The 42,308-nt window shown below is 60.0% G+C and carries 42 protein-coding genes, 1 tRNA gene and 2 pseudogenes (2 of these 45 running past the window's edge); 24 read left to right on the forward strand and 21 right to left on the reverse strand.

The genetic code is table 11. The features are described 5' to 3' along the window. A protein-coding gene (locus tag FP2506_RS15490) for a bifunctional PIG-L family deacetylase/class I SAM-dependent methyltransferase (RefSeq protein ID WP_187289061.1) crosses the window boundary here: on the forward strand, positions 1-2 show a 2-nt sliver of it. The gene continues 1,351 nt to the left of window position 1, outside the view; only 2 of the gene's 1,353 nt are visible here; its start codon lies off the left edge, out of view; its stop codon straddles the left edge of the window (only 2 of its three bases are visible, at positions 1-2). Here FP2506_RS15490 and FP2506_RS18530 read toward each other — a convergent pair. Further along, positions 1-1,056, reverse strand: the 5' portion of a protein-coding gene (locus FP2506_RS18530) for a glycosyltransferase family 2 protein (protein ID WP_081448363.1). 87 nt of this gene lie to the left of the window's left edge; 1,056 of the gene's 1,143 nt are visible here — the first part of the coding sequence; the start codon lies at positions 1,054-1,056; its stop codon lies off the left edge, out of view. The genes FP2506_RS15490 and FP2506_RS18530 overlap by 89 nt on opposite strands. A 204-nt stretch (positions 1,057-1,260) precedes the next feature. Then, positions 1,261-2,340, reverse strand: a complete 1,080-nt coding sequence (gene pheS, locus FP2506_RS15505) for a phenylalanine--tRNA ligase subunit alpha (RefSeq protein WP_007068516.1) — start codon at positions 2,338-2,340, stop codon at positions 1,261-1,263. A 361-nt stretch (positions 2,341-2,701) separates the two neighbouring features. Between pheS and FP2506_RS15510 the strand changes: the two genes are divergently transcribed. Then, on the forward strand, positions 2,702-3,112 hold the full coding sequence (locus FP2506_RS15510) for a GFA family protein (RefSeq protein WP_050765094.1): 411 nt from the start codon (positions 2,702-2,704) through the stop codon (positions 3,110-3,112). Between the two features lie 100 nt (positions 3,113-3,212). Here FP2506_RS15510 and rplT read toward each other — a convergent pair whose 3' ends face one another. The 4 genes from rplT to FP2506_RS15530 form a co-directional block, all read right to left on the reverse strand. Further along, the gene (rplT, locus tag FP2506_RS15515) at positions 3,213-3,635 is read right to left on the reverse strand and encodes a 50S ribosomal protein L20 (protein WP_007068518.1); all 423 of its coding nucleotides are present in this window, start codon (positions 3,633-3,635) and stop codon (positions 3,213-3,215) included. A gap of 46 nt (positions 3,636-3,681) precedes the next feature. Next, positions 3,682-3,882 (reverse strand): 50S ribosomal protein L35, encoded by a 201-nt coding sequence (gene rpmI / locus FP2506_RS15520; protein WP_007068519.1) that lies wholly within the window; start codon positions 3,880-3,882, stop codon positions 3,682-3,684. 191 nt (positions 3,883-4,073) lie between these two features. Further along, positions 4,074-4,541 carry a DUF192 domain-containing protein gene (locus FP2506_RS15525; RefSeq protein WP_007068520.1) on the reverse strand — a complete coding sequence of 156 codons (468 nt, stop codon included), beginning with the start codon at positions 4,539-4,541 and terminating at the stop codon, positions 4,074-4,076. A gap of 151 nt (positions 4,542-4,692) precedes the next feature. Continuing rightward, positions 4,693-5,268, reverse strand: a complete 576-nt coding sequence (locus tag FP2506_RS15530) for a cold-shock protein (protein ID WP_007068521.1) — start codon at positions 5,266-5,268, stop codon at positions 4,693-4,695. Positions 5,269-5,622: 354 nt separating this feature from the next. Between FP2506_RS15530 and FP2506_RS15535 the strand changes: the two genes are divergently transcribed. The 8 genes from FP2506_RS15535 (at position 5,623) to FP2506_RS15570 (ending at position 11,230) form a co-directional block, all read left to right on the forward strand. Then, positions 5,623-6,483: a hypothetical protein gene (locus FP2506_RS15535; protein ID WP_007068522.1), complete on the forward strand. Its 861-nt coding sequence runs from the start codon at positions 5,623-5,625 to the stop codon at positions 6,481-6,483. A gap of 118 nt (positions 6,484-6,601) precedes the next feature. Then, positions 6,602-7,042, forward strand: coding sequence for a VOC family protein (locus tag FP2506_RS15540; RefSeq protein ID WP_007068524.1), 441 nt, complete (start codon positions 6,602-6,604; stop codon positions 7,040-7,042). Between the two features lie 498 nt (positions 7,043-7,540). Beyond that, complete coding sequence (locus tag FP2506_RS18150; RefSeq protein ID WP_007068525.1) at positions 7,541-8,452, forward strand: YcbK family protein; 912 nt, start codon at positions 7,541-7,543, stop codon at positions 8,450-8,452. Positions 8,453-8,556: 104 nt separating this feature from the next. After that, positions 8,557-8,632: transfer RNA gene (locus FP2506_RS15550), tRNA-Glu, on the forward strand. 183 nt (positions 8,633-8,815) lie between these two features. Beyond that, positions 8,816-9,199, forward strand: coding sequence for a diacylglycerol kinase (locus FP2506_RS15555; protein ID WP_007068527.1), 384 nt, complete (start codon positions 8,816-8,818; stop codon positions 9,197-9,199). A gap of 111 nt (positions 9,200-9,310) precedes the next feature. Beyond that, a complete protein-coding gene (locus tag FP2506_RS15560) occupies positions 9,311-10,369 on the forward strand; it encodes an SPFH domain-containing protein (RefSeq protein WP_007068528.1) in 1,059 nt (352 codons plus the stop codon). A 4-nt stretch (positions 10,370-10,373) separates the two neighbouring features. Further along, on the forward strand, positions 10,374-10,844 hold the full coding sequence (locus FP2506_RS15565; protein WP_007068529.1) for an NfeD family protein: 471 nt from the start codon (positions 10,374-10,376) through the stop codon (positions 10,842-10,844). A 203-nt stretch (positions 10,845-11,047) separates the two neighbouring features. After that, positions 11,048-11,230: a hypothetical protein gene (locus FP2506_RS15570; RefSeq protein WP_040489190.1), complete on the forward strand. Its 183-nt coding sequence runs from the start codon at positions 11,048-11,050 to the stop codon at positions 11,228-11,230. A gap of 29 nt (positions 11,231-11,259) precedes the next feature. Here FP2506_RS15570 and FP2506_RS15575 read toward each other — a convergent pair whose 3' ends face one another. The 3 genes from FP2506_RS15575 to FP2506_RS15585 form a co-directional block, all read right to left on the reverse strand. Next, complete coding sequence (locus FP2506_RS15575; RefSeq protein WP_007068531.1) at positions 11,260-12,387, reverse strand: nickel/cobalt transporter; 1,128 nt, start codon at positions 12,385-12,387, stop codon at positions 11,260-11,262. Then, the gene (locus FP2506_RS15580) at positions 12,384-13,064 is read right to left on the reverse strand and encodes a DUF1007 family protein (protein ID WP_007068532.1); all 681 of its coding nucleotides are present in this window, start codon (positions 13,062-13,064) and stop codon (positions 12,384-12,386) included. The genes FP2506_RS15575 and FP2506_RS15580 overlap by 4 nt, the downstream gene beginning before the upstream one ends. 89 nt (positions 13,065-13,153) lie before the next feature. After that, on the reverse strand, positions 13,154-13,675 hold the full coding sequence (locus tag FP2506_RS15585) for a L,D-transpeptidase (RefSeq protein WP_007068533.1): 522 nt from the start codon (positions 13,673-13,675) through the stop codon (positions 13,154-13,156). A 276-nt stretch (positions 13,676-13,951) separates the two neighbouring features. Here FP2506_RS15585 and FP2506_RS15590 point away from each other — a divergent pair, with 276 nt between their 5' ends. Further along, a complete protein-coding gene (locus FP2506_RS15590; protein ID WP_007068535.1) occupies positions 13,952-14,404 on the forward strand; it encodes a hypothetical protein in 453 nt (150 codons plus the stop codon). Positions 14,405-14,646: 242 nt separating this feature from the next. Then, positions 14,647-17,067 carry a phenylalanine--tRNA ligase subunit beta gene (pheT, locus tag FP2506_RS15595; protein ID WP_007068536.1) on the forward strand — a complete coding sequence of 807 codons (2,421 nt, stop codon included), beginning with the start codon at positions 14,647-14,649 and terminating at the stop codon, positions 17,065-17,067. Between the two features lie 51 nt (positions 17,068-17,118). Here pheT and FP2506_RS15600 read toward each other — a convergent pair. Continuing rightward, positions 17,119-18,021, reverse strand: a pseudogene (locus tag FP2506_RS15600) (YifB family Mg chelatase-like AAA ATPase); the annotation flags it as partial. A 68-nt stretch (positions 18,022-18,089) separates the two neighbouring features. On the opposite strand from FP2506_RS15600, the gene FP2506_RS15605 reads away from it, so the two are divergent. Next, positions 18,090-19,595 (forward strand): recombinase family protein, encoded by a 1,506-nt coding sequence (locus FP2506_RS15605; protein ID WP_187289063.1) that lies wholly within the window; start codon positions 18,090-18,092, stop codon positions 19,593-19,595. A gap of 341 nt (positions 19,596-19,936) precedes the next feature. Here the strand turns inward: FP2506_RS15605 and FP2506_RS15615 are convergent, their stop codons facing one another. The 4 genes from FP2506_RS15615 to FP2506_RS15630 form a co-directional block, all read right to left on the reverse strand. After that, positions 19,937-21,016 (reverse strand): IS5/IS1182 family transposase, encoded by a 1,080-nt coding sequence (locus FP2506_RS15615; RefSeq protein ID WP_007068540.1) that lies wholly within the window; start codon positions 21,014-21,016, stop codon positions 19,937-19,939. Positions 21,017-21,620: 604 nt separating this feature from the next. Next, on the reverse strand, positions 21,621-23,318 hold the full coding sequence (locus tag FP2506_RS18155) for an AAA family ATPase (protein ID WP_187289064.1): 1,698 nt from the start codon (positions 23,316-23,318) through the stop codon (positions 21,621-21,623). A 287-nt stretch (positions 23,319-23,605) separates the two neighbouring features. Continuing rightward, on the reverse strand, positions 23,606-23,941 hold the full coding sequence (locus FP2506_RS19580) for a DUF6634 family protein (RefSeq protein ID WP_369407267.1): 336 nt from the start codon (positions 23,939-23,941) through the stop codon (positions 23,606-23,608). 356 nt (positions 23,942-24,297) lie between these two features. Continuing rightward, on the reverse strand, positions 24,298-25,281 hold the full coding sequence (locus FP2506_RS15630; protein WP_007068543.1) for a hypothetical protein: 984 nt from the start codon (positions 25,279-25,281) through the stop codon (positions 24,298-24,300). 665 nt (positions 25,282-25,946) lie between these two features. Between FP2506_RS15630 and FP2506_RS19585 the strand changes: the two genes are divergently transcribed. Next, positions 25,947-26,672, forward strand: a complete 726-nt coding sequence (locus FP2506_RS19585) for a ParA family protein (protein WP_007068544.1) — start codon at positions 25,947-25,949, stop codon at positions 26,670-26,672. A gap of 321 nt (positions 26,673-26,993) precedes the next feature. Continuing rightward, on the forward strand, positions 26,994-27,308 hold the full coding sequence (locus FP2506_RS15640; protein ID WP_007068546.1) for a hypothetical protein: 315 nt from the start codon (positions 26,994-26,996) through the stop codon (positions 27,306-27,308). Between the two features lie 258 nt (positions 27,309-27,566). Here the strand turns inward: FP2506_RS15640 and FP2506_RS15645 are convergent, their stop codons facing one another. Continuing rightward, the gene (locus FP2506_RS15645; protein WP_007068547.1) at positions 27,567-27,980 is read right to left on the reverse strand and encodes a MerR family transcriptional regulator; all 414 of its coding nucleotides are present in this window, start codon (positions 27,978-27,980) and stop codon (positions 27,567-27,569) included. Positions 27,981-28,056: 76 nt separating this feature from the next. On the opposite strand from FP2506_RS15645, the gene merF reads away from it, so the two are divergent. From merF to FP2506_RS15655, 3 genes are read left to right on the forward strand one after another with little or no spacing between them, the layout of a single operon-like run. Beyond that, positions 28,057-28,263 carry a mercury resistance system transport protein MerF gene (merF, locus tag FP2506_RS15650; RefSeq protein ID WP_007068548.1) on the forward strand — a complete coding sequence of 69 codons (207 nt, stop codon included), beginning with the start codon at positions 28,057-28,059 and terminating at the stop codon, positions 28,261-28,263. Then, complete coding sequence (locus tag FP2506_RS19285) at positions 28,260-28,505, forward strand: GDCCVxC domain-containing (seleno)protein (protein WP_081448367.1); 246 nt, start codon at positions 28,260-28,262, stop codon at positions 28,503-28,505. Before merF ends, FP2506_RS19285 begins: the two co-directional genes overlap by 4 nt. Continuing rightward, on the forward strand, positions 28,502-29,848 hold the full coding sequence (locus FP2506_RS15655; RefSeq protein WP_007068550.1) for a dihydrolipoyl dehydrogenase family protein: 1,347 nt from the start codon (positions 28,502-28,504) through the stop codon (positions 29,846-29,848). Before FP2506_RS19285 ends, FP2506_RS15655 begins: the two co-directional genes overlap by 4 nt. Positions 29,849-30,072: 224 nt before the next feature. On the opposite strand, the gene FP2506_RS15660 is transcribed toward FP2506_RS15655, so the two are convergent. Then, complete coding sequence (locus tag FP2506_RS15660) at positions 30,073-30,753, reverse strand: ankyrin repeat domain-containing protein (protein WP_007068552.1); 681 nt, start codon at positions 30,751-30,753, stop codon at positions 30,073-30,075. A gap of 56 nt (positions 30,754-30,809) precedes the next feature. Continuing rightward, positions 30,810-31,182, reverse strand: a pseudogene (locus tag FP2506_RS15665) (GlcG/HbpS family heme-binding protein); the annotation flags it as partial. A 288-nt stretch (positions 31,183-31,470) separates the two neighbouring features. Here FP2506_RS15665 and FP2506_RS15670 point away from each other — a divergent pair. The 5 genes from FP2506_RS15670 (at position 31,471) to FP2506_RS19010 (ending at position 35,514) form a co-directional block, all read left to right on the forward strand. Continuing rightward, entirely contained in the window at positions 31,471-32,553 is a 1,083-nt protein-coding gene (locus FP2506_RS15670) for an AraC family transcriptional regulator (protein ID WP_007068555.1), read from the forward strand. A 74-nt stretch (positions 32,554-32,627) separates the two neighbouring features. After that, a complete protein-coding gene (locus FP2506_RS19590) occupies positions 32,628-32,795 on the forward strand; it encodes a DUF1330 domain-containing protein (protein WP_425277093.1) in 168 nt (55 codons plus the stop codon). A 337-nt stretch (positions 32,796-33,132) separates the two neighbouring features. Then, entirely contained in the window at positions 33,133-33,960 is an 828-nt protein-coding gene (locus FP2506_RS15675; protein WP_007068556.1) for a Rossmann-fold NAD(P)-binding domain-containing protein, read from the forward strand. Between the two features lie 64 nt (positions 33,961-34,024). Then, positions 34,025-34,525 (forward strand): anthrone oxygenase family protein, encoded by a 501-nt coding sequence (locus FP2506_RS15680; protein ID WP_007068557.1) that lies wholly within the window; start codon positions 34,025-34,027, stop codon positions 34,523-34,525. A gap of 851 nt (positions 34,526-35,376) precedes the next feature. After that, complete coding sequence (locus tag FP2506_RS19010; protein WP_156414018.1) at positions 35,377-35,514, forward strand: hypothetical protein; 138 nt, start codon at positions 35,377-35,379, stop codon at positions 35,512-35,514. A gap of 696 nt (positions 35,515-36,210) precedes the next feature. Here FP2506_RS19010 and FP2506_RS15685 read toward each other — a convergent pair. After that, positions 36,211-36,750, reverse strand: a complete 540-nt coding sequence (locus FP2506_RS15685) for a fasciclin domain-containing protein (protein ID WP_040490073.1) — start codon at positions 36,748-36,750, stop codon at positions 36,211-36,213. 1,315 nt (positions 36,751-38,065) lie between these two features. Here FP2506_RS15685 and FP2506_RS15695 point away from each other — a divergent pair. Beyond that, a complete protein-coding gene (locus FP2506_RS15695; protein ID WP_007068560.1) occupies positions 38,066-39,967 on the forward strand; it encodes an autotransporter family protein in 1,902 nt (633 codons plus the stop codon). A gap of 119 nt (positions 39,968-40,086) precedes the next feature. Here the strand turns inward: FP2506_RS15695 and FP2506_RS15700 are convergent, their stop codons facing one another. From FP2506_RS15700 to FP2506_RS15710, 3 genes are all read right to left on the reverse strand, one after another. After that, the gene (locus tag FP2506_RS15700) at positions 40,087-40,749 is read right to left on the reverse strand and encodes an SOS response-associated peptidase (protein WP_007068561.1); all 663 of its coding nucleotides are present in this window, start codon (positions 40,747-40,749) and stop codon (positions 40,087-40,089) included. Between the two features lie 17 nt (positions 40,750-40,766). Further along, a complete protein-coding gene (locus tag FP2506_RS15705) occupies positions 40,767-41,051 on the reverse strand; it encodes a hypothetical protein (protein WP_148227600.1) in 285 nt (94 codons plus the stop codon). Between the two features lie 622 nt (positions 41,052-41,673). Next, positions 41,674-42,270 (reverse strand): HWE histidine kinase domain-containing protein, encoded by a 597-nt coding sequence (locus tag FP2506_RS15710; protein WP_007068563.1) that lies wholly within the window; start codon positions 42,268-42,270, stop codon positions 41,674-41,676. Positions 42,271-42,308: the final 38 nt, after the last annotated feature.

The raw sequence follows: 42,308 nt of genomic DNA on the forward strand, positions 1-42,308 counted from the left end.
AACGCTGAATGTCAGGCGTTCACGGCGAAGGGCGGGAAGCTCGTCCTCGATATGGAACCAGGCCATAGAGCGGCTTGAAAGACTCGCCAGGTGACGCGACCGTTCAGGCGCCATGCTGCCACGGATAAGAGTGTCTATCAGCCGCGGCCTGCTCTCTCCTCGTTCGACGAGATCACGCATTTGCAGACGATGCAGGAAGCGGACAGGCGTCTCCAATGCCTCGTCGACCATCGGATCTAGTTCGGTTCGATTGCGCTGAAGTTCCGCTGAAAGCCCGCCGGTGGCGGATCGGTCGAGCCTGCACGAGGTCTCGACGCGAGGCAGGGCTGAGTAGATGATCCGCAAACCATGGGCTTCGCATCGCCGTCGCAAGGCACGGTCTTCGCCGAACGCGACCAGTGGAATGGGGCCCGCTCGCCGATAGGCGTCCGCAGTGATGGCGAAGTTCGCACCGCCGATGTTCCCATGATGGGGCCAGGGGTTATCGTGGTCGGGGAAGGTCAGGCTTACGATGTGGCGACTCGCGTCGCGATAGATGCGGATTGCGTCATCGCGGCTGGGGTCCAGCCAGGGGAGGTGGAGAGCCTCGTCCGGAAGAAAGTCGATTTGGCCGCAAACCAGATCGAACCCCTCGTCGAAAGCGGCATCGTAGGCGTCCATCAAGCCTCGGCAGACCATGGTATCGCCGTCGGTCGAAAACAGCCGGGCTTCGGAAGCGACCAAACCGGCAAGGTCGAAGGCCAGTGCTCGCGCTCTCGGAGCTGTACCGAGCCCGTTTCTCCACCGAATTGCAACCAGTGTGGCGGAGACGGCGCCGCTGGCGATCAGCGATGAAACGATGTCGAGTGTCTCGTCGTCGCTGTCGTTGACGACGAGCACAATATGCGCCTGCCTGCTAAACTCGCTGTGTATGGACGTCAGACAGCGGTCGATGCGTGCGGCTTCGTTGCGTGCGGGAATGCACACAACATAACGGATCTGCGAGGGCGTCCAGACATGTTGCCAGACACCAAGCAGTTCACCGCCATGTTTGACGACCCGTTCGCCGATCGACACTGCTTTCTGCCTCGCCTTTCTTCGAGGCTACAACTCGCTTGGCAAGAATTGGTCGCATCGCCCTTAGGACGCATTCATACGGAGAAAGACGCGCGGCCGACCGATCCCGATGAGCATCCACAAAAGGCCTGATGTCAGTTCGCGAGGGGACAAGGCGCTTCGAACCGCTCGGTGCAGACAGTGGATGCCGATCGACCTACTCGATCACTGACTGAGACCGCCAAACAGCGTCGGCACGTCGAGCGGGCGGAAGCCGTAGTGCTCGATCCAGCGGACATCGGCATCGAAGAAAGCGCGAAGGTCGGGCATACCGTATTTCAGCATGGCGATGCGGTCGATGCCCATGCCCCAGGCAAAGCCCTGATAGACGTCCGGGTCGAGCCCGCCCGCGCGCAGAACGTTCGGATGCACCATGCCGCAGCCGAGGATCTCCATCCAGTCCGAACCCTCACCGAACCGCACCTCACCGGGCCTGGATCGATCGCATTGAATGTCGACCTCCATGGAGGGCTCGGTGAACGGGAAGAAGGACGGCCGGAAGCGCATCTTCAGGCTGTCGACCTCGAAGAACGCCTTGCAGAACTCCTGCAGCACCCATTTCAGGTTCGCGATATTGGCCTTGTCGTCGACGACGAGGCCTTCCAGCTGGTGGAACATCGGCGAATGGGTGGCGTCGGAGTCCTGCCGGTAGGTCTTGCCGGGAATGACGATGCGGATCGGCGGCTTCTGCGTCTCCATCGTCCGGATCTGCACCGGCGAGGTATGGGTGCGCAGCACCTTGCGCTCGCCGTTCGCGTCCGGCTGCAGGAAGAACGTGTCGTGCATCTCGCGGGCTGGATGGCCTTCCGGGAAATTCAGCGCCGTGAAGTTGTAGTAATCCGTCTCGATGTCCGGACCTTCGGCGATGGTGAATCCCATGTCGGCATAAATTGCGGTGATTTCGTCGATCACTTGGCTGATCGGATGGATTCGCCCGCGCGCGGCCGGCGAGGGCCGCACGGGGAGCGTCACGTCGACCCGCTCGGAGGCGAGACGCCGCTCGATCGCGGCGTCCGCAAGAGCCTCGCGCCGGGCGGTGATCGCGCCCTGCACCCGGTCGCGCAGACCGTTGAGACGCGGCCCCTCGGTTTTGCGCTCCTCGGGGCTCATCTTGCCGAGGCTCTTCATCATCTCGGATATGCGGCCCTTCTTGCCGAGTTCGGCAATGCGGATCGCCTCGAGGGCGGCTTCGTCCTCGGCCGTATCGATCGCCGCGATCAGTTCGGTTTCAAGGGTCTCGCTCACGCGGTATCTCCAGAATTCACAGGGCCGGTTTCTTCCGGCCAAATCTTGCGCCTCGTTAACGCATGGTGCGATGCGATGGAAGCGGAGGGGCAGGCGTATCCGCCGACAAGAGCGAAGTGTCCGGCGTTACGGAGGAAGTGTTATCTCTCCCAGCACAACAATCGTTCTCCGCATCCACGGGCGGCAACCTCACTTCCCCCCGAATGACCTGGCAGGCGAGGACGCAAGTCTCGAAAGCATGAATGCCATGCAGGAGGTTCAATGTCGCGGTCGGATGGTCAGGTCTCAGACCGGACGATAGGCTGGCGCAGTCGCGGCGTGGGCGGGAGCCGTCACCCGCGCGCTCCAAAGGAGACGGATCATGCCGGGCGAATCGCCTGATAAGTCTTCCATCGCAGGCGGCTGCCTGTGCGGATTGGTTCGGTTCGTGGCGCATGGCCGCCCCTCCCGAGTCGGTCTATGCCACTGCATGGATTGCCGTAAGCACCACGGCGCGCTGTTTCACGCCTCCGCAATCTTTCCGGAAAGGGCCGTTACGATCGAGGGTGAGCCAGAGAGCTATGAAGGTCGCTTCTTCTGCTCCCGCTGCGGTTCGTCCGTCTTTCCGCGAACGGGCGACGAGATCGAGGTCAATCTCGGTTCTTTCGACGCGCCGGACCTGCTGACGCCGACATACGAGCTTTGGACCATCCGCCGCGAATCCTGGCTGCCAGAGTTCGCAACAATGACGCGGTACGAGCGGGATCGGGAGGAGAGCGACCCATCGGAATAGGCGCCATCGCAGAAGCAGGCCCTCGGTTGTCTTCCGACATGGAAAAAGCCCGCGGCACGAACCACGGGCTTTTCGAAATTCCATTCGGGAGCTGCGCTTCTTAAGCGGCCTTCTTCTCGCCAACCGCACGCTCGTAGGCGTTCGGGAACTGACCCTCGCCCTTAAGGTATTCAAGAGCGGTCTTCGACTGGTCGCAGAGGGCCTTGAAGGCTTCCGGCTCGTGGATCGCGATGTCCGAGAGAACCTTGCGGTCGACTTCGATGCCGGCCTTGTTGAGGCCATCGATGAAGCGGCCGTAGGTCAGGCCGTGCTCGCGGACCGCGGCGTTGATGCGCTGGATCCAGAGAGCACGGAAGTTCCGCTTCTTGGCCCGGCGGTCGCGCGTCGCGTACTGCTTGGACCGGTCAACCGCGGCCTTCGCGGCGCGGATGGTGTTCTTGCGGCGGCCGTAGAATCCCTTCGCGGCCTTCAGAACCTTCTTGTGCTTGGCATGGGCGGTTACGCCCCGTTTCACGCGTGCCATGATCTAATCTCCTTCGAATTCGTTCGTGATGCCGAAAAGTCCACGCTTAGCGGTCGTAAGGCATGTACAGCTTGACGATGCGCTCGTCGGGCTTCGAGAGAAGCTTCGAGCCGCGCGCGTCGCGAATGAAGTCGTTGGAGCGTTTGATCATGCCGTGGCGTTTGCCGGCATGACCGGCCTTGACGCGGCCGGTAGCAGTCATGGAAAAGCGCTTCTTGGCGCTCGATTTGGTCTTCATCTTGGGCATTTTGCTCTCCTTGGCTTAAGGTTCGCATCGCGCAAAAAAGAGACCTCCGGCTCGGTTTTCCGATCGAGAAAACCACCCGCGATCCCGTCAAAAGCGCCGCGAAAGCATCGAGAGCCGCCACGGCATGCCCTGCCGGACGGCTCGATCAACGCCTGCCCAATAACGCCAGAAAGGCGCTATTGCAAGGGTGGTCAGCTGCTGTCGCCTGCTGGCGGAATCGACTCGTGCTCGACCTTGTCGCCCGGCTCGACACCGAGCCGCTTCGCCGCGCCACCATTGAGTTCGAGCACGTAACGCACCGGACCGCCGGAAGGGATGACGTCGAGCGAGAGAGGCTTGGTGTTGCGTACAATGGTGAGGATCGTGCCGTCCTCTTCGATGAAGAGCATGTCGAGCGGGATGAGCGTGTTCTTCATCCACATTCCGACCTCCCGGGTCATCCCGAACTCGAACAGCATGCCTGCATCTTCGGCCATTTCTTCTCGGAACATGAGGCCGGTCCGGCGCTCTTCGTCCGTGTCAGCAATTTCGGCGTCGATGACATGGGTCGCTTCGCTGGTTACGAGGCGTACTTCGTCCGCCTCTGCCGAAGTCGGAGCAAGGAGCGCGAATGTCGACAAGGCAAATGCTGCGGCGAGAACGCGGATCAAAATGCGCATGGGATGGAGTTCCTCCGAGCAGAAGGCCGGCTTCGGTCGTCGGTCGCGACCGGGACGGGCATCGAGAAAGGAGATGGCAGGGTCTGCCGTCTACATCAAGGCGGATGCTGCAGGGCGAGCGGTTCCAGATTGCGGTGATTGGACGGCGACCTCAGTGCGAAGCGGGTCTTGCGTCCGCCGGGTGCACCTCCGCCGCCATCTTCCCCTTGCGACCGATACCATAGCGCACCTTCACCTCCTGGCCGAGCCGCAGTTCGGTCATGCCGAACCGGCGCAGTGTCTCCATGTGGATGAAGATGTCCTCGTCGTTTTCGCCCGTCGTCAGGAAACCGTAACCCTTGGTCCGATTGAACCACTTGACCGTAGCAGTGACGAGGTCGCTTGTCGGGGTGACCTGGTTGTGGGTACGGGCCGGGGGCATCTGCGATGGGTGGACGCTGGTAGACGAGTCCATAGACAGAACGCGGAACGCACTAAGCCCACGTTCGCTGCGCTGAACCTCGCAAACGACGCGTGCACCCTCCAGCGCCGTGGCGTATCCGTCGCGCCTCAGACATGTCACATGAATGAGGACATCCGCACTTTCGTCGTCCGGCACGATGAAGCCGAAGCCTTTGGCAACGTCGAACCATTTGATGTGACCTGAAACGACACCGACGTCGATACTCGCCGTCGCTTCGACTTCCTCGTCATGACTTTCCAGACCAGTGGACGTCCGCTCCGCCATTCGGATGATCCGCCTTTACGCAACCGAATTACGATGAGTTTAGCATTAATTGGTTGCAACGGCGCAAGGGCCTACGGGCAATTGGATGCGAATTGCCCCCATATTTACGCTACGTCCGTTCTGAACGCCCCCGCTGACTTCGACGCCACGCCATCCGTTGTAACCGCGTTTCGGCGATTCGAGGCTCAACCAGTTGGAACGCCTGAAAAATCCCGAAGTCATTGTTCCAAGATCAGAATGAGTGATTAGCCGTCTCTCGAAATGACGGGTTGCGAATGAGGGCCCGGGGGAACCCATGGCGACAAGAGCCTGTTGCTGAGGCGGGCACAATGAATTCCTTTGGGAGGAACAGTCATGAAACGTCTGCACATCCTCGCGTCTGCACTGACGCTCTCCGCCGCGACCATCACCGCGAATGGCGCCTTCGCCGCATGCTCCGATGAACTCGCGGAATTGAAGGAGCAGGTCGGTTCGATGGCCGCTGCCGGCTCGATGACTGCGGGTACCGATAGCAGCGCTTCAGCCTCGGGCTCGGGCGAGATGTCGTCCGGTTCGAGCGATATGGCGGGCGACGCATCCGCGTCGGGCTCGGCTTCAATGAACAGCTCTTCGAGCTCGGATTCGGCGAGCGCATCCAGTGGAGAATCGATGTCTCCGGACGGCTCCGAAGCCACCCCTGCCGAGGAGACGCCAGGCGGCGTCGATCAAACTGCCGTAACGACGGACGAACCGACCTTTACGGCTCAGGGTGATGTCGAAGGCCAGAGTGACACCGAGAATGCGACGGGCGCGCTTAGCGGCGTCGCTCCGACGCCGGCGCTGACCGATGAGGCTTCGGGTAACGACGACGCTTCGGAGCAGGCCGCTGCGGGCGAAGCGGAACAGCGTGACGAGGGTGAGTCATCGAGCGGCGATATGGCGTCCTCGGACACTGCATCGTCCGGGTCTACTTCCGCCGACAGCGACATGGCCGCCTCTGACAGCGCCTCCTCGACGGACTCCTCGATGAGCAGCGACTCCGGCTCCGCCGACATGGCAGCCTCCGGCAGCGCTTCGACGAGTTCCGACTCCCCCTCGATGGCCGAGGGCTCCAGCATGGCCGGCGACCAGCAGATGGTCTCGGCACATCTCGCCGCAGCTCAGATGGCGCTCGACGAGGGGAATGAGGAGGCTTGCATGGCTGCCGTCGAGCAGGCCCGCGAGTCGATGATGTAAGTTTTCCTCGTTCGCCCCTCTGGGCGATCGAAGGCAAAGACCAAGCTTAAGGGGTCCGCGCGGGCCCCTTTCGCGTCTGGGGTCATCGCAAACACAAAGCTATCTCGAAGGAATCACAATGCGCTATCTGCATACGATGGTCCGCGTCAGCGATCTTGATGCCTCGCTCGACTTTTACTGCAACAAGCTCGGCCTGGTGGAGACCAATCGCAAAGAGAGTGAACAGGGCCGCTTCACGCTCGTATTCCTCGCCGCCCCCGACGACCTGCCGCAGGCGAAAGACACCAAGGCTCCGCTGATGGAGCTCACCTACAACTGGGACCCGGAAGAATACACCGGCGGACGCAATTTCGGCCATCTCGCTTTTGCGGTCGATGATATCTACGGCACCTGTCAAAAACTGATGGACAACGGCATCATCATCAATCGGCCGCCGCGCGACGGGCATATGGCCTTCATCAAGTCCCCCGACGGAATTTCTTTCGAGCTGCTGCAAAAGGGCGACGCTCTCCAGCCGAAGGAGCCCTGGGCCTCTATGAGCAACACCGGATCCTGGTGATCGTGGCAGGGTAGGGGCGACATACTCCACAAACCCGCCTCATTCACCAATCATGAACAATTCGTCACCGAAGGACGATGCGGGGCCGAAAACCCTCGGCCTCGTTTGACTCTTCGGCAGGACCTGCGCTGATTGTGCACGGTCCGTGATCGGACTTTGAGCGACGATCCGCAACGGGCGTCGAGATGCTGACGCTGAATCCATTAGGATAATGCGTCCACGCTGCGGCGACGGTCTTGTCTCCGCGCACAATCGGCCTGAATCGATCATGGGGATGATCGAGGCGGGCAAAAGCAGAAGAAGCGGCAGGGGCACGGGCCGTTTTGCTGGAGAGGGATCGATAGAGTGACGATCGATGACGCATGCCGTCCTCAAAATTTCCGTGCGTACACGGCGCAGCACCCGTTAGGGCCCAAGCGTCGAGCAGGGCAGCGACTTTCGAGTTCTTGCGTCCTGCTTGCGACCGCGCTTACGCTCACTCCGTTGTTGTCAGGCTGCATGTCCGGGATCAGCGACGTCACTTCGTTTGGCCTGACCCAGTCGTCCGAAGTTGCGCAGAACGATGGCCCGGTCGATGTGAGTGATGCCCCTGAGGTTGACGTTTCCTCCCTCGAGGGTGATGCGGACTCTGGCACGGTAGAGGTCTCCGAAGAAGCGGCCGAAAGGGTCGCCGCAGCCTCGCCCGGGAACGCGGAAGATCGCGATGGTGCGCTGGTGCCGCTTTCCAACGGCGGCGAGACCGTCGCGGCCTATGCTGGAGGTCGGGTCGGTGAAGGCGGCTCTGCCAGCGGCGCTTCTTCTGGGGGCGGCCTTTCGCTTTTCCAGTCCCTCTTTGCCCGCAAAGAGGCACGCACGCCTATCGCCAACGCAGAGCGCGGAAAGGGACGCCGCGTCGTTCTTAACCGCGAAGGTGCACCGACGAGCGAAGACGGAAGTCTGCCCGGCGTAGATCCAAGTTCCATCTTCGAGATCGGGCAGCGGGCATCGGCCGACGAAGATGCGCTTGAAGACGCCGCCTATGAGGTGGCTGCGCTCGGCGGTGGCTTCGCGCGCCTCAGTCCAAACGGATTGAGAGTGCAGCGGGAGAACGTGCGAACCGACTGTTTCCCGCGCCAGCTGGTCGGCATGATCCGCGCCATCGAGCAGCGTTTCGGCCAGCGCGTCGTCGTTACCTCCGGCTATCGCAGCCCGGAACACAACCGCCGCGTTCGTGGCGCCAAAGCTTCGCAGCACATGGCGTGCAAGGCTGCGGATATCGTCATTCCCAATGCCAACAACCGGGCTGTCGCCGCCTTCGTGAAGTCGCTGCCTGGCCGCGGCGGGGTCGGCACTTATTGCCACACCAAAGCCATCCACATCGATGTGGGCCCGAAGCGCGAATGGAATTGGCGGTGTCGCCGTCGCGGCTGAATCGGCGACAAGTCCCTCCGAGTTGCCGAAGGTCCAATTTCTTTGCCCGATTGCGCATTCAACGCTTGCAAGATCGGCTCACACCTCGTAGATACCCCCGCGTTGCGCCCATCGTCTAGCGGTCTAGGACGCTGCCCTTTCACGGCGGAAACACGGGTTCGAGTCCCGTTGGGCGTGCCAACCTCCCAAGCTATCTCTTCAATTACCGTGGCTGTCTGTCGTGGCTTGCGGCGACGTTTTTCCTGCTATTGCGACTCTTGCCGCCGACATTCGAAACACGATGCCGAAGGGCCTGATCGTGCTTGTGGCAGCTAACCGGCAGATGCTGCGCGCCGCCGAGTTCCGATCTCAGGATCTTTGTCTTTGAACGACTCGCACGATGATCGCGCCGTTCCGCCCAAAGAAAAGGGCCTGCGCCATCTCTTGCATTCCACGCGCTATACGCTGGCAGGCCTCGGACGGCTATGGCAGGAACCGGCCTTCCGTCAGGAGGCGCTGGCTTTCGCCGCCGTCGCCATTTGGCATCTCGGCTTTGCTTCGCCGCTCTGGCTAATCCTACTCCAAGGGGTCGCCGCACTTGCCCTTTTTGCCGTCGAGGCCTTGAACACGGCGATCGAGGAGCTTCTCGACCACATCTCGCCGGGCTTTAGCCGGACCGCCAAGCATGGCAAGGATCTCGGCTCTTTCGCCGTCGCCTGCCTTCTCCTCGCCAACGGGCTGATCGCCCTTGCGGCGCCCTTCATCTGATGTTCGCCATGGTGTCAGGCGGCGGACCCCGGTGCTTGCGTCGCGTTCTGGCCCGAACGATACTTCCGAAAAGCCGTCCCGTCCGGGCTGCACAATCGTGAGTTTCGCCGCATGGATCTTCTCGCCGTCACCCCCGGCCTCATCGCGCTTGTCGTTCTCGTTGTCATTGCGGTCCTGGTGTTGTCCTCGGTCATCAAGATCGTGCCCCAGGGCTACAACTGGACCGTCGAGAATTTCGGCCGCTACACGCGCACGCTCACGCCCGGTCTCAGCCTGTTGATCCCCTTCATCGAGCGGATCGGCCGCAAGATGAACATGATGGAGCAGGTGCTCGACGTGCCGACCCAGGAGGTCATCACACGGGACAATGCATCGGTCGCCGCTGACGGCGTCGCTTTCTACCAGATTCTCGACGCTCGAGCGGCCGCCTACGAAGTGTCCGGCCTCGAATATGCGATCCTTAATCTGGTCATGACCAATCTCAGATCGGTCATGGGTTCGATGGATCTCGACGATCTCTTGTCGAACCGTGATTCGATCTCGGAACGCATCCTGCGCGTCGTCGACGACGCCTCGCACACTTGGGGCATCAAGATCACCCGGATCGAAATAAAGGACATCAACCCGCCGAAGAACCTTGTCGACGCGATGGCGCGGCAGATGATGGCGGAGCGCGAGAAGCGAGCCGAAATCCTTGAAGCGGAGGGCGAAAAAAGCGCCGCGATCCTTAGGGCAGAGGGCGAAAAGCAGTCGGCGATCCTCAAAGCGGAAGGCCAGCGCGACGCCGCATTCCGCGATGCCGAAGCGCGCGAACGCCAGGCTGAAGCCGAGGCGAAGGCGACACAGATGGTCTCGGATGCCATCGCGGCCGGCGATGTCCAGGCCATCAACTATTTCGTCGCGCAAAAATACACCGAGGCCCTCGGTCGGATTGCGTCGGCGCCGAACCAGCGCGTCGTTCTGATGCCGATGGAGGCGTCTTCCCTCGCAGGGTCCATCGCGGGCATCGCAGAGCTCGCGCGGGCGACCTTCGGCGACATGCCGGCGGCCCAGACGCCCCCTACGAACCAGGCGCGGTCGCGGCCGAACCGGCCAAGCGGTCCGAGTGGTCCGCAGGCCGGCCCGCCGGAATTTACCACTCGCTCGTCATGGGACCGCGACGGAGGCTGAGTCGATGCCCGGATCGTTCGAGCCGGAACACTGGTGGTGGATCGCGGGCTTCTTGCTGCTTGCGCTCGAACTCGCCTCGCCAGGTGTCTATCTGTTATTCTTCGGGCTTGCGGCCCTCGTCGTCGGCACGAACGCCTTTTTTCTGCCAGACAGCCTCTTCGGCATCAGCCAGCAGTTGATTGCCTTTGCCACCGTTAGCGCCGCGGCGATCTATCTCGGCGGCCGGTGGTATCGTTCGAGCCGCGGCAAGGGAGACGAGATGCCGGACAATCCGGCGCGCCGGCTCGTCGGGCGCGAAACAGTTCTAACCGAGGCGATTACCTCCGGCCGGGGTCGCGCGAAGATTGGCGACAGCTGGTGGACCGTCGAAGGCCCGGATCTGCCCGAGGGAACGCGTGTCCGGATCCATGCGGTCTCGGCCAATATCCTGAGCGTCGAGCCGGTTGAAGTGGTTCGTCCGCCCGACGCTATGTAAGACTGGCGCTATCTGAAGCACTGCTTCCGCACGGCCGCCGGTAACACGGATAGCGCCTAGACGTCTTGCCGAACTCGAAGCGACCCACGCGTCGAATTGCCTTCGTCCGGCGATATGACAGGAAACTTCATAACCGCTAGACTGAGATCACCGCTTTTCGGGATACGTCTTTGTTTCGGCGGATGAAAAGAGCGCAATTCGCGATGTTCCTGGACGAAAAGAACGAGTGGCATCCACCGGAACCCTCCAGACAGCCCATGTCGCGCGGCGACAAAATCGTCTGGTGCGTTGTCGTCTTCAACGTTCTCATGCTCTGCTTCGCACCGATGGGGCTTGTACTCTTCCGTCCGGCAGTCGAAGCTGCCCTTGCCGCATTTGCGGGCTGACATGCCCCTCGGACTCGGGCCCCGAATGTCTAGCCCGCGAGAGCGCCGCCCAGGAGGCCAAGCCCGACGAGTGTCAGGAGGAGGGCGCCTGAAACCTCAAGGCTCCTGCCGAGCATCCCGGCAAAGCGTGTCCTGCGGCCGAAACGCTCGAGCCCGCCGCGACCGAGCACGGTGATCGCCGCGATGGCGGACACCGTCGTCGCCGTACCGAGCGACATGGCGAAGACCGAGAGGACGCCGCCGGCGTAGAGTTCGTTCAAGAGCGCGAAGGTCAGAACGACGATGGCGCCGGTGCAGGGGCGCAGGCCGATGGCAAAGACAGCCGCGAGGCCGGATCGGAGCGTCAGCGGTTGCGATACCGCTTCGGGCGCCGGCATGTGCGCCCGGCCGCAGTCGCAGGCCTCCGCGCTTTCGGCGCAGACGGTCTCCTTTTCGAAGGCCTCGGCCGCAGCAAATCGCGAGGCGCCCGGAGAGCGCGCGTCATCCGCGCTGCGCCAATCCGCCATGCCCGCGCCGGAAAAGGCGAGCGAGAGCCCGGTCTCCGGCTTGCGTTTGTAAAGCCGTTGGACAGGTCCGACGCTGCGCTGTGCGATCCCTCTAACGATCGGTTCCCGCATCAGCTTTCCCACTGATTTGACGAGCAGATAGAGTCCGACGAGGAGGACGAGCGCATAGGACGCGATCTCCGCGCCGTTCGTCGCGTCGGTCATCGAGATGCCGGTGCCGCGCAGCAGATACCATCCACCACCGACGACGAGGAGCGCCGTGAGGCCCTGGACGCCTGACGATACGAAGGAAAGCAGGATGCCGCGTCGCAACTGAGCCCGGCTCGCCAGCATGTAGGCCGAGATCACCGCCTTGCCATGGCCCGGACCGGCGGCATGAAAAATACCGTAGGCGAGCGACAGGGCAACCAGATAGAAAAGAGCGTCGTCCCCGCGTTTCAGACCGACGAGTGCATGGCGAAGCGCGGAAAAGAACTCGCGCTGCCACACCGCGATCTGGGTGAATATGCCGGAGAAGAGGCCGTCCCCGACCGGAGCGGTGCTGTCCGCCGTGCCGATGCCGAGCGAGGATTTGGCGAGTGCGTCTGCAACAGGAACCATCGCGACGAGAACGCCGCCGGCGAGGACCCGCGCAACCTGCTTCGCGCTCAACTCTGTGCCCCGCAGGAGACTTCGAGCCGAGTCGCCATGACGTCGGCGAACTGGCCGCCTTCTTCGCCGACCTCTTCGTCCGGTCCGAGCGAAGCGATGCTGTCCATCCACTCCTGCGCAGCTTCGTCTTCGTCCGGAACGTCCAGTGCCTTGCGGCAGCCGTCCGGCAGACCGATCAGCTTGAAGGCGTCGACATCCTTGAAGTCGAAGGCGACGAAGAAACTCTCGTCGAAATTGGAGACTTTGATGGGCTGCGTTCGAAGATCGATCTCTTCCGCCACCGGCATCTCGAAGAAGAGGATCAGCTGGCCTTCCTCGAAAATCGCATGGACCTTGTCCGGATCTGTGAATTTCACGTCGCGACTGCCGAGTTCGGCGAAGGTGTAGTAGCGCCAGTCGACGATCGACTGACGGATCGTCTCGCCGACGGCATCGAGTTCCGCCGGATCGAGCGCGCCGTTGGCATTGCTGTCGAAATCGACCACGACCGAAGACGAAAAGAGTTCGTCCATGCGCCATACGTTGCGGATCGCGGTGAATCGGCCGGTCTTGTCGCCGACGATCTCCACATTGGATTCGACGAAGACGTGCGGATGGGCAAATGCCGGCATGGAAACGCCCATCGCACCCGCGACGATTGCGCCGGCGAAAAGAGCGCGCGCTGTTGGAGTGACCACGGCTGAACCCCTCGTATCCCCTTAGAAAGCTAGGACACGAAAAGCATGGCCGAAGTTTGAAGAACCCTGTGCTGCAGCGCTCGCGGCCTTTACCGCAGGACGCGGACTTCAGCGCCCACATGGACGCGCTCGAAGAGATCCTTCACGTCGGCGTTGCGCATGCGGAAGCAGCCCGCCGAGGCCGCACTGCCAATGGAACGCGGATTGTTGGTGCCGTGTATGCGATAAGCCCCCCAACCGAGATTGATGGCACGCTCGCCGAGAGGGTTTTTCGGTCCGGGGCCGATCGACTGCGGCAAGCGGGGGTTCCGCTCGCGCATCGACGGCGTCGGAACCCAGGTGGGCGCCCGCCGCTTGCGTGAGACCCAGCTCTTGCCGAACCACTGCTCGCTCGGTTTGCCAACGGCGATGTCGTAGACCATGGCCTTGCCGGGTCCCGTGACGAGATAGAGCTTGCGCTCGGCGGTCTTGACGACGATCGTGCCGGGATCGGCATCGGCCTGGAAGCTGATCTCAGGTCGCGGATCGAGCGCCTCGACAGCGGCATGAACGGGACCCGCGAGGCAAAACGCGAGGGCGGCGGCAAGAGCGGGGCGGAGGATCGTGATCATGCTGCAGTGCTAGCATGGCTTGCGTGGAACTTGCGTTAAAGCTCACGCATCGCGCCTCCATCGCCTAACGAGCACGCGATCCGTGTGATATTATGACGACAGGCAGTGGGTGTCTGCGCCGTAATCCCATGCAGTCATCATGGCCGATGATGTTCCCATCGTCCCTGCTCCCATGCCTATGCCCACGGTTGTCTGACGCCGGCTCGATGCTAGTTCGGAACCAGACGGAAACCCGCCGCTTTCCTTCCGACTGCTTAACGATAAGGCCGAAACCTGATGAGTCCGCGTTCGCTCACGCTCGAGATCATTGCCGTCCTTTCCGGCACGATCATCGGAAAACTCGTTTTCGACGGAGTATCGGCTCTCTTCTTCGATGATAGCTTTTTCGATCTTTTCATCTCACCAGGCCGATGGATCGTAGCCCTTGCAACTGTCGTCCTGTTCTCGATCATCTACCAGAAACTTCCTGCGACGCCTGCTGCGCTCGCATGCCTTCTCGTCGGGACGGTCATTACCTGGACGTTTTTCGGTCTCGCCTTCGAAAGCGGTCACTCGACGGTTGTCCTGATCTTCATGACGCTTCTCTTCTCGGCGATCGCGCTGCTTACCTATCGCTTTGTTCATGCGAATGCCGCAGTCCGCCGGGTAGCCAGCGACATGACGGGCAGTGCGGAGGGCGAAGACGCCCCATTGGGCGGCGGGCGGAAAGATGGTCGCTCCGAAGACTGAGGATGCGGTCGTTGCATGATGCCCTTCGGCTTGCTTCTCCTCCTTTGCCTGTTCTAGTGCGTATCGCTCGCCGTTGCCGCAAAGGCTCCTAGAGTGCGCTCGAGCCCGTTGTGAACACGCCAGCGGGAACGGCCGTTCCCGTAATCGTCTGAAGGTCCGTCGAGCGAACAATTTCTAGCGTCCACCAGCGTCTCATGCGCGACCGGTGAACGCGCCGCATCTATTCTGTGGGACGAAGCCCAATGAAGTTCACCCTGTCCTGGCTGAAGGATCATCTTCAGACCAATGCCACGCTGGCCGAGATCTGCGACCGGCTGACTGCGATCGGGCTTGAGGTCGAGAGTGTCGACGATCGTGCAGCCTTCAACGCATTCCGGATCGCCCGGGTCGTCTCGGCCGAGCCGCACCCCGATGCCGACAAGCTGCGCGTGCTCATGGTGGAGGCCGGCCCGGACGTGAACGAGGGCAAGCCGATCCAGGTGGTCTGTGGCGCCCCGAACGCACGCAAAGGTCTTGTCGGCGTGCTCGGCCGGCCGGGCGATTACGTTCCGGGCCTCGATACCACGCTCGGCGTCGGGAAGATCCGGGGTGTCGAGAGTTTCGGCATGATGTGCTCCGAACGCGAACTGGAACTGTCCGAAGAGCATGATGGGATCATCGATCTGCCGGCCGAAGCACCTGTGGGCGCCCGGTTCGCCGATTATGCCGAACTCGCAGACCCCGTGATCGAAATAAATCTCACACCCAACCATCCGGATGCGATGGGGGTGGCCGGGATCGCGCGCGATCTCGCCGCTTCGGGTCTCGGCACTGTAAAGACGCCGCCGATCGAACGGATCGAGGGGACAGGGGCTTGCCCAGTCGTCGTCAGTGTCGAGACCGGAACTTGCCATGGCTTCGCGCTGCGGAAGGTCTCGGGGGTCACCAACGGCGCCTCTCCGGAGTGGATGCAGAAGCGGTTGAAGGCGATCGGCCTGCGTCCCATCAACGCCCTCGTCGACATCACCAACTATGTCACCTTCGATCGCGCCCGGCCGCTCCATGTTTTCGATGCCGCAAAGGTGCACGGCAATCTGACAATTCGGCAGGCAAGGGCTGGTGAAAAGCTGATCGCGCTCGACGAGCGGACCTATGAGCTCGACGAAACGGTCTGCGTCATCGCCGACGAGAACGGCGTCGAGTCGATCGCCGGCGTCATGGGTGGCGAAGCTTCGGGCTGTGACGAAACGACGACCGAGGTGCTGATCGAGTCCGCTCTGTGGGACCCGCTGGCGACGGCGCGCACCGGACGCTCGCTCGGTATCGTATCCGACGCGCGTTACCGGTTCGAGCGCGGCGTCGATCCGGCCCAAATGGAACCGGGTCTCGACCTTGCGACGAAGCTCGTTCTCGAGATCTGCGGCGGTGAGGCATCCAAGCGCGTGATCGAGGGCGTCGTGCCGATCGAAATGTCGATCATCGATTTTCCCTATACAGAAGTGCGCAGGCTCACCGGGCTCGACGTCGCCCCCGAGCGGCAGCGTGCGATCCTCGAAGGGCTCGGTTTCGAAGTCGAGGCGGGAAAGAGCGACGCCGACGTCCGGGTCACCGTGCCGACCTGGCGACCGGATATCGACGGCAAGGCCGATCTCGTCGAAGAGGTGATGCGGATCGTCGGCGTCGATGAAATTATGCCAGAACCGCTCGCTGCGCCGGGCTCGGTCAACACGCGTATCTTGACCCTCGCGCAGATCCGCGAAAGGGCGGCTCGCCGGGCTTTGGCCACGCGCGGTATGGTGGAGGCCGTGACCTACACCTTCATCCCGCGCGAACACGCCGAAGCGTTCGGTGGCGGATCGAACGCCTTGCGGCTGACCAATCCGATTTCTTCCGACATGTCGGACATGCGGCCCTCTCTCCTACCGGGCCTGATCTCGTCGGCCGCGCGCAACGCTGCGCGCGGACATGGCGATGCCGCGATCTTCGAGGTCGCCGGCGTCTACCAGGGCGACACGCCGGGCGACCAGAAGCGCGTCGCCGGCGGTGTCCGCCGCGGTACGGCTAGACTAGAGGGGCCAGGACGTGCCTGGAGCGGGGCAGCTTCGGCGGTCTCGATCTACGACGCGAAAGCCGATGCGCTTTCGGTACTCGAAGCCGCCGGTGCTCCCGTCGAGCGGCTCATGATCGATCGCGAGGCGAGCGCTTGGTATCATCCGGGGCGATCGGGACGTTTGAAGCTCGGGCCGAAAGTCGTTCTCGCCGAATTTGGCGAATTTCATCCCAAAGTGCTGAAGCAACTCGACGCTGCAGGGCCTCATTGCGGTTTCGAAGTCTTCCTCGACGCACTGCCGGAGCCAAAGCGCAAGGCGACCAAGACGAAGCCCGTCCTCGACATTTCGACGCTGCAGCCCGTACGTCGGGATTTTGCCTTCGTCGTTGGTAGCGAGGTCGAGGCAGAGGCGATCATCAAAGCTGCGGCCGGGGCCGACAAGAAGCTCATTAACGAAGTCCGCGTCTTCGACGTCTTCACCGGCGGTGCCCTTGGCGAGGGGAACAAGTCGGTCGCTATCGAGGTCGCGCTGCAGCCGACTGAGCGGACGCTGACGGAGGAAGACCTGGAGACGGTCTCGGACAAGATCGTAGCCAATGTCGAAAGGGCGACGGGTGGCTCCCTGAGAGCCTGATATATGCAGAAGGCAAAGCTCGCTCTTCGTAGAAGCGGGCTGCGCCGTTCTTCAGGCTGCAGCCGGGAGCCGCTCGCCGGCGACCCTGTAAGAGATCGCTTCGGCGAGATGAATCCGGCGGACCATCTCGCTGCCGTCGAGATCGGCAAGTGTCCGCGCGACCTTCAGAATGCGGTGATAGGCGCGCGCGGAAAATTTCATCTGTTCCGCAGCATCGTTGAGCAGCTGGCGGCCCCCGGCATCCGGTTCGGCTATCGTCTCGATCATCGAGGCCGAGCAATGGGCATTGACCGTTTCGGCGGCGAGGCCAAGCCCCGAATAGCGTTCGGCCTGAACAGCACGGGCTGCGAGCACCCGCGCCTTCACGGTTTCGGAGGTCTCGGCGGCATGGGGCCGAATGAGATCGCTCGCCGTTACCGCCGGGACGTCGACCCTGAGGTCGATCCGGTCGAGAAGCGGACCTGAAATGCGGGCCTGGTAGTCGGACGCGCACTTGGCGCCGCGCGAACAGGTATGGCCGGGTTCGCCCGCCATCCCGCATCGGCACGGGTTCATCGCCGCGACGAGCTGCATCTTGGCCGGGTAGGTCACCCGATGATTGGCCCGGGCAATGACGCTCTCGCCCGCCTCGAGGGGTTGCCTGAGCGAGTCAAGAACCACAGGGCTGAACTCCGGAAATTCATCGAGGAAGAGCACACCCCGGTGCGCAAGCGAGACTTCGCCCGGCTTTGCGCGCAGGCCTCCACCCACCATGGCCGCCATCGAGGCGGAATGATGCGGTGCGCGGAACGGGCGGCGGTCGGACAGTTTGCCACCCGAAAGCTCGCCTGCGATCGATGCGATCATGGAGCATTCGAGAAGTTCGCGCGCGCCGAGCGGCGGGAGAATCGAAGGAAGACGCTGGGCCAGCATCGACTTGCCGGAGCCGGGCGGCCCTACCATCAGCATTGTATGCCTCATATTATCTATTGTAAGCTATGTGCCTGCGGAATTCGGAACAGGCTGAGACCCCGGTGCACGTAATGCCAAAAGCGTACAGCTACATTCGCTTCTCTACTCCCGAACAGCGTCTTGGCGATTCGCTTCGACGCCAGATGGAGCCGGCACGCGCCTACGCTGACTCCAACGGGCTCGACCTCGACGAAACGTTGCGAGACGAAGGTCGATCAGCTTTTAGAGGTCGCCAGCGCCTCGACGATGCAGCGCTCGGCTCGTTTATCGCCAAAGTCGATCGAGGCGATGTTCCCACGGGCTCTTATCTTCTTGTTGAAAGCCTAGACCGATTATCGCGGGAAAAAGTCCTCGTCGCTCTACGGCTGTTTTTAACCCTCCTCGACCGCGGCATTATCATCGTGACCTTAGGCGATGGACGCCTCTATTCGAGCGACTCCGTTGGCGAGCGTCCCTTTGAGTTGATGATTTCAATCGTGATCATGATGAGGGCACATGAAGAGTCGAGCATTAAGGCAAAGCGTGTTGGAGCGGCGTGGGACCGGAAGAGGCAACTGGCTCTGACCGAGCGGAAAGCTATGACCCGAGTTTGTCCTGCGTGGCTTGAGAAGGACGCGGATGGATACCGCCTCATTGCCGAAAGGGCGACCGTCGTCCGACGCATCTTTGCGATGTCTATCGACGGAATGGGTTCTCGGGCTATCGCGATTGCGCTGAACTCAGAGAAAGTACCTGTGTTCGGACGTGGTCGATATTGGCACGACAGCTATGTCAAAAAGCTGCTTGGAAACGAAGCGACCATTGGCCGTTTTGTCCCTGGCGCCGCTTCACGCATAGCGCCCGCGTACCAGCCTGTGGACGACTATTTTCCAGCGGTTGTCGACGAAAGGACCTTCTATCGTTCGCTCGCGGCCACACGCGCACGTGCTTCGAGTTCGGTGCGCCATCCGGCCGGGAAGGTGCGCAACCTGGTTTCTGGCATCGCCTTCTGCTCAGAATGCGGAGGAGGGATGCACTATATGAACAAGGGGCGCCGAGGCATGACCGTTTTGCAGTGTGGATCCTCGCGATTAAAAGGAGGCTGTAGTAATTCGTTCAAATACGACTACAATATGCTTGAGAACGGGCTAGTAATTCTCTGCAGCGAAGCATTCCAAGATCGATCAGAGAAAATTCCGGAAGCCGATCTCGGGGAACTGATGGTTCAGCGTGATAATTTGGCTGAGCGATTGAGCCGTTTGATTGAGCTGGTCGAGACCGGCGAACTTGCTGGCCAGCAAGTCCCTCGAAGAATCGCTGACCTCGAAGCGCAGTTGAAATCAGCTGACGCTGTGATCAAGAGCAAGAAGCAAGCAGCGAAGCTTCTCGAATCGGAAAATTCAGAAAAAGCTTTCGACGATTTTTTCAAATTCTACCGACAAATGAAACAAGATGAAACTTTTGTGTTGCGTAGAAACGTTGCGGTCGCTCTGCGTACCATCATCAAACGAGTAGTCTTTGACGCTAGAGGGGGCATGTATTTTGAGATGAGAGATGGACCTCCGCGAAGTATGAGCCAAGAAGGCGCGCGGCTATAAATTGCTAGAGATCGTCTTAATCATCTGTGAAGCGAGAGTGTCTCAGCGTGCGCTGGTGAGCTACGGCTCTCATCATGCAAAGCATACGATCGGCTCTGTTCTATATTACTGCTCATTTAGTTTTTCTGCAAACGTTTGATCGGAAGGGCTCAGGTGCACATTGTCCGCACAGACATCGAACGTGACCTCACACACTTGGACACCTCGAATGAACTCGGTTTTCAGCGGGAGTACACGGCCTGAGCAGTGTATTGGGATCGCGCCAGCCCGGAAGCTTCGCGTTTCAGGCCTTTTCAGGATGTACAGGCTGTCTTCCACCCGCATGATTGGCGCTTTCGCGGTCATGCGGACGCACTTCGCCCCTGATGCCAAACGAAACGCGTGAGATTGTAGGCAAGATTGACCATCCCGATCTTCGCCTCGGCGCGCACGATGCCGATGGTCCGGATAAACGCGCCTATCGGACCCTTCTGACGGGCGAAGACGTGCTCGACCTTCGAGCGGATCACCGAGCGCCGGACATTGGCGCGTGAGGTGCGTTCACTCATCGGTCTGCCCTTCGGCTTCTTGCGGTCGATGTCCGACGTAAAGCCGCTACCCTCCAGCCAGTCCTCGTTCTTCTTCGATCGGTAAGCGGTACCCGCCCACACTTTCGAACCCGTATTCTGGCGATCGAGAACCTCCGGCAATTGCGCGCCGTCCCAGGCGGCGGCGCTCGTTGCCGACCAGCCCCGAATGAAGCAGTGACGACGGTCGATCGAGATGTGGTTCTTATAGCCGAATGCCGGGACGGCGATGTCGATAGGCTGCGGCTTTCCCTCCGCCGCCGACCTGGCCTTCGAAAACTTCACAGTCCAGCGCGCATCGCGATCCTTTTGGCGCAGCTTGGCAGGCCTGTCCTTCCAGGCTTCCGGCACCTCGCCGGCCTTGATCGCGGCCTTCTCCTCCTCGGTATTGCGCTGCTTCGGCGCCGCGACGATCGTGGCATCCACGATCTGTCCGCCCATCGCCAGATAGCCGGCCTTGGCGAGATGCTTGTCGAAGCAGGCGAACAGGTTCTGGATCGCGCCCGCCTCGGCCAGATGCTCGCGGAACAACCAGATCGTCTTGGCGTCCGGGACCTCGTCGGCGATACCGAACCCAACAAACCGCATGAACGGCAAACGATCATGGATCTGGAACTCGGATTGATCGTCGGACAGATTATACGGCGCTTGGGGGACTAGGACCTTAAACATCAGGACCGGATCGTAAGGCGGTCCGCCACCCTTCGCGCCGTCCGAACGCTGCAGCGCCTTGACGAGCGGCTTCCTAAAGACTTCCCACGGAACAATCGTGTTCAGCTTCTCGAGCGGATCGCCAGCATCGCTCAGGCGGCCATAGCGCCCTTCGATATCCCAGAACCCAGGCTGACCGCGCATTCCATTCTCCCGATCTCGATCAGGCCGATAGAATCACAAAGGATAGGATTTTAGAGGCGTCCAGTTTCCTATTTGGTGTCTGGCTCATTGATGGCTGCGTTCATCTCCTGCTCGAAAAAGGTGGAGACCGATGATTGCGCGAGAAGGGTTTCTGCGCGGGCCCTCACGGCCTCCACGACCTGAGCGTGCGCATTTATGACGTTCTCTGATCGCGACTGACAGCGACGCGCGACAACTTGACAGATTTCTCGCAGTCGATGTCGGTCGATCAAGTCACCTGATAGGCGAAGGTTATGCGAAAGCAAAAGCACTGCAATCTCGCGATCGATACGAGGCCCTGCGGGGATGCCAGCATCACGTCGCCTCTGACGGTATCTTGCTGACGCGCGACGTTGACGCGATGATAAATCTTTTTTTCTCATCGGCTCACTGAATTCGTTTCAGGCCGCACACCTTCAAATCCTCCTATAACAGAAAGACGATGACGTCGTCACCACCCGAACGATGACGTCGTCACCACCCGAACGATGACGTCGTCATCTGATAGAAAATGGCAAAATTGTTAATTCAAACCGTTTCCGTGTTTCGTGATTGCGGAAAAGTGTTAACAAATTGCAGAGTAACGGGGGTGTTCCGTGGGGTTAGAGGGCAGACCGGGAGCGACGTTTTCGAGATGCGTTACCTTGGATGAGAAGAGCGGCATACTATGGCTCTTAAGGAACGAACGTAGCATACGGCTCGAAAGAATCCGTTTGTCCATCGCGAGCTTCGCCAGTTCCACGAGTTCATTCTTATGTTGTAAGGCGATCAGCGTTCCCTCTGCATGAAGTTTCCGCAGCCGTCGCTCGATAGCTTCCCGGGAGACCTCGCCGACTGACAGCCAATCGCCCATACCGGACGTCTCGTTAGCGGCGATAAGCGCTGTTGATTCGGCAAGATCACATGCAGCACCTGCGCTGCATGAACCGAGAACGACGAGTTCGGCGACTCGTCCACCGAGTAGCGTCAGAACCTGCGCTTCCAAAGCGCCCGGCATCACGGAAACGGATTTACGAAAGCGAACGCGTCCGCCAGTCCCATCTTTACTGACGATCGAGAGGAACTCGGGAACGCGTCCGCACACCGCTCCGATTATGGCATGTCCAGCTTCATGGACAGCGACGCGCCAACGTTCTTCTTCAGATCGATCGTCGGGTGGCAAAGCCCCTTCAATCAGCATTTGCGCAGTTGGGATGCCTCCCGATCGCCGAGCCTTTCTCCGCGTCTCTCTTGCGAGTTTCGCGATGTCTGCGCCGGACACTGAACCCGCCAGCGCCGCCGCGACGGACTCGATTGCAGCACTATCGATGTCGTTGAGATGGTAACGGAGAATGCCCGCCAAAGAGGTCTCGTCCGGAAGCCCGATCTCGAACGCGCGGTCGAGACGTCCGGCACGTTGTAGAGCCGGATCCACGCTGTCTTTATCGTTGGTTGCGGCAATGACGATGATGCCCGGCGAGTTCATCGCACCATCGATTTCCTGAAGAAGTGTCGTGATAAACGGGCGAAACCAGCTCTCATTATTCCCGTTTTGTCCGCGCGATCCGAGGGCATCGATTTCGTCGATAAAGATGATGCAAGGCGCATTTGCCTGGGCCACGCGAAACGCCTCGCGGATCAATTTGATCGCCGTGTCACCGCGAGAATCCTTGTTGTCGAGCCAGATCGAATATCCGCCTAAAATCATGGGTATGTCTGCTTCGGCCGCGATTGCACGTGCAAGGAGAGTTTTGCCGGTACCTGGCGGACCATAGAACAAAGCGCCGCGATCAAGATCCTCGCCAGCGATCTTCCCGTGCTTCAGAGCGGAAACGTCGATCGCCAAATCCTTCGCCCAGTCACCAGCATCGCCATAGCCGGTCAGCTCAGATGCACGAGGAGAGACAGGATAATGGAGTTCAGTGTGAGCGTTCTCAGACGAACGCGCCTGCTGACGGTTTTGGTGCGCCGACCGGTAGCGATCTGCTTCCTCCGCCTTCCGTTTCTGTTCCTCTTCGATCGCGCCCGTCTGTGACGCGATCAACGATAGTCTTGCGTGCGCCGTGTCCGTCTCAGTCGTTGTAACGATGACGCGGCGCAAGTCCGCCAGCGTCGGACAGCCGATCGGGCGTCGGACGCCGTAAGCTTTTTCGAAAATCCGCGCAGCCTCTGCTTTTGTATAAACAAAGTTCAAGACTGCATCTTCGTATAGAGCGATCTCTTCACCGGGGGACGCCATCACCACGAGCGAGTTCTTCTGCATCCGGCGGAGGGCATCACTCATCTCCGGCACGAACGGAAGCATATCGAATCGGTCTGGGTCTTCCAGGAGAACCTCGCCGACGACGACAGATGCTGCGGGAGGGCAGCGGAGGACGACCAACTTTCGCCCCGCTTCGAGATCGACGCTGTCCATAAGCCTTCGAATTTGTCTTCGAACGAACATTGTGACCGGATCCGTCGTCTCCGCACGTTCAGACGCAACACGGTGGGCGTTAGCGTTGTGATCATCGGAAAAGCTACGGTCATTGGTTCGAGCGAGATCGCCTATCCGCCGTGACCTGTTCCGGCTCATTGCTGCCACCGAGAAAACGGAGCGATAGTGTAAAGCCTTGAGTAGCTCCGCGCCCATGTTCCACACCGATCGACCGCGTATATCCGCGACGTCACAATGTTTCCCGGACCGCAGTGAGGATGACCGGAAACGTTCCCAATCAGGCGTAGCGTCGACATGTCTGGCTGTGTCGCAACCACTCGAAGAAGTGGGGCGGCCGCAAGTTCGGCACCGGTCGGCCCGTTGCCCGCGGCGTAGCGGCGAAGATCGGCCGTAAGTCGCTCGAGCGTCTCGATGTCGTCTTCTTCAGAATCGACGGGAATACCGGGCGCGGTATAAGGGGAGTGTCTCATATCAGATACCCCGCTTCGCGATCCAGGGGTCCCGGCGGTCGAGCCAGGAGATGACGACCGGCGCGGTTGCGTCTCCGCGCTCCGCGAGACGAATGAGTTGCTTGCGCATTCGCCGGGCGTGACACCGCGAGAGCCGGTGGCGTGAGAGACGAATAGCCGCGCCGATCAGGAACGCGTTGTCGAGATGCTGGATATTTTGGGTTGCCGAACGATCATCGGAAAGCAAAATGGAAGACGGCTTCGCCGCTGGCTGGAACGGGTGCTCCATAGAAAATACCTCGGGATGGGAACGGAACGCGCGGCGGACTTAGCCCCGCGTGCGGTTCGTCAGAAGGGAATTGGGGAATAAGCGGCGCTCAGTGGGTACGCCGCGAGACCTCAGAGAAGGTCCGACCGCGTCCGCGATGGAGCTCTCGCTGCGCGAGCGGACTGACGAGCCGCCCGACATCCGTCGGCGTCGGCGTCGGCGTCGGTTTCGACGAGATCGAAGCGCTCACGTCCGGTTCGTTCTCATGACCAGGCGCGGGGTACGACGGCGAAGCATTGCGGGTATTACTATCCGTATAAGCAGTCCGGTCGGCAAAGCTTGCCAGGAGCGGTCCGAGTACGGTCGGGATCGACTTAGCTAGGCGAGAGTAGACCGCTTCGTCGAACAGCTCGAGTGCACTGTAGATGTCGGCACCGAAGAATTCGTCGATCCGCTTTCCGGAGATCGTGACGTCCTCGTTATATCCCGCCGTTCCATAGCGATCGTAGATTCCGCCAGTCACGCTGCCAACATGGATCCCACTCTCGGTGAGCGCTGCGCGGGCGCTCAAAGCAACTGTCCGAATCTTCCGGACCAGGCTTTTCTTACGCTGCGAGGAAGAGGCGGCAGTGCCGCGTATGCATTCGAGGATCGTTGCGAACCGCGTGATCGGATCGATGACGATCAGATCACAGTCAAGATGATCCACGATGCCGTCATCGGTCGGCAAAGCGACGTCACCAACGAAATTGTTCGACCGGACCAGCCTGTCGCCGGTCTTCGTCAACGGCAACCGGTGCTCGCGAAGCACGATGTAATCGCGACGCTCGAGAATCGCCGCGACAATGTCCGGAAACAGCTGGCCAGATCTGATCGCGAGGGACCTTCCGAGCGAAATGATCGGCGAGAAATCTCGCAGAATCGGATCTTCGTCGGGACGCTGTGCGGTCGCAATCGAACCCTCAACGACCCTGCGCGCCAAGTCGTCGACCAGCGCGCGGATCTCGTCATCCGGAAGGTTGATCGGTTCGCTCGGCAGCGCCATTCCGTCGGTCGAGCGCGGACCATCTCCGCCGCATGGACGGGAGTCCATAGTGTTGTCTTGAGAAAAATGCTTGCACGCTCGCTGCGTGCGCGCGAAAAGCGCCTTAGCCATACTGATCTCCTACCAGGTCAGTTGGTCAGGTCGCTGGTGGAGCTCCAACTCCGCCGGCGACCGCTGTCAAACAGACGCCTGCGACTTGACATGAGAGCCGGACCACGGATTGCGGGCCGGTTCTCGAACTATGGGGCTGAGCGGTGACGGAGTCGAGTCTGAGGAGCCGTTCTTTTTGCAGCATGGTTAATGCCGCATTGCGGGTTGTGGACAATGTCGATCGCCCCTCTACCGTCCGACAGGGTGCCCCAAGAAAGTCGTCGTATGCGGACCTATTTCCTACCTAGTTGCTATCTAGGCAGTAGCTACGACAGACATAGAAGGTAGCTATCTTCGGACTTCTATAGGCGGCAGGTATCTCGTACTTATCGGATACCTAAGCTCTTCAAGCGAAAGGCTCTCTCCGCTGATCCGCCGTTGGCCGATACGGTTGTTGACCCTTGTCTTCAGCAGAAGGCGCGCCGACAGCCTGCTTCGAGGTCGATGGCCGTGTTGCAAAAACGTCACGCTCTTTACATTTGCAATTGAATGACCGTGCCAGCTCTGCGTACTTTCCGGTCCATCCTCGATCGTGTGATCGATATGATCGGGGGTGATTGTCTATGGCGGTTCGGGCTGTACATTCGCATAAGGGCGGCGTCGGGAAGTCGACAATATGTGCCGCGATTGCGGGAGAACTTGCCGCTCGCGGACGGTCCGTTCTGATCGTCGATTGCGATCGGAATCATCCATTTCGACTCTGGCAGAATTCTTCTTTCATCCCGCAGGAAATCGAGGTAGTCGCGATCGGGACCGTAAATGACCTCTACCGAGCGGTGGAGATCGGAAAAGCGGAATTCGATGAAACCCTTATCGACTTGCCGGCCGGCGCTTCCGAACTCGCTCTCAACGCCATCGCCCTCTCGGACGCGGTGCTGGTTCCATTTCGTGCGGGACCGCTTGATGTCGAAGAAGCCATTAGAACGCATGCAAGTGTCCTCGACTTCGCTTTGAAGGCGAACCAGCGACTGCCGTTGGTTACGTGCATCCCAATGTCGCTGAACGCTTTCGCTAGACACGAACGCATCCCGCGAGAGTCGATCGATCGGATTCAGGAAATCCCTGGCATCTCGGTAACGTACGGCACGACCGAACGTACCGCATATCGAGCACTCTTCGATCCGATTCTTGGCGGTCGGACGCTGCAGACGATGCCCGAAACGACCACAGGAATCGATGTCGTGCGCCTTCAAGTTGCGCATATTGTTTCCGATCTCGATGATCGTCTTTTGCGGCATCGAGAAGGACATACCAGACCAGTTCGAGCGCAGAAAAGGAACGACGTGTGAGAAAACGCGAAGGTGGAAGACGCGGCGAACAGAACAGCGATCGTAAGCTGGATTACCGGCCGAAATCCGTAGCTGCACGACTGTATGCAGAAGAGCACGGTCATACGCTCGAGAACACCTCGGGTGATCGGACGAACGTATTCGAGCAGGGAAAGCCACGTCTAGATGGCCGCCACCGTCGACCGGGACCTGAAACGAGGCAATTCAATACACGAATGAGCGAAGACGATTATAAAAAACTCTATAATTATTCTAGGAGGACTGGCAGATCGTTCGTCGATATCATCAGCGAGCTGATCGAATTTCTGCCCGAGGAAGAGGATGACCAAACCTAAGGCAGGTCTGCGCCCCTATCGGTCTTTCAATGAAGATTGCGGTGCTTCGGAAAGCTGCCATACCCGAAATCGTGGATATTCTCGTGCAAACGGACCGGCGGCGGACGATCTTGAAACCGATATCGCGCACGAGCTTTCAGGTCAGAACTTCGTCGATCGCATGATGAAATTTGCGAAGCTCTATCGTCTCGATGAGAGCGCCTTTAGTGGCCACTCTTCTCCGGTGGGATACATAATCATCGTGAGTGAGCCATTCGTAGTGGCCGAGCGATTTAAGATGTCATACGGAAGAAGCCGATGAACATGCTTCAGTGTCATGTTCAGGCGGCGAAACTGTTCAGGGACGATCCGTTCGATCCATTCCTCTGGGATCGTCAACTGTCCCGGTTCTGGTCGAGGGTAGAGACATACGCATAGCCGATTTTCATGCCGCTATTTTGCGACCGGCTTTTGCAACGTCCAAGCGATTGTTTTTATTGATTCACAGAGATTGTCTCGAAACCGAACCACTATAAGGCAGAGTTTGAAAGGCAGCTACGATATAGATGGAAAACCGTCGTTACTGACGCAGCTCTTGGCTGAGTACGTCAACGATCGGACAATCGGGAGACGTCCCCCCTGCACAACGCGCAGCCGTATCTGCAAGTGTGCGCTCCATGCGCCGCAGGTCGGTGATCTTACGGCGAATATGCTTCAAATGATCCAATGCCACCGCCTGAACCTCGCCGCAGGTGTAACCGCCTTCAACCAGCCCCAGCAGATTGTGGATTTCATCGATGGTGAACCCCAGCTCGCGGCTGCGCCGAATGAACACAAGCCTTTTCCGATGCGCTTCTGAATAGAGGCGATGGCCGCCTTCTGTTCGAGGCGGCGATGGCAAGAGCCCGATCCTTTCGTAGTAGCGGATCGTCTCAATATTGACGGCTGTGCGTCGGGACAGCTCGCCGATGCCAAAGTTACAGCTATCGACCAAAATTCCCTCTTGTATCTGTAGCGGCTACAGATTGCATACTAGCGCTTGAAGCTAACCGGATCGAGAAATTTTGCAGGTGAAAGACAAAACACTTCTGCGGACGGGTTTGATTGGAACGGTTGTCTTTGCGCTCTGCTGCTTCACGCCGGTTCTGGCAATTTTGCTTGGCGTGGTGGGCCTATCGATGCTCGTCGGCTGGCTGGACTTCGTTCTGTTGCCCGCCCTCGCGGTCTTTGTCGGAATCACGATCTACGCACTTTGGAAAACGAAACGGACGACATGACGCAACTGCAAAGCACCTTGACCTGCCCACGCTGCGGGCATCGCGAAACCGAAACCATGCCTGTGGACGCATGCCAGTTCTTCTATGACTGCAAGAGCTGCGGTTCCATGCTGCGCCCACTTGAGGGCGATTGCTGTGTCTATTGCTCCTACGGTTCCGATCCCTGCCCACCGATCCAAGAGGCTCGAACAGGCGGCAGCACAAAAACCTGCTGCGGCGCTTCGCAGGCTGGCACGCGATGACACAGACTTTTGACCTCATCATTGTTGGCACGGGAACGGCGGCAAGGGTCGCCGCCATGCGCGCCCACGCCGCCAGCTGGTCGGTGGCTGTCATAGACTCCAAGCCGTTTGGCGGCACCTGCGCCCTGCGCGGCTGCGACCCGAAAAAGATGCTGGTGGGCGGTGTGTCGGCGATCGACCATGCCAAGCGCATGCAGGACAAGGGCGTTGTCGGCACGCTCAATATCGACTGGCCGGAGCTGGTCGCCTTCAAGCGCAGCTTTACCGATCCCGTACCGGACAAGCACGAGGCCAGCTACGCCGACAAAGGCATTGCTGCTTTCCACGGGCAGGCCCGCTTTACGGGGCCAAACAGCGTTCAAGTTGATGGCACCGAGCTCGAAGGGGCGCACATTCTGATCGCCACAGGAGCAAAACCGGTGACACTTGGCATCCCCGGTGAGAAATATCTGATCGACAACGAGGGCTTCCTCGCCCTTGAAGACCTGCCCAAACGCATTGTTATGGTTGGGGGCGGCTATATTGCCTCTGAATTTTCCCAAATCGCCGCGCTTGCCGGGTCACAGGTAACGGTCCTGCAACGGGGTGAACGGATGCTCACTCATTTCGAGCCGGAGCTGGTCGGCTGGTTGATAGAAAGTTTTAAAGCGGTCGGGATCGACGTGCGCACAAGCACAGAGGTTACGGCGGTCGAGAAGGCCGGGACGGAATACCGCGTCACAGCCTCATCGAACGGGCAGAGCGAAACCATCGAGGCCGATCTGGTCGTCCATGCCGCCGGGCGTATTCCAAACTTGAGCGACCTCGATCTCGACATTGCCGGTGTGGCGGTAAGCGATGGCCGTTTGCAACTCAACGAATATCTGCAAAGCACTTCGAACCCTGCTGTCTATGCGGCGGGTGATGCCGCCCAAGCCGGACCGCCACTAACGCCTGTGTCGAGCCATGATGCGAAGGTCGTGGTCGGTAACCTGCTTGATGGCAACACGCACAAGCCGGATTATCGGGGCGTACCGAGCGTTGCTTTCTCGCTCCCGCCGATCACTGCTGTTGGACTGAGCGAAGCAGACGCGCGCATGCAGGGGCTAAAATTCAACATCAAATCACAGAAGGCCTCGAACTGGTTCACCTCCCGACAAGCGGCGGAGCCGGTCTACGGTTTTAAAGTAATGGTTGAAGAGGGAAGCGATCGGGTGCTCGGAGCGCATCTAGTCGGGCCGCACGCTGACGAGGTTATCAACCTATTCGCTCTTGCGATCCGGCATAATCTCACTGCAACCGCACTCAAACAAACGATGTTCGCCTACCCGACAGGGGCATCCGACATCGGATACATGCTTTAGGGGCGTACCATGATGAACGACATGATGGGCGGCGGCATGATGTGGGGCATGGGGCTGTTCTGGCTGATGGTGCTGATCGTGCTGGGACTGGCGATTGCCGCGCTTGTGAAATACCTGCGCAAATAATCCAGAAGTCGCGCCCGGTTCAGCTTCTCCCGCAATGTTAGACAGAAGGATCGACGGCTTCATAGTCTCGAAACCGACCGGTTTCGAGGCAGATATCTTCACCGACCCAGGGCCGCCCGAATGATCGCCGCGATCTCGTCATAGCCCCGCGCTTCAGCATGCTGCAGGGGAGTGACGCCATCACGGTCGGGGATTTCCGTGTCTGCCCCTGCTTCGACCAAGACGCGCACTGTCGCAACATGATCCTGGCCGCCATCACCGAGCACCACGGCTTCCATCAGCGCGGTCCAGCCGAGGTTGTTGACATGATCGAGTGGCGCGCCACCGGCGATCAGGCGGCGGACCGCTTCGTGATGGCCCAGATGCGCAGCCGCGATCAGCGCCGTACCGTCATAGACGCTGGTGATCCGATCGGGGCGGTTGCCCAGTTCCATGGCCAGCGACACCAAGTCGGGATCATCCGCGACGGCCGCGATCGTCAGCACGTCATAGGCGCGATTTTCCAGCGCGTTCACGTCTGCCCCGGCTTCCGCCAGGGCACGCAGGGCGGCTTCGTTCGAGGCAAAGGCGGCGACATGGGCAGGGGTGCGGCCGGCGCGGTCGCGGGCGTCGACGTCGGCCCCGGACGCGGAAAGACGGCGGATGGCGTCCGCGTCCCCTTCATGCGCGGCAAGGTGCAGGCCGCGATAACCCGCCACGTCAGCGGTCGAGGGCGGGGTCTGGGCATGGGCCCAAGGAGCAACAAACAGCAGGAAGACGCTCAGGATTATACGCATCATTGTCTCGATCCTCCATCGAAACGGTCGGTCTAGAAGGACCGACCGAAACACACATGTCAGATATTTCCGGCACCGATCTCGTCGAGGCCGGCGCGGGCGCAGGTGGCGTCGATGTCGCCCGAAGGCGCACCGCCGACACCGATGCCGCCGACGAGCGCGCCACCGATACGGACTGGCAGACCGCCCGCTTGGATAACCAGCCGCGAATCCAGATCGCGCAGGCCCTCATTCTGGAAATTGCCACCAATGAACCCGGCCAGCCCCGCCGTGTCACGGCCCATGCTGGCGGAGGTGAAAGCTTTCCCTGTTCTGCTGCCCACTGTGTGCGGCCTGGCATTGTTCGCCCGCAGCAGCACCTTGGTTTCGCCGCTGCGGGCGGACAATGGCGACGCTGACATCGTGGCCTTCGGCGGCACGGGTTTCCAGCGCGGTTTACGCGGCGATCTGGGCCAGTTTGGCCCGCTACTTGCCGTAACGAAAGCATTTTCTCGATCCGGTACGCTTAACTAGACCGATCGGGAAACCGTGCTGCCGCTCCCGTCGTAAGCCGGCGTGGTTGATTCCGATAAGACAATCTCATGGTTTAGATCCTCGCCGACAACACCGACAAAGTCGTCAGTGAGGTCTTTAGCGTGCTCGGTGTGGGTGGGACTTTGTGCTCGAGCAGGTCCGCAAATGCCCCGTGATTGACGTCAAGGCGGCCTTCAGGGAAATTTCTTGGACCACGCAGACTTCGATCTGTGGGACACCGCCAATCAGCGTTTCGTCTCCAGATCGACCGAAACGTATAGCAAGATGGGCTACGTAACCTCTCTCTTCGCTCGCAAAGTCGTCGCTGCGGCGGGCGACGCTGTCGACGGCGCGGAGCTCCTGCGAAGTGCGGGCGTCGATCCAGATAGCTCCTGGGACCCGAAGGTCATGCTACCCGACGGCACCTACTACGATCTGCTCGAACGGATCGCGACGCTGATCGACGTGACCGATCTGCCCCTGCGGACCGGGGCGTCCATGCGTCTCGACGAGTACGGCGCCCTTGGCCTCGCGTTCAAGGCGGCAACGACGCTTGGCGGGTCCTACGCGCGGGTCGAGCGCTATGCACGACTCTGGACCAGTGTCGTGGAATACGAACTGCGCCCCGTCCCCATGGGCACGCTCTTCATCCTGCATCGGGCCGGCGAGAGGCGGCTGGGCCTCAGGCTGTCAAACGAGGCGACGCTCGCGAGTGCGATCTCTCTCGCCAGACAGGTCAGCCCAGTTCCGGTGACGCCGCTGCAAGTCTTCTTGCGCCACGGCGTGCCCGGATCGTTCGCCGCGCATGAGGCGTGGTTCGGCTGCCCTGTCCGCTTCGATGCTAAGCTCGATGCAATCCTGTTTTCGCCGGAGACGCTCGCGCAGCCGAACATTCTCGGTGACGAAGGGATTTCAAAATATCTCGTGTCTCACCTCGATGCCGAACTCAACGAGATCGCCGAAGACGTCACGTTGGTCAGCCGAGCGCGAGACACCATCGCACAGGCACTGAACGAGGGGTCGCCACGCATGAAGGACATTGCACGATACCTTGGCGTGAGTGCGCGCTCCTTTCATCGTCGCCTCTCGGAGCATGGGGTGAGCTTCCACACCCTGACCGAAGAAACCCGCCGCGACCTCGCGGTCGGGCTTTTGCGGGACAAACGGCATTCCCTGGCAGAGATCGCCTTCCTGACCGGCTTTGCCGAACAAAGCTCCTTCACCCGCGCATTCAAGCGTTGGGTCGGCCAGACACCGGCAAGTTACCGCAGGGGACATGCCGACCTCTGATCCCTGTTGGCGGCGGCACTCTAGGGCTCGGCAGGCACGGTCAAGCTCGGGCACGATCGTAGTGCAAAATCGCGATCTGCACATATAGCAACCCCGCCACCGATGAAGGTTCCACGACGGCCTATCTTGTCGCAAACGTTACTGTCCGAAGTGCCGAAAAGACGAAGGCCTATGCCGCCGCTGCCGGCCCCACACTCGCGGCCCACGGCAGAGAAGTGATCCTCGATGGTCAGCTTTTTTGAGACGCATTCGGTCGCTTGGCACGTGCCAAGCGTCGCACTCGTGCCCAGTCTCAACTTGGAGGCCGGGCACACTTGGTACAACTCGCCTTGCGATCAGGCGCTAGCCGCTTGCGGGCATTGGCGGCAGATATGAACATCGCGCTGTTCGCACCGGCTTGAGCCAACCACACCAATTCGAAAGAGAAGCAGCGCCAGTCATTTCAGCGCTGCTTTCGTTTGGCGCAGGCCTCGCATGGGTGCTTGGCAACGTCGGTCAAATCTCTGGCATCTTCGGTCAAGATCGGGGACGACCAGTCGCCTTACTCCTTGGACAGAAACGCGATCCAAGGAGAGACTTATGCAAGATCAACCCATCCTCGTCATCGGCGCCACCGGCAAGACCGGGGCGCGTGTCGCGGCCAAGCTAGAGGCCATGGGGCTTCGCGTTCGCCGCGGCTCGCGCAGCTCCGCCACACCCTTCGACTGGGAAGCGCCCGAGACTTGGGCGCCCGCGCTCACCGGGGTGCGTGCTGCTTACATCACCTACTTCCCCGATCTTGCTTTCCCCGGCGCGGTCGATAAGCTTCAGTCTTTCGTCGAGACAGCGAAGGACGTCAGAGTCCAGCATCTCGTCCTCCTTTCGGGCCGAGGCGAGAGTCATGCCCGGCTGGGCGAAGAGGTCGTGCGCGCCTCCGGTGTGGACTTCACGCTCGTCCGCGCCGCCTGGTTCGCTCAGAATTTCTCGGAAGGTTACCTGCGCGACCCGATCCTTGCCGGCGTGCTTCCGATGCCGGGCGGCGATATTCAAGAGCCGATCATCGACATCGAGGACATCGCCGATGTCGCCGTCGCCGCGCTGACGGAAGATGGCCATCAGGGCATACTCTACGAGGTCACGGGTCCGCGGCTGATGACTTTTGAGAAGATGGCCGGAGCGCTCAGCGAGGCCACGGGCCGGCCGATCCGGCACATCCCAATCTCGTTCGACGATTTCCACGCGAATGTTGCAGCCTCAGGCGGCAGCTTCGTCGCCGATGTCTTCACCGCGATCGCGCGGGAAACGCTCGACGGGCGGAATGCCCACACCACCGATGGCGTGATGCAGGCCCTCGGCCGACCGCCGCGTGACTTCGCCACCTTCGCCGCCGATGCCGCACGCTCGGGCGCATGGGTCAGCGCGGCGTGACCGCCAGTAGCGCGAGTGCGCTCCCGCCCCCTTGCGTCCTCTCGAACGCTCGAAAGGAAGTACCATGTCCACCACCTTCTTCGTGATCCTGCAGCTCTCGATCCTCGCCTATGCGCTGGTCGCGGGCGTCTTCCTTGCCTTCTCGGACTTCATCATGCGGTCGCTAGCCCTCACCGGAGGCGTGGGCGGTGTGGAGGCCATGCAGGTCATCAATCGTGAGGTTTTCCGCTGGAAATTCATGGCCCTGTTCCTTGGTATGGCCGCGTTGTCGGTCCTGATCGCAGGCTACGCCTGGGTCGAACTTTCCGGCGCGACGGGCACGCTGATCGGGCTGGCGGCGGTCGTCTATTTCTTCGGCTGCTTCGGCGTCACAGTCGCCTTCAATGTACCGATGAACCAGGCACTGGCTGCGATGGAACTGAGCTCTGAGGCAACGCGCGACTACTGGCTGCAATGCTACGTGCCGAGCTGGACCTATTGGAACTCGGTCCGCGCAGGGGCTGCCGCTCTGTCCGCAGCATTGCTCCTTTGCGGGCTGCTGCGGATGACCCAAGGCCAGACGTAGCAGGCCTGAACCTTCGTGCGGCAGTGGCACCGCTTACGCGGTCCCTTTCATCGTCGCTCTACTCTTAGACCCAAGATGCCGCGCCTTTGCTGGAGGTATCCGGTGAACGCGTTTCACAAGATCAACATCGCAATCCTCCGGGGCCACGATCGCCTACGTCATCGCAATCAACAGACTTCTAAACAGTGCGGACCAGATCGCACGCGCCTGCGCCGATCCACCACCTTCCTGTCGGGTGTCAGTCTTTCTCGATTGCTCGCCAGCCCTGTCTACTGGGTCACCCACGCCTGAGCCACGTTGCTGGCGGTGTATCTACCAGGAGCGCGTCCTCAAGGGCTTCTGAATTCACGCCTTAGAGGTCGAGGGATACCGTTCATAGGTGTCTGGCGCGTTCCTCAGACGAAACCGGTTACGATTGGCCCCAACAGCACCGATTGCGTTGGTGCTAGGTTGCGACGTGTCGATGCATTTAGGTTCGTCTTAAGGACGAAGGAACGAAGACGAGCTTTGGCCTCGTGATCAAGACCGCCGATGAAGGCACCTGCTGCAGGGGTGGCAAAGGAAATCCGGCGTCAGATTAGACGCCGCTCCTTACTATAGGTATTTGAGACGTCGCCGGGAGAGACACTCTACCGAGACTGAAGCTGTTGCCTTGGTCTGACAATGATCTGCCCGATAGCTCCCTGGCCGACTGGCCGAAGCATGGCATCATGACCGTTGCCGTCATAATAGGCATTTGAACCTATGCCGGTTGATAACCGGTAGAGTACATGGGCGTTGAAGTAGAAGACCTGTTACCGCGAACGATAGCGTGGATCGCGGATGCGGCATCCTAGATGGAGTGACCGCACGTGCACGATGACATGATTCCGACGCTGATGAGGTATCGCAGACAGGCGCTCGATGCCGGGAACGACATTCTGGCCTTCTTGCTCATGCTTGCTGTATTGGCCGCCTACGACGATGGGTTCGAGGACAACCCGGAATAACGTAACGAACTCGCCGCCCGTGCGGCGGCGGGTTTCATCAACAAGGATTGCCGCTGTTCGGCCAGGACTGCGCAAGACCCTCCTTGATCAGAACCGTGCCGGCGTCGCGACCATCAGATAGGCGGATCGAGACGAGTGCGCAGCATATCCAGCTTGCTTCTCAGCCTAACATTTCGACTGGCTGATCTCAGGGGTATCGACGCCGCCCCATCGCGTTGTCCAGCGCTATTTTTGTCCCAGCCTGAGGTGTCGCCGTCAACGATGCACGTTGCGCCGCGCTGTGCACGATTACCGCCTGATCAAACCGGAATGGAGCGATCTGCCGCGTAGACGACAGGCGAGCAATCGGGAAGAAACAACCCGCAATAGGAAGTAGGTGCCGCTACAGCGGCCATGAGCTCAACTCCAAAAAAGCCGGCATATCGAAACACGGTACCTCTCCCTGAGCGATTCGAGCCGTTCTCAGGGTAGCGGTTAAGCGCGAGTCCTCTGGGCGTGGCGTCGGGATGCGAGAGCTTGGGGGACTGTAAAAGCAGCATTTTCGTCACGATTGCTGAGCTAAAAAGCGAGCGAAAGGTTTTCGTGATCTCATTCCGCGTCAATGAGAACGAAGCCTCAGCACCCCGGGCAATACACACGAGGTGCTGAGGTTAGATAGAACGGGTCCGGAGGTCGACGCGTTCTATCGAGCTTGCGTTACATGGCTTCGGGCATCAGCACCGCGTCGATCACGTGAACGACGCCGTTAGAAGCTTCGACATCAGCCTGTGTCACGGTCGCTTTGTTGCCGGCTGCGTCCGTGACCACAACGTTCTCGCCCTCCATGGAGAGCGTCAGTTCCGCGCCATTCACCGTCGTGACCGGATGCTCACCTCCGTCATCCTCGATCATCTTCACGACCGCCTCGGCTTTTGCCTCGGTCGGAACCACGTGATACGTCAGGATGCCTTCAAGTTGCGCTTTGTTCTCAGCCTCAAGCAGCGTGTCGAGCGTACCGTCGGGCAGGGCTTCGAACGCCTCGTTGGTCGGTGCAAATACCGTGAACGGTCCTTCGCCGCTCAAGGTCTCGGCTAGACCGGCGGCTTCAACGGCAGAGACAAGGGTTGAAAGGCTATCGGTCGAAGTGGCGACCTCTACGATTGTGCCAGAGGCGTTATCCTGCGCTATTGCGGAACCGGCAGTCCCGGTGACGAGCAGCGTTGCAATGGCGGCATTTCGAAGGAATGGCTTGAACATCATAAGTCTCCCACGTTCGGTTTCCGCTCCGGCTTGGAGCATGGCTCCGATATGTGGTTCCCACTGCGTCGTTTCGTAAGCGAGACTCACGGTATCGTCAGCGGAAGCAAAGACCAGTTTGCCAACTCGATCGACGGTTGCTGCTTGCCCGAAATGGCTGGAATGTGTGGCATTTGATGATGGCAAGGAAGAGTTCTGCGGGCTCACTAGCCAGCGGTTGCCGCGTCGTTTTGTAGCTTCGCAAGAACCTGTGTGTCGAACTCGTCGCGGGTCGCGTTGATCAGCGGTCGCGCCGATCGTACGTGCCGCGAGCTAATGGATGGCGGGTTGATCGCGAACTTCGGCGTCCTGAAGGCGGCGGCATCGTCCGGACGCTGCAGATCTTCGCCGAGACGCTTCCCGACCCCTCGAAGGCTGCGAGCGACATCGTGGTCAAACCGATGCTCGACCCCGACCTCTCGGTCCGACTCCTCGGCCGGAACATCGATCCGTCTCCGCCAGTGTCTACTGCCTTTGCGCGACGGTGGCGCGTTAACGACGAGTCTTTCAAGATGACGCAGTGTGACCTTGAGGAGACTCAATTTTCTAACACGCTGTGTCTTTATTCTTCTGAGCAAGATTTACGGAAATAACAATTGTGAAGCATATGCGAAAAACAGAGGGGAACGAGGTCGTGAAACATCAGTCAAAGACGATATCATTCAATGGTCGTAAGACTGACTGCAACAGATCGACCTCGGTCGCACGCGATCTGCAGCGAGCGCTTCTGTCGAACTGCTTTGGTATTTCCTACGGAAAACACACTTACGGGCTTCCAGCCGGTCTCGCCCTCGCATTAATGAGCGGGTTCGGAGTATCGCCTGCCGAGGCCGCGTGCTCGGATAATAATCCGGCTGACGGAGCGAACGTTGTTTGCGACGCGAACGCGCCAAACCCTGACACACAAGGCGTTCGAGGAGGCTTCTCCGACGATGTGACGGTTAATGTCCTGACAGGCGCAGCAATCAATACCACAGGCAACCTAAATAATAATGCCGTAGAGCTGAATGACAACGCTAATGTAAACAACGACGGTACAATAACAGCAGCCGTAGGTATCAATGTCTCAAATAACGCGTTTATCGTCAATAACGAATCGATAAATACAACGATATTCGGAATAATATCATTCACGAATACCCAGATAGTAAATAACGGTATTATTTCGTCAAGCTCACGTTCCGCAATCCTTCCAAGCACGGGAATTGTTATCAATTCTGGCTTAATTGAAGGTGTAGATGCTGCAATTATTTTCGATGGTATCGGCGCCTCTGGTGTGGGTTCGTCGATAATTAATTCTGGAACAATTCGCGAAACGTCAGGAGCAGGCGATGCTATTCTTTTTGATTACGGTGAAGACGATAGGCTCGAACTCCAGCCCGGCTCTGTAATTGAGGGCTTCGTTCGCGCAGGCGCTGGTACAGACACCCTGGCATTCGGTGGCAACAGCGGGACCTTCAACTTCGATATCTCATCGGTCGACGGAAACAACACGGACGATGGCGAGCAGTATCTTGCCTTTGAGAACTTCGAGAAGGTTGGCGCCGCAACAACGAACCTGACCGGCACCAACACCGAGATCACCGATTTTGCAGTCAATGGTGGCCTACTGAATGTGAATGGCTCTATGCCGAACACCACTTTCGCTGTGGATGGAGGTGTACTTGGCGGCGCCGGCACGATCGGTTCGTTCGTCGCCAATTCGGGCGGCACGGTCGCGCCCGGCAATTCGATCGGCACCTTGAACGTTGCGGGCAACGCAACCTTCCAGCCCGGCTCGGTCTACGAGGTCGAGATCGCGGCCGATGGAACTGGCGACCGGGTCAGCGCCGATACTGCCACGATCAACGGCGGGACGGTCGATGTCGTGACGCTCGATCCCTATACTGCCTACACGGATGGTCAGCGATACACGATCGTTTCGACCGCCAACGGACGGACCGGGACTTTCGACAGCCTTCAGGACGACTCGGTCTTCCTCGACTACAACCTGCTCTACACGTCGAACGACATCATCCTCGAACTCATTCAAGCTCTGCAGTTCCCGGACGTGGCGAGAACCTTCAATCAGCGGCAGACGGCGAACGCTCTGATGCAGCTCGACCAGACGCCCGGCTCAGCCAGCAACGGGCTCTACAACGTTCTTCTAATGCTCGATGCGCCGACCGCTCGCGATGCCTTCGACCAGCTTTCGGGCGAGCCGCATGCGTCGATGAAGACGGTTCTGATCCAGGACTCGCGCTTCGTGCGCGATGCAGCGCAGGATCGGATCAACGGAGCCTTCGGCATGAATGGGGGCGGCGACATGGTCCAGCCGCTCGGCTTCGGCCCGGGCGTTCCGGTGATCGCCGGCAGTGGCGGGGCCGATGTCGAAGCGTGGACGCGGTTCTATGGCGCCTGGTCCGACGTGGACGGCGACGGCAATGCCGCGGCGGCCGACACCGACACCTCCGGCTTCTTCGTCGGCGTCGACGGCATGGTCTCCGACACGGTCAAGCTCGGCGTGCTCGGCGGCTATTCCTCGACCGATCTCGATGTCGATGCGCGCAACGCCAATGGCAGCACCGAGTCCTGGCATCTCGGCCTCTATGCCGGGACGGAGCTCTACGGCCTGATCGTGAAGGGCGGGGCGGCCTATGCCTGGCATGAGATCGACATGGTCCGCTCAGTGTCTTTCCCTGGCTTCTCCGACACGCTGGTCAGCGAATACGACGCTGGGACCGGCCAGGTCTTCGGCGAGGTCTCCTACGACCTCGCACTGGCGACGGCGACGATCTCTCCGTTTGCCGGGCTGGCCTATGTTCATCATCGCACGGATCGGTTCACGGAGACCGGCGGGGCTGCGGCCCTGACTGCCAGTGGCATCGATCTCGACACCTGGTTCTCGGAGATCGGCGTAAGAGGCTCGATGCTGGTCGGCACCGATCTTTCGCTGCGGGGTGAGGCCGGCTGGCGCCATGCCTTCGAGGATACGACGACGCTGGAAGCCTTCCGCTTCGCCACGAGCCCGGCCTATCTGGTGAAGGGCGTCAGTATCGACGAAGACGTAGGCTTCATCGAGGTCGGAGCGGACTACCGCCTCAACGAATGGGCGACGGTCGGGGCGGCTTACGAAGGCCAGTACGGCAGAGACACCACGTCAAACAGTGCGCGGGCGGACCTGACTTTCCGGTTCTGAGGGCCGACCAAATCTCAAGTCATGAATGGGCCCGGTGTCGAAGACGCCGGGCCTTTTGCACTGGAGGGCGAGAGGGCATAGACGAATTTTCTTCGCTCGAGCCAAACACCGAAGTGCTACTACGCTGTCATTTCTCTATCGCTGCGCTCGCCTTTCGCCACCACATGCAGCGTCCCGTTCGGTAAAGGCCGCTGCAATGGAGATGCCTCATTCCAATCCGCGCGCATCCAAGCGTCGATCTCGTCCGTCTCGGTCAGGATCACCGGCATCGCCTTCGAATGCACGGCACCGACTTCGGCGTTCGCATCGCAGGTGAGGAAGCCATAGAGGTCGGCGTTCACTTCACCCTCCTTCACCTTTCGCACGCTCGTCCAGTTCGTCCAGATGCCGGCGAAGACGGCAAGCGGCCGCTCTTCGGAGAGCGCGAACCAGACCGGCACCTTCTTGCCGTCTATACTTTCATACTCGCTGAACGAGGTGAACGGCACGACGCAGCGATGCTCCGGCGACAGCCAGCGTCGCCAGTGCGGGCTTTTCGTGTTGCGGATGTTCGTGACGCCTGGATCCGTCTTGCGGTCCTTCGTGACGAACTTCGGCGACGGCATGCCCCAGCGCATCATCGTCAGCTCTCGATCACCGTCCTCGCCATTTCGCACCACGGGCGCTTCCATGTTCTGGAAGACGCCGGGCAGGCTCGGCAGGTTGCCCGTGCGATCGGTCATTGCCCTGGTGAACTGCCGGATCGCCGCTTGGCCCTTGGTGATGGAATAGAGATTGCACATCGCTACGTTTTGCAGATCTACAGCAGTTCCTCCCGCCATATGGGGCGGCGGATCGTCGAGACCCGCACCAGCCGCCGGACGATCACGCTCTGCCTTTCCTGCCCTGTCAGCAGCGGCGAGTCGATCTCGACGTAATCTTTCCGGCCACAGACCTCGCATGTCAGCCGACGCCGCAGCCGGTCCACCTCCCGGTCGCCGACAAGAACGATGAGGTCTTCGGGACGGTAGAAGCGCGGTCCGGTCCGGCAGTAGTTGCAGCGCAGGCGTACGATGTGGCCGAGCTGGCCGAGACGGCTCAGCATCAGACCTCGATTGTGGCGCTGCGGGCTCATGGAGAACGGATAAGGAACAAATGCGCGATTTGGCAAGCGGGTGGAGAAGTTACGTGAAAACTCGGTCAGCCAGTTCCGTTCGCTTTGATAGCAGCAAAAAGGGGAATAGATCATGCGGACAGCCGTGAAGTTCGCCGCTCGAGTTCTCGGTCCGAAATCAAGAACCAATGGAAGCGAATATTGTTGGCAAATGCCGGCGTCGGGGTAGTCGCACTCGTGACTGCAGTGCTCCTGCGAGATCCTTCAGCGGATGAAGGCGAGCTGAAGGTTCGAACGCAACCAAACGATCCCGCAGAACCTGCTCCTTCAAACTGGTGAACGGTCAAGGGTTCGATGTCAGACAAGAAAACGCGACCAGGGTATTTTCGCCGTTAGTATCAAAGCCAACTTTCAATTGGGTCGCGCAAGAAACTCTGTGCCACCCATGAGCGAAAGGCATGTGCACCAAGCAATTCCGCGTCCGCAGCCTACAGTTTTTGCGTGTGCCAACAGTGAATGGCGAAACCCCACAGACCGCCGGAGGTCGTTGGGAATGACACCTATACTTGCAAACATTGTTCCATACTGCATCCGACGGTCTATAGTGTGCCGATCAACATTCGACGAGTTCATCTTGGTAAAACTCAAGTCGATCTCGCGGTATCCGCACGACCATCCGGAAGCTGGTTTCGTCGAGCTTGCGCTCGAAACTTCCGCCCAACTGCCCCTCAACCATTGCTTGCAGAAGTTTTGTTCCGAACCCAGTGCGTCCTCCCACTGGCGGCGGCAAGCGCATAGGGACCGAACGTGCTTCGTGCCATTCTAAGACAATATGGTTCCGCGAATCATCTCTCGCAGCTTTGATTGTTATGCGATTGTCCTCGCATGCTCCTCCATGTTTCAGCGCATTCGTGGCAAGTTCGTTCAGAATGAGCGCGAGAGGCATTACGCAGTCGCTTTGGATATCCATTTGAAGTGCTTTAATAGGAACCGTTTCACACTGCGGAAGAATACTGATGGCGTCATGGATCAATGCCGCGAGGGCTATTCCCTTGCTTGGCGCCTCAACGGCCATTCGGTTCGCGCGGCCCACGGCCACGAGGCGTCCCAGAAAGACTTCGTCCAGTTCGTCTTTGGTTGCCGCTTTCCGAGAGCAACTGCGATAGATCGAGGCCAGCACCGTAAGACTGTTGCCAACCCGGTGGCTCATTTCACGCCGCAGGGTCTCCCGGTATCAGCAACCTCTTG

The sequence above is a fragment of the Fulvimarina pelagi HTCC2506 genome (genome assembly GCF_000153705.1).
Lineage (GTDB): Bacteria > Pseudomonadota > Alphaproteobacteria > Rhizobiales > Rhizobiaceae > Fulvimarina > Fulvimarina pelagi.

Bases quoted from the DNA above. Each gene is read 5' to 3' on its own strand.
- FP2506_RS15510 (WP_050765094.1), top strand. From the start codon at position 2,702: ATGCCGGGCGAATCGCCTGATAAGTCTTCCATCGCAGGCGGCTGCCTG.
- rplT (WP_007068518.1), bottom strand. From the start codon at position 3,635: ATGGCACGCGTGAAACGGGGCGTAACCGCCCATGCCAAGCACAAGAAG.
- rpmI (WP_007068519.1), bottom strand. From the start codon at position 3,882: ATGCCCAAGATGAAGACCAAATCGAGCGCCAAGAAGCGCTTTTCCATG.
- FP2506_RS15525 (WP_007068520.1), bottom strand. From the start codon at position 4,541: ATGCGCATTTTGATCCGCGTTCTCGCCGCAGCATTTGCCTTGTCGACA.
- FP2506_RS15530 (WP_007068521.1), bottom strand. From the start codon at position 5,268: ATGGCGGAGCGGACGTCCACTGGTCTGGAAAGTCATGACGAGGAAGTC.
- FP2506_RS15535 (WP_007068522.1), top strand. From the start codon at position 5,623: ATGAAACGTCTGCACATCCTCGCGTCTGCACTGACGCTCTCCGCCGCG.
- FP2506_RS15540 (WP_007068524.1), top strand. From the start codon at position 6,602: ATGCGCTATCTGCATACGATGGTCCGCGTCAGCGATCTTGATGCCTCG.
- FP2506_RS18150 (WP_007068525.1), top strand. From the start codon at position 7,541: ATGTCCGGGATCAGCGACGTCACTTCGTTTGGCCTGACCCAGTCGTCC.
- FP2506_RS15560 (WP_007068528.1), top strand. From the start codon at position 9,311: ATGGATCTTCTCGCCGTCACCCCCGGCCTCATCGCGCTTGTCGTTCTC.
- FP2506_RS15565 (WP_007068529.1), top strand. From the start codon at position 10,374: ATGCCCGGATCGTTCGAGCCGGAACACTGGTGGTGGATCGCGGGCTTC.
- FP2506_RS15570 (WP_040489190.1), top strand. From the start codon at position 11,048: ATGTTCCTGGACGAAAAGAACGAGTGGCATCCACCGGAACCCTCCAGA.
- FP2506_RS15585 (WP_007068533.1), bottom strand. From the start codon at position 13,675: ATGATCACGATCCTCCGCCCCGCTCTTGCCGCCGCCCTCGCGTTTTGC.
- FP2506_RS15590 (WP_007068535.1), top strand. From the start codon at position 13,952: ATGAGTCCGCGTTCGCTCACGCTCGAGATCATTGCCGTCCTTTCCGGC.
- pheT (WP_007068536.1), top strand. From the start codon at position 14,647: ATGAAGTTCACCCTGTCCTGGCTGAAGGATCATCTTCAGACCAATGCC.
- FP2506_RS15605 (WP_187289063.1), top strand. From the start codon at position 18,090: ATGCCAAAAGCGTACAGCTACATTCGCTTCTCTACTCCCGAACAGCGT.
- FP2506_RS15615 (WP_007068540.1), bottom strand. From the start codon at position 21,016: ATGCGCGGTCAGCCTGGGTTCTGGGATATCGAAGGGCGCTATGGCCGC.
- FP2506_RS18155 (WP_187289064.1), bottom strand. From the start codon at position 23,318: ATGAGTGATGCCCTCCGCCGGATGCAGAAGAACTCGCTCGTGGTGATG.
- FP2506_RS19580 (WP_369407267.1), bottom strand. From the start codon at position 23,941: ATGAGACACTCCCCTTATACCGCGCCCGGTATTCCCGTCGATTCTGAA.
- FP2506_RS15630 (WP_007068543.1), bottom strand. From the start codon at position 25,281: ATGGACTCCCGTCCATGCGGCGGAGATGGTCCGCGCTCGACCGACGGA.
- FP2506_RS19585 (WP_007068544.1), top strand. From the start codon at position 25,947: ATGGCGGTTCGGGCTGTACATTCGCATAAGGGCGGCGTCGGGAAGTCG.
- FP2506_RS15640 (WP_007068546.1), top strand. From the start codon at position 26,994: ATGACCAAACCTAAGGCAGGTCTGCGCCCCTATCGGTCTTTCAATGAA.
- FP2506_RS19285 (WP_081448367.1), top strand. From the start codon at position 28,260: ATGACGCAACTGCAAAGCACCTTGACCTGCCCACGCTGCGGGCATCGC.
- FP2506_RS15655 (WP_007068550.1), top strand. From the start codon at position 28,502: ATGACACAGACTTTTGACCTCATCATTGTTGGCACGGGAACGGCGGCA.
- FP2506_RS15660 (WP_007068552.1), bottom strand. From the start codon at position 30,753: ATGATGCGTATAATCCTGAGCGTCTTCCTGCTGTTTGTTGCTCCTTGG.
- FP2506_RS15675 (WP_007068556.1), top strand. From the start codon at position 33,133: ATGCAAGATCAACCCATCCTCGTCATCGGCGCCACCGGCAAGACCGGG.
- FP2506_RS15680 (WP_007068557.1), top strand. From the start codon at position 34,025: ATGTCCACCACCTTCTTCGTGATCCTGCAGCTCTCGATCCTCGCCTAT.
- FP2506_RS15685 (WP_040490073.1), bottom strand. From the start codon at position 36,750: ATGTTCAAGCCATTCCTTCGAAATGCCGCCATTGCAACGCTGCTCGTC.
- FP2506_RS15700 (WP_007068561.1), bottom strand. From the start codon at position 40,749: ATGTGCAATCTCTATTCCATCACCAAGGGCCAAGCGGCGATCCGGCAG.
- FP2506_RS15705 (WP_148227600.1), bottom strand. From the start codon at position 41,051: ATGCTGAGCCGTCTCGGCCAGCTCGGCCACATCGTACGCCTGCGCTGC.
- FP2506_RS15710 (WP_007068563.1), bottom strand. From the start codon at position 42,270: ATGAGCCACCGGGTTGGCAACAGTCTTACGGTGCTGGCCTCGATCTAT.